Origin of the sequence: Wenxinia marina DSM 24838 (genome assembly GCF_000379485.1) — a bacterium.
GTDB lineage: Bacteria > Pseudomonadota > Alphaproteobacteria > Rhodobacterales > Rhodobacteraceae > Wenxinia > Wenxinia marina.
The window spans coordinates 224,535-280,803 of the sequence record NZ_KB902277.1; the positions used below are offsets into that span (position 1 = coordinate 224,535).

Annotated in this window: 51 protein-coding genes and 2 tRNA genes (2 of these 53 only partly in view); 32 read left to right on the forward strand and 21 right to left on the reverse strand. The window is 71.3% G+C overall.

All coding sequences use genetic code 11. The annotated features are described in order from the left end of the window. From A37W_RS0102995 to pdxH, 5 genes are all read right to left on the reverse strand, one after another. Positions 1–407, reverse strand: the beginning of a protein-coding gene (locus A37W_RS0102995; protein WP_018301542.1) for a vitamin B12-dependent ribonucleotide reductase. It extends 3,214 nt beyond the left edge of the window; only the first 407 of its 3,621 coding nucleotides appear in the window; the start codon lies at positions 405–407; its stop codon lies beyond the left edge, outside the window. A gap of 439 nt (positions 408–846) precedes the next feature. Beyond that, positions 847–923: transfer RNA gene (locus tag A37W_RS0103000), tRNA-Pro, on the reverse strand. 155 nt (positions 924–1,078) lie between these two features. Then, positions 1,079–1,552, reverse strand: coding sequence for a DUF192 domain-containing protein (locus A37W_RS0103005; RefSeq protein ID WP_026198258.1), 474 nt, complete (start codon positions 1,550–1,552; stop codon positions 1,079–1,081). A gap of 6 nt (positions 1,553–1,558) precedes the next feature. Continuing rightward, complete coding sequence (locus tag A37W_RS0103010; protein WP_018301544.1) at positions 1,559–2,116, reverse strand: cold-shock protein; 558 nt, start codon at positions 2,114–2,116, stop codon at positions 1,559–1,561. A 138-nt stretch (positions 2,117–2,254) separates the two neighbouring features. Further along, on the reverse strand, positions 2,255–2,860 hold the full coding sequence (pdxH, locus tag A37W_RS0103015; RefSeq protein ID WP_026198259.1) for a pyridoxamine 5'-phosphate oxidase: 606 nt from the start codon (positions 2,858–2,860) through the stop codon (positions 2,255–2,257). Positions 2,861–3,017: 157 nt separating this feature from the next. Between pdxH and fabI the strand changes: the two genes are divergently transcribed. From fabI to A37W_RS20845, 9 genes are all read left to right on the forward strand, one after another. Beyond that, on the forward strand, positions 3,018–3,821 hold the full coding sequence (fabI, locus tag A37W_RS0103020) for an enoyl-ACP reductase FabI (RefSeq protein WP_026198260.1): 804 nt from the start codon (positions 3,018–3,020) through the stop codon (positions 3,819–3,821). Next, entirely contained in the window at positions 3,818–4,432 is a 615-nt protein-coding gene (locus A37W_RS0103025) for a LysE family translocator (protein ID WP_018301547.1), read from the forward strand. Before fabI ends, A37W_RS0103025 begins: the two co-directional genes overlap by 4 nt. A gap of 13 nt (positions 4,433–4,445) precedes the next feature. Beyond that, complete coding sequence (gene gpt / locus A37W_RS0103030; protein ID WP_018301548.1) at positions 4,446–4,958, forward strand: xanthine phosphoribosyltransferase; 513 nt, start codon at positions 4,446–4,448, stop codon at positions 4,956–4,958. Further along, positions 4,958–5,275 carry a hypothetical protein gene (locus A37W_RS0103035; RefSeq protein WP_018301549.1) on the forward strand — a complete coding sequence of 106 codons (318 nt, stop codon included), beginning with the start codon at positions 4,958–4,960 and terminating at the stop codon, positions 5,273–5,275. The genes gpt and A37W_RS0103035 overlap by 1 nt, the downstream gene beginning before the upstream one ends. After that, positions 5,251–5,424 carry a hypothetical protein gene (locus tag A37W_RS23635; protein WP_018301550.1) on the forward strand — a complete coding sequence of 58 codons (174 nt, stop codon included), beginning with the start codon at positions 5,251–5,253 and terminating at the stop codon, positions 5,422–5,424. Before A37W_RS0103035 ends, A37W_RS23635 begins: the two co-directional genes overlap by 25 nt. A 58-nt stretch (positions 5,425–5,482) precedes the next feature. Next, positions 5,483–6,658 carry an aminotransferase gene (locus tag A37W_RS0103045; protein ID WP_018301551.1) on the forward strand — a complete coding sequence of 392 codons (1,176 nt, stop codon included), beginning with the start codon at positions 5,483–5,485 and terminating at the stop codon, positions 6,656–6,658. A gap of 64 nt (positions 6,659–6,722) precedes the next feature. Then, entirely contained in the window at positions 6,723–8,570 is a 1,848-nt protein-coding gene (locus A37W_RS0103050; RefSeq protein ID WP_018301552.1) for a peptidyl-prolyl cis-trans isomerase, read from the forward strand. An 11-nt stretch (positions 8,571–8,581) separates the two neighbouring features. Then, entirely contained in the window at positions 8,582–10,093 is a 1,512-nt protein-coding gene (trpE, locus tag A37W_RS0103055) for an anthranilate synthase component I (protein WP_018301553.1), read from the forward strand. 144 nt (positions 10,094–10,237) lie between these two features. Continuing rightward, complete coding sequence (locus A37W_RS20845; RefSeq protein ID WP_018301554.1) at positions 10,238–10,834, forward strand: pseudouridine synthase; 597 nt, start codon at positions 10,238–10,240, stop codon at positions 10,832–10,834. Positions 10,835–10,898: 64 nt separating this feature from the next. Here A37W_RS20845 and A37W_RS0103065 read toward each other — a convergent pair whose 3' ends face one another. Further along, positions 10,899–12,545 carry a divergent polysaccharide deacteylase family protein gene (locus A37W_RS0103065; protein ID WP_018301555.1) on the reverse strand — a complete coding sequence of 549 codons (1,647 nt, stop codon included), beginning with the start codon at positions 12,543–12,545 and terminating at the stop codon, positions 10,899–10,901. 136 nt (positions 12,546–12,681) lie between these two features. On the opposite strand from A37W_RS0103065, the gene A37W_RS0103070 reads away from it, so the two are divergent. The 7 genes from A37W_RS0103070 (at position 12,682) to lexA (ending at position 18,198) form a co-directional block, all read left to right on the forward strand. After that, positions 12,682–13,263, forward strand: coding sequence for an anthranilate synthase component II (locus A37W_RS0103070; protein ID WP_018301556.1), 582 nt, complete (start codon positions 12,682–12,684; stop codon positions 13,261–13,263). Next, positions 13,260–14,276, forward strand: coding sequence for an anthranilate phosphoribosyltransferase (trpD, locus tag A37W_RS0103075; protein WP_018301557.1), 1,017 nt, complete (start codon positions 13,260–13,262; stop codon positions 14,274–14,276). The genes A37W_RS0103070 and trpD overlap by 4 nt, the downstream gene beginning before the upstream one ends. After that, the gene (locus A37W_RS0103080; protein ID WP_018301558.1) at positions 14,276–14,926 is read left to right on the forward strand and encodes a uracil-DNA glycosylase; all 651 of its coding nucleotides are present in this window, start codon (positions 14,276–14,278) and stop codon (positions 14,924–14,926) included. The genes trpD and A37W_RS0103080 overlap by 1 nt, the downstream gene beginning before the upstream one ends. Further along, the gene (trpC, locus tag A37W_RS0103085; protein ID WP_018301559.1) at positions 14,923–15,741 is read left to right on the forward strand and encodes an indole-3-glycerol phosphate synthase TrpC; all 819 of its coding nucleotides are present in this window, start codon (positions 14,923–14,925) and stop codon (positions 15,739–15,741) included. The genes A37W_RS0103080 and trpC overlap by 4 nt, the downstream gene beginning before the upstream one ends. Positions 15,742–15,751: 10 nt before the next feature. Then, positions 15,752–16,231, forward strand: a complete 480-nt coding sequence (gene moaC, locus A37W_RS0103090) for a cyclic pyranopterin monophosphate synthase MoaC (protein WP_018301560.1) — start codon at positions 15,752–15,754, stop codon at positions 16,229–16,231. Positions 16,232–16,233: 2 nt separating this feature from the next. Further along, positions 16,234–17,406, forward strand: a complete 1,173-nt coding sequence (locus A37W_RS0103095) for a molybdopterin molybdotransferase MoeA (protein ID WP_026198261.1) — start codon at positions 16,234–16,236, stop codon at positions 17,404–17,406. Between the two features lie 102 nt (positions 17,407–17,508). Next, positions 17,509–18,198: a transcriptional repressor LexA gene (lexA, locus tag A37W_RS0103100; RefSeq protein WP_018301562.1), complete on the forward strand. Its 690-nt coding sequence runs from the start codon at positions 17,509–17,511 to the stop codon at positions 18,196–18,198. On the opposite strand, the gene A37W_RS0103105 is transcribed toward lexA, so the two are convergent. Then, entirely contained in the window at positions 18,192–20,258 is a 2,067-nt protein-coding gene (locus A37W_RS0103105; protein ID WP_018301563.1) for a ComEC/Rec2 family competence protein, read from the reverse strand. The two genes, lexA and A37W_RS0103105, sit on opposite strands and share 7 nt — an antisense overlap. 83 nt (positions 20,259–20,341) lie before the next feature. Between A37W_RS0103105 and gltX the strand changes: the two genes are divergently transcribed. Both gltX and gltA read left to right on the forward strand, forming a co-directional pair. After that, positions 20,342–21,760: a glutamate--tRNA ligase gene (gltX, locus tag A37W_RS0103110; protein ID WP_018301564.1), complete on the forward strand. Its 1,419-nt coding sequence runs from the start codon at positions 20,342–20,344 to the stop codon at positions 21,758–21,760. A 114-nt stretch (positions 21,761–21,874) separates the two neighbouring features. Further along, positions 21,875–23,164 carry a citrate synthase gene (gene gltA, locus A37W_RS0103115; RefSeq protein WP_018301565.1) on the forward strand — a complete coding sequence of 430 codons (1,290 nt, stop codon included), beginning with the start codon at positions 21,875–21,877 and terminating at the stop codon, positions 23,162–23,164. Between the two features lie 166 nt (positions 23,165–23,330). On the opposite strand, the gene A37W_RS22675 is transcribed toward gltA, so the two are convergent. Continuing rightward, positions 23,331–24,047, reverse strand: coding sequence for a hypothetical protein (locus tag A37W_RS22675; protein WP_018301566.1), 717 nt, complete (start codon positions 24,045–24,047; stop codon positions 23,331–23,333). Between the two features lie 260 nt (positions 24,048–24,307). Between A37W_RS22675 and A37W_RS0103125 the strand changes: the two genes are divergently transcribed. Beyond that, positions 24,308–24,829, forward strand: a complete 522-nt coding sequence (locus tag A37W_RS0103125) for a DUF2087 domain-containing protein (RefSeq protein WP_018301567.1) — start codon at positions 24,308–24,310, stop codon at positions 24,827–24,829. Here the strand turns inward: A37W_RS0103125 and A37W_RS0103130 are convergent. From A37W_RS0103130 to A37W_RS0103170, 9 genes are all read right to left on the reverse strand, one after another. Next, on the reverse strand, positions 24,811–25,590 hold the full coding sequence (locus A37W_RS0103130) for an enoyl-CoA hydratase-related protein (protein WP_018301568.1): 780 nt from the start codon (positions 25,588–25,590) through the stop codon (positions 24,811–24,813). The two genes, A37W_RS0103125 and A37W_RS0103130, sit on opposite strands and share 19 nt — an antisense overlap. A 69-nt stretch (positions 25,591–25,659) precedes the next feature. Further along, positions 25,660–26,106, reverse strand: coding sequence for a cytochrome c-type biogenesis protein (locus A37W_RS0103135; protein ID WP_018301569.1), 447 nt, complete (start codon positions 26,104–26,106; stop codon positions 25,660–25,662). Next, positions 26,103–28,076 (reverse strand): heme lyase CcmF/NrfE family subunit, encoded by a 1,974-nt coding sequence (locus tag A37W_RS0103140; protein ID WP_018301570.1) that lies wholly within the window; start codon positions 28,074–28,076, stop codon positions 26,103–26,105. Before A37W_RS0103140 ends, A37W_RS0103135 begins: the two co-directional genes overlap by 4 nt. Before the next feature lie 415 nt (positions 28,077–28,491). Further along, on the reverse strand, positions 28,492–29,073 hold the full coding sequence (locus A37W_RS0103145; protein ID WP_018301571.1) for a holin family protein: 582 nt from the start codon (positions 29,071–29,073) through the stop codon (positions 28,492–28,494). After that, positions 29,070–29,681, reverse strand: coding sequence for a holin-associated N-acetylmuramidase (locus tag A37W_RS0103150; RefSeq protein ID WP_018301572.1), 612 nt, complete (start codon positions 29,679–29,681; stop codon positions 29,070–29,072). The genes A37W_RS0103145 and A37W_RS0103150 overlap by 4 nt, the downstream gene beginning before the upstream one ends. A 44-nt stretch (positions 29,682–29,725) precedes the next feature. Then, the gene (gene ccmE, locus A37W_RS0103155) at positions 29,726–30,202 is read right to left on the reverse strand and encodes a cytochrome c maturation protein CcmE (RefSeq protein WP_018301573.1); all 477 of its coding nucleotides are present in this window, start codon (positions 30,200–30,202) and stop codon (positions 29,726–29,728) included. A 904-nt stretch (positions 30,203–31,106) separates the two neighbouring features. Beyond that, complete coding sequence (gene argC, locus A37W_RS0103160; RefSeq protein WP_018301574.1) at positions 31,107–32,132, reverse strand: N-acetyl-gamma-glutamyl-phosphate reductase; 1,026 nt, start codon at positions 32,130–32,132, stop codon at positions 31,107–31,109. Positions 32,133–32,222: 90 nt separating this feature from the next. Continuing rightward, positions 32,223–33,035, reverse strand: a complete 813-nt coding sequence (locus A37W_RS0103165) for a glutamate racemase (RefSeq protein WP_018301575.1) — start codon at positions 33,033–33,035, stop codon at positions 32,223–32,225. 480 nt (positions 33,036–33,515) lie between these two features. After that, entirely contained in the window at positions 33,516–36,935 is a 3,420-nt protein-coding gene (locus A37W_RS0103170; RefSeq protein WP_018301576.1) for an indolepyruvate ferredoxin oxidoreductase family protein, read from the reverse strand. 160 nt (positions 36,936–37,095) lie between these two features. Here A37W_RS0103170 and A37W_RS0103175 point away from each other — a divergent pair, with 160 nt between their 5' ends. From A37W_RS0103175 to A37W_RS0103220, 10 genes are all read left to right on the forward strand, one after another. Beyond that, positions 37,096–38,007, forward strand: a complete 912-nt coding sequence (locus A37W_RS0103175; protein ID WP_018301577.1) for a LysR family transcriptional regulator — start codon at positions 37,096–37,098, stop codon at positions 38,005–38,007. A gap of 347 nt (positions 38,008–38,354) precedes the next feature. Beyond that, the gene (gene purL, locus A37W_RS0103180) at positions 38,355–40,517 is read left to right on the forward strand and encodes a phosphoribosylformylglycinamidine synthase subunit PurL (protein ID WP_018301578.1); all 2,163 of its coding nucleotides are present in this window, start codon (positions 38,355–38,357) and stop codon (positions 40,515–40,517) included. Continuing rightward, positions 40,514–40,957 carry an SRPBCC family protein gene (locus A37W_RS0103185; protein ID WP_018301579.1) on the forward strand — a complete coding sequence of 148 codons (444 nt, stop codon included), beginning with the start codon at positions 40,514–40,516 and terminating at the stop codon, positions 40,955–40,957. The genes purL and A37W_RS0103185 overlap by 4 nt, the downstream gene beginning before the upstream one ends. 63 nt (positions 40,958–41,020) lie before the next feature. Further along, on the forward strand, positions 41,021–41,479 hold the full coding sequence (locus A37W_RS0103190; protein ID WP_018301580.1) for a hypothetical protein: 459 nt from the start codon (positions 41,021–41,023) through the stop codon (positions 41,477–41,479). 68 nt (positions 41,480–41,547) lie between these two features. Further along, complete coding sequence (locus A37W_RS0103195; RefSeq protein ID WP_018301581.1) at positions 41,548–41,784, forward strand: BolA/IbaG family iron-sulfur metabolism protein; 237 nt, start codon at positions 41,548–41,550, stop codon at positions 41,782–41,784. A gap of 53 nt (positions 41,785–41,837) precedes the next feature. Further along, a complete protein-coding gene (gene grxD, locus A37W_RS0103200; RefSeq protein ID WP_018301582.1) occupies positions 41,838–42,197 on the forward strand; it encodes a Grx4 family monothiol glutaredoxin in 360 nt (119 codons plus the stop codon). Positions 42,198–42,853: 656 nt separating this feature from the next. Beyond that, positions 42,854–44,812, forward strand: coding sequence for a bifunctional 2',3'-cyclic-nucleotide 2'-phosphodiesterase/3'-nucleotidase (locus A37W_RS0103205; protein ID WP_018301583.1), 1,959 nt, complete (start codon positions 42,854–42,856; stop codon positions 44,810–44,812). A 78-nt stretch (positions 44,813–44,890) separates the two neighbouring features. Further along, entirely contained in the window at positions 44,891–45,682 is a 792-nt protein-coding gene (locus tag A37W_RS0103210; RefSeq protein WP_018301584.1) for a PGN_0703 family putative restriction endonuclease, read from the forward strand. A 106-nt stretch (positions 45,683–45,788) separates the two neighbouring features. Beyond that, positions 45,789–47,087, forward strand: a complete 1,299-nt coding sequence (locus tag A37W_RS0103215; protein WP_018301585.1) for a PQQ-dependent sugar dehydrogenase — start codon at positions 45,789–45,791, stop codon at positions 47,085–47,087. Positions 47,088–47,151: 64 nt separating this feature from the next. Next, positions 47,152–48,501 carry a methyl-accepting chemotaxis protein gene (locus tag A37W_RS0103220; protein WP_018301586.1) on the forward strand — a complete coding sequence of 450 codons (1,350 nt, stop codon included), beginning with the start codon at positions 47,152–47,154 and terminating at the stop codon, positions 48,499–48,501. A gap of 624 nt (positions 48,502–49,125) precedes the next feature. Here the strand turns inward: A37W_RS0103220 and tig are convergent. From tig to A37W_RS0103240, 3 genes are all read right to left on the reverse strand, one after another. Further along, positions 49,126–50,457, reverse strand: coding sequence for a trigger factor (gene tig / locus A37W_RS0103230; RefSeq protein ID WP_018301588.1), 1,332 nt, complete (start codon positions 50,455–50,457; stop codon positions 49,126–49,128). Positions 50,458–50,611: 154 nt separating this feature from the next. Then, positions 50,612–50,696: transfer RNA gene (locus tag A37W_RS0103235), tRNA-Leu, on the reverse strand. Positions 50,697–50,799: 103 nt separating this feature from the next. After that, positions 50,800–52,461 (reverse strand): bifunctional ADP-dependent NAD(P)H-hydrate dehydratase/NAD(P)H-hydrate epimerase, encoded by a 1,662-nt coding sequence (locus tag A37W_RS0103240; protein WP_018301589.1) that lies wholly within the window; start codon positions 52,459–52,461, stop codon positions 50,800–50,802. 165 nt (positions 52,462–52,626) lie between these two features. On the opposite strand from A37W_RS0103240, the gene A37W_RS0103245 reads away from it, so the two are divergent. The 3 genes from A37W_RS0103245 (at position 52,627) to A37W_RS0103255 (ending at position 55,481) form a co-directional block, all read left to right on the forward strand. Further along, positions 52,627–52,965: a P-II family nitrogen regulator gene (locus A37W_RS0103245; RefSeq protein WP_018301590.1), complete on the forward strand. Its 339-nt coding sequence runs from the start codon at positions 52,627–52,629 to the stop codon at positions 52,963–52,965. A gap of 42 nt (positions 52,966–53,007) precedes the next feature. Beyond that, positions 53,008–54,414 (forward strand): type I glutamate--ammonia ligase, encoded by a 1,407-nt coding sequence (gene glnA, locus A37W_RS0103250; protein WP_018301591.1) that lies wholly within the window; start codon positions 53,008–53,010, stop codon positions 54,412–54,414. A 293-nt stretch (positions 54,415–54,707) separates the two neighbouring features. Further along, positions 54,708–55,481: a hypothetical protein gene (locus A37W_RS0103255; protein ID WP_018301592.1), complete on the forward strand. Its 774-nt coding sequence runs from the start codon at positions 54,708–54,710 to the stop codon at positions 55,479–55,481. Between the two features lie 64 nt (positions 55,482–55,545). Here the strand turns inward: A37W_RS0103255 and A37W_RS0103260 are convergent, their stop codons facing one another. Next, positions 55,546–56,269: the 3' portion of a heme-dependent oxidative N-demethylase family protein gene (locus A37W_RS0103260; protein WP_018301593.1), read on the reverse strand. 11 nt of this gene lie beyond the right edge of the window; the window shows 724 of its 735 coding nt (coding positions 12–735); the start codon falls outside the window, past its right edge; its stop codon occupies positions 55,546–55,548.

Below are 56,269 nucleotides of genomic sequence, written 5' to 3' on the forward strand. Positions count from 1 at the left end.
AGCATGTGCCGCATCTCGTCGTAGTAGGCGCGGGCGTCGCTCTCTTCGGTGAAGTAGCCGCCCTTCCAGCCCCAGTAGGCCCAGGCGCCGGCGAGCCGGTCGAACACCTGCCGCGCGGAGGTCTCGCCGCCGAAGGTCGCGCCGTCGGCCGGGACTTGCCGCCACAGGAACTCGGGCACGCCCTTCTCGCGGACCGGCTTCGTCGCCGAGGGGACGCCGGCCTTGCGGAAGTACTTCTGCGCAATCACGTCGCTGGCGACCTGGCTCCACGCGACGGGCACCTCGCATTCGTCCAGCCGGAACACCACGGTACCGTCGGGATTGCGGATCTCGGACGAGGTTGTCCGGAACTCGATCCCCTCGTAGGCGTCCTTGCCGGCCTCGGTGAATGCGCGCGCGATCTTCATGTCGGTGCCCCGTCCCTTCGTTGCGCCGGTCATTGCCGGCCGGTGCGACGCCCTGTCCCCATGCCTCTGCCGGCTGCCGGACCTCGGTCCGGCAGGGCGCCCTCCGCAGCGGCGGCGAGTGTCGGCGTGGTGTCGGGTCGTCTTGTCTGCCTCGTGCCGGAGACCACAACATCTTGTGCGGGTCGAACCGACCTGCACAACCTGCGGCATCTACACCTTGGGGGTCAACGGCTTTTTACCACTAGGGGTGCTGTTTTTTCGGTTGACGCGACTTCGTGCAGTTTTCCCGGATTCGTCCCCAGCCTTCGGGCAGTTGCGGGGCGACTTCTCCACAGGGGCCGCGTGGCGCGACCGCCACTGTGCCGGGGGCGCGCCCGGAACTGCGGCAGATCCGGGACCGGCCGGCGATTCGAGAAAGGCTGAGCGGGATCAGGAAGACTGGTCGGGGCGGCGAGATTCGAACTCACGACCTCCTGTACCCAAAACAGGCGCGCTACCAGGCTGCGCTACGCCCCGGACCAAGGCCGTCTTTGCCCGCGGACGGCCCCGCCGTCAACGCGGATGACACGTCGCGTGGTCGACCCTATCGAAAGAGATCTGGGTTCAGGGGTGCAGGGCCTGTGCACGCCCGGTGCATGGGTTGTGTATCGCGATTTTTTCGGCGACGCCGCTCACTCGCAGGGCAGCTTGGCGTCCGCGCCCATCGCGGGGTGCTGCATGGCATCCCCTTCCTCGATTCCGAGGCGCGCGGCGAGACCGCCGTTGATCTCGAGCACGTATTTCACGCCCTCGCCGCCGTCGATCGACGTCTCGTCCAGCGGCACCGCCTGCGCGTGGATGCGGGTGATGACGCCGGTCTCGTCCGCGAACAGCATGTCGAGCGGGATCAAGGTGTTGCGCATCCAGAAGCTGGCCCGCTGCGGCCGCTCGTAGACGAAGAGCATGCCTTCCAGCGTGCCCATCTCCTCGACGTACATCAGGCCCTGCGACCGCTCCTGCGGCTCGTCCGCGACCTCCACGGCAAAGCTCGCCCGGCCGAACTCGCCGACGACCGTCACCCGGTCGTCCGAGCAGGCCCATTGCGCGCTCGCCGGCGCGGCCCACGCCGCCGCCAGCAGGACGGCCACCGTCAATCTGTCACTCATCACGCGTCACCCACCCGAGTCGGTCTCCCCGCCGCTGCCTCGCCCCGCAGCATCCCATGCCAGCACTTCCACCGCCATCAGCCCGCGCCGTCCCTCGATCGAGCGCATGCCGACCGCCTCGCCCGGCTGCAGGTCGCTGAGGCCGGACTTGCGCAGCACCTCGATGTGGATGAACACGTCGTCGTCCTGCCCGAACACGTTGGCGAAGCCGAAGCCCTTGGCCTTGTCGAACCATTTCACCCGCGCCGGCTCGATCGGTCGCGCGGCGAGCTCGGCCGGGTCGATGCCGGCGAGATCGCTGAGGCCGCTGCCGACCCCGCCCGCGGGCGGCACGATCGAGATCACCTCGACCGCCTGCACCCCGCGCTGGGTCTCCTGCGCCTTCAGCTCGATCGCCGAGCCGTCGGCGACCGTGCTCTGGCCGAAGGTCCGCAGCACGTTGCCGTGCAGCAGGATGTCGCGCCCGCCCTCCTCGGACACCACGAACCCGAATCCCTTGGCGGGATCGAACCACTTCACGTGGCCCCTCACGGTGCGGGTCGGCGCGCTGTCGTCGTCTTGCATGTCTCGCCCTTCCCACCGCCGTTCCGGCGATGGCCCCTTCTGGCGCACGGGCCGTCCCTGCCCCCGCGCGTTCATACCGACCAGAACAATCGTTACCACACAATGGGCTTCACCGGCGTCCGGTCGGCCCTGCCGTCCTCAGGGGTACACCCTTTCGACGCTCCACGTCTCGCCCGGTCCCGACCGGGTCCAGCGGAAACGGTCGTGCAGGCGGAATGCGCCGTCCGCCCAGAACTCGATCTCGACCGGCGCGATGCGGTAGCCGCCCCAGAACGGCGGCCGCGCCGGCCGGAGTCCGTGCCGCGCCGTCTCGGCCGCGACCTCGGCCATCAGCGTCGCCCGCGAGTCGAGCGGGCGGGACTGCTTCGAGGCCCACGCGCCGATCCGGCTCTGCAGGGCGCGGGACTGGTAGTAGGCGTCCGCCGCTGCCCCGTCCTCGCGCGTGACGAGGCCGCGGACGCGGACCTGACGGCGCAGCGACTTCCAGTGCAGGACAAACGCCGCCTTGCCGCTGGCCTCGATCTCCTGCCCCTTGCGGCTCTCGTAGTTGGTATAGAAGACGAAGGCGTCGGCCTCGATGTCCTTCAGAAGGACCATGCGCACGTTCGGCAGGCCGTCCGCGTCGGCCGTGGCGAGCGCGATGGCATTGGGATCGTTCGGCTCGCTCGCCGTCGCCTCGTCCAGCCAGACGCGCGCCAGCGCCACCGGATCGTCGCCCGCGAATAGTCCCGACCGTTCCGTCATGTCGCCGCGCCCCTTCCGGCCCGTGCCATCGGTCGGCATGTGCCTGCCCCGCCATCCTAGCGCAAGCCATGATCCTCCGTCGCCCGCGACTTGATGGACGGGAACGCTTCGCCTAGACGGTGGGCAAAGCCGGTTACGGCGAGCGGGAGGTTCCTTCGTGAGCGCAGGTCTGATGGACGGAAAACGGGGCCTCATCATGGGCCTCGCGAACGACAAGTCGATCGCCTGGGGCATCGCCCGGTCGCTCGCCGGCGCCGGCGCCGAGCTCGCCTTCTCGTACCAGGGCGAGGCCCTGAAGAAGCGGGTGGAGCCGCTGGCGAAGGAGCTGGGCAGCGACATCGTCCTGCCCTGCGACGTCAGCGACATGGCTTCGGTCGACACTCTCTTCGCGGATCTCAAGGACCGCTGGGGCGGCCTCGACTTCGTGGTCCACGCCATCGGCTTCTCCGACAAGAACGAGCTGCGCGGCCGCTACGTCGACACGTCCCGCGACAACTTCCTGATGTCGATGGACATCTCGGTCTATTCCTTTACCGCCGTGGTGAAGCGGGCGGCGGCGATGATGAACGCCGGCGGCTCGTGCCTGACGCTCACCTACTACGGCGCCGAGCGGGTGATGCCGCACTACAACGTCATGGGCGTCGCCAAGGCCGCACTGGAGGCGTCGGTGCGCTACATGGCCGAGGATCTCGGCAAGGACGGCATCCGGGTGAACGCGATCTCGGCGGGGCCGATCAAGACGCTGGCCGCCTCGGGCATCGGCGACTTCCGCTACATCCTGAAATGGAACGAGTACAACTCGCCGCTGCGCCGCAACGTGACGACCGAGGATGTCGGCAAGTCGGCGCTGTACCTGCTGTCCGACCTCGGCTCTGGCACCACGGGCGAGGTGCTGCACGTCGACGCCGGCTACCACGTGGTCGGCATGAAGGCCGTCGACGCCCCGGACATCGAGAAGTGACGCTGGCGGCCTTCGCCTCGGTGGTGGTGATCCACCTGCTCGCGGCGATCTCGCCGGGACCGTCCTTCGTCGTCTCGGTGCGCACCGCCGCGGCCGAGGGCTTCTCCACCGCAGCCGCGCTCGCGCTCGGCTTCGCCCTCGGCGCCGGCCTCTGGGCCACCGCCGCGATGGCGGGCCTTGCCCTGCTGTTCGAGCTGGTGCCGGCGTTGTTCACGGGGCTGAAGCTCGTGGGCGCCCTGTTCCTCCTCTGGATCGCGCTGCAGATGTGGCGGCACGCCCGCGCGCCGCTGGAGCTGGCCGGCGAGGGCGCCGCGCCCCGCAGCCGCGCCGCCGCGATCCGCTTCGGCTTCCTCACCTTCGCGTCGAATCCCAAGCCGGCGATCTTCTTCGGCGCCGTCTTTGTAGGCCTCGTGCCGCCGGACACGCCGCTCGCCTGGCGCGCTGCCATCCTCGCCGCCGTGTGCCTCAACGAGTTCGGCTGGTATCTGCTGACCGCGCGCCTGTTCTCGCTGCCCGGCCCGCGCGCCGCCTACCTGCGCCTCAAGACCGCGACCGACCGCGCCTTCGGCGTGCTGCTCGCCGGCTTCGGCCTCAAGATCGCCCTCACCTGACGGAGCCTGCCCCATGCCCCCTGCCGCCGACCGCCTGCCGCACGAGAAGGGCTTTCACGTCAGCTGGGACCAGATCCACCGCGACAGCCGTGCGCTGGCGTGGCGGCTCGACGGCGACGGGCCGGACGACGGCGCCTGGCGCGCGGTCGTCGCGATCACCCGCGGAGGCATGGCCCCGGCGATGATCGTCGCGCGAGAGCTCGGCATCCGCACCGTCGACACGATCAGCGTGAAATCCTACGACCACCAGGCCCAGACCGAGGCCTCGGTGCTGAAGTCCCCCGACGCACAGATGATGGGGGACGGCACCGGCATCCTCGTCGTCGACGACCTCGTCGATTCCGGCAAGACGCTGGAACTGGTCCGCCGCCTGTATCCCAAGGCCCACTTCGCCACGGTCTACGCCAAGCCCAAGGGCCGGCCGCAGGTCGACACATTCATCACCGAGGTCAGCCAGGACACCTGGATCTTCTTCCCCTGGGACATGGCCCTGCAATACGTGGAGCCCTACCGCGGCCGCGACTGATGGCGCGGAGGAGACGCGCGCGGGTCGGTCGCGCGCCGCCCTCGACCCCGGCGCAGAGCGCGGTCACGACCGGATGGCTGACGGCGGTGATCGCCGAGGTGCTGGTGATCTTCCCGCTCTACGGCTGGCTGTCGTCGGGCGGCAGCGAACCGTTGGACCGCTTCCTCGCCGCCTACGTCCCGATCCTACCGTTCCTCGGCGGGGCCCTCCTGGTCGGCACCCTGCCCCCGATGATCGTCGCCTCGGCGCTGGCGCGGCGGTTCGAGGTGCCGCTGATGCGCGCGCCGGTCCTGTGGGCGCATCTCAGCGCGGACTGATCTGGGTCGTCCTGCTGATCCTCTGGGTCGCGTGGGTCGGGGCGCTGGACCTGTCGGACACCGCGACCCGCACGTGGCTGATCCACTCCGTCCTGATGACCCTCGTCGCGACCGAGGCGTTCCTCTGGCGGCTCCGCCAGACGCCCTGATTGCGCCGCGCCGCGGCGAGGGCTAGCGTCCGCGGCGTCCCTTCCGGTCCGAGCGCCCATGTCCCTGCCCCGCACCCAGGCCACCTACCCGCCGCCGATCTCCGAGGCCTACGCCTGGCTGGACGGCGTGACCTTCCCGCCGGACAGGCCGCTGATCAACGTCAGCCAGGCCGCCCCGGTGGAGCCGCCGCCCTTGGCCCTGCGCGAGGCGATGGCCGAGATCGTTCTCAACGACCCCGGCGCCCACCTCTACGGCCCCGACCTCGGCCTGCCGGCGCTGCGCGAGGAGGTGGCGGAGCGCTGGTCCGCGCTCTACGGCGGGCCCATCGCGCCGTCGCAGGTCGCCATCACCGCCGGCTGCAACCAGGCCTACACCGCCGCGCTCGCCACGCTCGCCGGCGAGGGCGACGAGGTGATCCTGCCGGTGCCGTGGTACTTCAACCACCGCATGTGGCACGACATGCAGGGGATCCGCACCGTGCCCCTGCCCTGCGGCCCTGGCCTGATCCCGGACGCTGGCGAGGCCGCCGGGCTTATCACCGAGCGCACCCGCGCCATCGTCCTGGTGACGCCGAACAATCCGGGCGGGGCGGAGTATCCCGCCGCGACGGTCCGCGCCTTCCACGACCTCGCGAACTCCCGCGGCATCGCGCTGATCGTGGACGAGACCTACCGTGACTTCGACGGCCGTGACGGACGGCCGCACGACCTGTTCGAGGACCCGGACTGGGCCGACACGCTGATCCACCTCTATTCCTTTTCCAAGGCCTACCGCCTGACCGGGCACCGCGTCGGCGCGATGATCGCTTCCGAGGCGCGGCTGGCCGAGGCCGAGAAGTTCATCGACAGCGTGACCATCTGCGCGCCCCAGCTCGGCCAGCGCGCCGCGCTTTGGGGCCTGCGCCACCTCGGCGCGTGGGTCGCGGGAGAACGGCAGGAGATCCTGGACCGCCGCGCCGCCATCACCGAGGGCTTTCCGCAGCTGGAGGCGGAAGGCTGGCGCCTCCTCGGCTGCGGCGCCTATTTCGCCTACCTTCAGCACCCGTTCGACGCCCCGGCCCCCGTCGCAGCCCGCCGCCTCGCCCGCGAACACGGCGTGCTGCTGCTCCCCGGCACCATCTTCATGCCGCCCGAGGATCCCGACGGCCAGCGGCAGGTCCGCATCGCATTCGCCAACGTGGATCGCGCCGGCATCGGCCGCCTCTACGACAGGCTCGCGGCCGCCCGCCTCTGACCTTGCGCCCCTGTCCCCCCGCGCCTATTGAGAGGGCCGGTTTTCAAGGGGAGGACCTCGTCCAATGGCTGTCGGAAAGAGCGCGAGCCGCCTCGGCTTCTACCTCATCATCGGCCTCCTCCTCGTCGGCCTCGCCGGCTTCGGCGCGACCAACATCTCGTCCGGCGGACGGACCACCCTCGCCGCCGTCGGCGAGGAAGAGATCACGATGCAGCAATACGCCAACGCGCTGAACGACCGCCTGCGCGCGTTCGAGCAGACGATCGGCCAGCCGGTGACGATGGAACTCGCGCGGCAGCTGGGACTCGACCAGGCGGTGCTGCAGGGACTGGTGATCGAGGCCGCGCTCGACGACGAGGCGGACGAGATGGGCCTCTCCGTCGGCGACGCCGAGGTGCGCGAGCGCGTCCTCGCCCGGCCCGAGTTCCAGGGCCTCGACGGCCAGTTCGACCGCGACATCTATGGCCAGCGCCTCGACAGCATCGGCCTGACGGAGGGCGAGTTCGAGACCCAGATCCGCGACGACAGCGCCCGCGCCATCCTGCAGGCCGCGGTCATCGGTGGCGTGCCCCGCCCCGAGGCCTACGCCGCCACGGTCGCCGAGTGGATCGGCCAGCGCCGCAGCCCGACCTTCGTCCGCATCACGGAAGGCGACCTGGCAGAGCCGCCCGCGCCCCCGACCGACGAGGAGATTGCCGCCTACTGGGAAGAGAACCCGGACCTGTTCACCACGCCCGAGGTCCGGCACATCAGCTACGCCTGGCTGACGCCCGAGATGCTGGCCGAGACGATCGAGATCCCCGAAGAGGATCTGCGCGCCCGCTACGAGGAGCGTCTGGCCGAGTTCGTGCAGCCCGAGCGCCGCCTCGTCGAGCGGCTGGTCCTGTCCACGCAGGAGGTGGCCGAGGAGGCCCGCGCCGCCCTCGACGCCGGCGAGACGGACTTCGAGACGCTGGTCTCGAACCGCGGCCTCGCGCTGTCGGACGTCGATCTCGGCGACGTGGCCGAAGACGACCTCGGCGCCGCCGGTCCTGACGTCTTCGCCGCCCAGCCGGGCGAGGTGGTCGGCCCGCTCGAGACCCCGGTCGGCCCGGCCCTGTTCCGCGTCAACGCGATCCTCTCGGCGCAGGAGATCCCGTTCGAGGAGGCCGCGGAGGATCTCCGCGCCGAGGTCGCGAACGAGCGCGCCATCCGCCTGATCGACAGCGAGACCGACGGCCTCGCCGACCTGATCGCCGGCGGCGCCGACCTCGACGACCTCGTCGCCAACTCCTCGCTCGAGGCCGGCCAGATCGACTGGACGGACGGGACGAGCGAGGGCATCGCCGCCTACGACGAGTTCCGCCAGGCCGCTGCGGCCGCCGAGCAAGGCGCCTATCCCGAGATCGCCACCCTCGAGGATGGCGGCGTCTTCGCCCTCCGCCTCGACGAAGTGACCGAGCCGCAGGTCCGTCCGCTGGACGAGGTGCGGGACGAGGTCGCCGCCGCCCTCGACGAGGCCCGGACGCGCGAGGCCGTGCTCGCCCGTGCCGAGGAGATCGCCACCGACATCCGCGAGAGCGGCGCCTTCCGCGTCCCCGGCCGCAACCCGCGCACCCAGCTCGGCATCGGCCGGCGCGACTTCCTCGAGGGACTGCCCCGCGACTTCGTCTCCGCCGTGTTCGAGATGGACCGCGGCGAGGTCCGCACCGTCCCGACCGAGGACGGCGTGATCGTGGTCCGCCTCGACGGCATCTCCGCCGCCGACGAGGGCAGCGAAACCGTCGCCGCCGAGCGCCAGCAGATCGCCGAGCGCACCGGCCAGTCGATCGCGCAGGACATCTACGGCGCCTTCGCAACCGCGGTCCAGCAGGACACCGACATCCGGATCGACGACGCCGCGGTGAACGCGGTCCTGACGCAGTTCCAGTAGGGCCCCCGACGATGCCTCTCCTGCCCGAGTTCGAGACCTTCCGCGACGGCTTCGAGGCGGGACGCAACCAGGTGGTCTGGACCCGCCTCGCGGCCGACCTCGACACGCCGGTGTCCCTGATGCTCAAGCTGTCGGCCGCCGGCCGGAACAGCTTCATGCTGGAGAGCGTGACCGGCGGCGAGGTGCGGGGGCGCTATTCGATCATCGGCCTGAATCCCGACCTCGTCTGGGAATGCCGCGGCACCGCCTCGCGGGTGAACCGCGCCGCCCGCTGGGACGACGAGGCGTGGACCGATTGCGAGGGCGATCCGCTCACCGCGCTGCGCGCCCTGCTCGCCGAGAGCCGGATCGACCTGCCCGACGGCCTGCCCGCCGCCTCGGCCGGCCTGTTCGGCTACCTCGGCTACGACATGATCCGCCTGGTGGAGCGGCTGCCGAACTGCCCGCCCGACACGCTCGGCCTGCCCGACGCGGTGCTGCTGCGCCCCTCGGTCGTCGCGGTCCTGGACGGGGTGAAGGGCGACGTGATCCTCGTCGCGCCCGCCTGGGCCGACGGATCGCTGACCGCCCGCGCCGCCTACGCCCAGGCGGCCGAGCGGGTGATGGACGCGCAGCGCGCGCTGGAGCGGCCGGTCGCCGTCGCGGCCCGCCACTACGCCGACCCGCGCCCCGAAGAGCTGCCCGTCTCGAACTTCACGCGCGAGGGCTACGAAGCCGCCGTCGAGAAAGCCAAGGAGTACATCCGCGCCGGCGACATCTTCCAGGTCGTGCCGTCGCAGCGCTGGACCCAGGGGTTCCACGAGCCGCCGCTGGCGCTCTACCGCAGCCTGCGGCGGACCAACCCCTCGCCCTTCATGTTCTTCTTCAATTTCGGCGGCTTCCAGGTCATCGGCGCCTCGCCCGAGATCCTCGTGCGCGTCTTCGGCCGCGAGGTGACGATCCGCCCGATCGCCGGCACCCGCCCCCGCGGCGCCACCCCGGCCGAGGACCGCGCGAACGAGGCAGAGCTGATGGCCGACGTCAAGGAACGGGCCGAGCACCTGATGCTGCTCGATCTCGGCCGCAACGACGTGGGCCGGGTGGCGAAGATCGGCACCGTCCGCCCGACCGAGCAGTTCATCGTGGAGCGCTACAGCCACGTCATGCACATCGTCTCGAACGTGGTGGGCGAGCTTTCCGAGGATCACGACGCCCTCTCCGCCCTCCTCGCCGGCCTGCCCGCCGGCACGGTCTCCGGCGCGCCCAAGGTCCGCGCGATGGAGATCATCGACGAACTGGAGCCCGAGAAGCGGGGCGTCTACGGCGGCGGCTGCGGCTACTTCAGCGCGGGCGGCGACATGGACATGTGCATCGCGCTGCGCACCGCCGTGCTCAAGGACGAAAAGCTCTACATCCAGGCCGGCGGCGGCGTCGTCTACGACAGCGATCCGGCGGCGGAGTACATGGAGACGGTTCACAAGTCGAACGCCATCCGCAAGGCGGCCGAGGATGCGGGCCTGTTCCGGGACGGCGGCAATGGCTAGGGCAGACCGCCTCGCCGACGCGCCCACCCCTGCCCCCTATCTTGCTGCAAATACCTCCGGGGTGAATTGGCCCCGGCACGGGGCCAAGAGGGGCAGCGCCCCTCCGCCCGGAGGCCGCTCTGGCGCCGCCTTGCGTCCAGGCCGGTGCTGATCCTCCTCAACAAGCCCTACGGCACGCTCTGCCAGTTCACCGGCGAGGGCGCGACGCTGGCCGGCCTCGTCCCGGTGCCGGACGTCTACCCCGCCGGCCGCCTCGACCGCGACAGCGAGGGCCTGCTCCTGCTCACCGACGACGGCGCCCTGCAGGCACGGATCGCCGAGCCGCGGCACAAGCTGCCGAAGACCTACCTCGCGCAGGTCGAGGGCGTCCCGGGGGACGAGGCGCTGACGGCTCTGCGGACCGGCGTGACGCTGAAGGATGGTCCGACCCGCCCGGCCGAAGCCGACCTCGCGGCCGAGCCCGAGGGACTCTGGCCCCGCGACCCGCCGATCCGCGTGCGCAAGTCGGTGCCCGACAGCTGGCTGCGCCTCACGCTCACCGAGGGGCGGAACCGGCAGGTGCGGCGGATGACGGCGGCGGTCGGACACCCGACGCTGCGGCTGATCCGCTGGGCCATCGGGCCGCTGACGGTGGAGGGGCTGGCGCCCGGCGCATGGCGGGAGGCGACTGCCGCCGAAGTCGCGGCGCTCCGCCGTCCGGCCCCGCGCGTCGGCGGGGCCGGCGCGCGAAGAAATTTCTAGAAATTTCGTCTGGCCACAGAACGGAATTCGACGAATTCCGTTCGCGCCCCGGACGCTTCGGGCTCTACTCCTGCGCCAGCAGCACCGCCGACAGCGGCGCCTGCGCCACCTGCCCGGCCCGGTTCGCGCTGCCCCAGAGATTCAGCGCCGAGATCGTGTCCGGCCGCGTCCGCGCCAGCAGCACCACGCCGCTCTCCTGCCGCGCCCGGAACGCCGCCTGGTCGATGAAGCGGCGGATCACCCGCGCGTCCTGCCCCTCGCTGTCGAGGTCGCGGTAGACGACCTCGGCCGGCACGCCCTCGGCCTCGGCGGCGCGCAGGCCGGCGTTGAGCCCGGACGAGATCGTGACGAAGCCGCGTCCCTCGCCCGCCAGCCGCGCCAGGGTCTGGTCGGCGATGCCGCCGCCGGACTGCCAGGCGCCGGTCCGGTCGATCAGCGCCACCGCCTCGGGCACCGCGGCGAGCGCGGCTTCCAGCGTCACCTCGACGTCGCTCGCCCCCGCCCCCGGCGGCAGCTGCGGCAGGACCGCGACCTCGATGCCGCGGTCGCGGTAGGCGGCCATCACCTCGAGCGCGTCCTCGCGCGCCGGGTCGATCGCCACCGTGACCGGGAACGGAATGCCGGCGACGGCGGCGGGCGCGCCGGGCAGGCTGCCGTCGTCGATCAGGACGACGCTCATCAGCGGCTGTCCCTGGGGGTTCTCGAACGGCGCGGCGTAGCGGACGAGCGGCGGCGCGTCGGGATCGACCTCCGCCGCGGGGGCCTCTCCATTCGGCGCGTCGGCGGCACCCGTCTCGGGCCGGCGGACCACGACGTCGGCCGTCCCGCCCGGCAGGCCGGAGTCCTGCCCCTGCAGGGCGAGCGTGTCCTCGTCACCTCCTTCCGGCTCCTCGACCACGACCACCGGCACGTCGACGACGACCGGCGCGTCGTCCGCGTCCGCCGCCTGCTCGCCAGGGGCCGCCTCCGCCGTGTCGGACCCCGTCGACTCCAGGACCTCGCCCGGATCGGCATCTTCCGTTGCGGCCTGCGTCACCTCTGGTGCATCCGCCCCCGCGTCCGCGACATCCTCGTCGCCCGGCCCCTCCTCGCCGGCCAACCCGTCGCCCGCGCCGGCGGTCTCCTCCACCTCGGGTTCCACCGGCGCGTCGGGCGCCTCGGCGACGTCCTGCGGGACCTCGGGCGCGACGTCCGTCGCCTCGGGCTCCTCCGCCGCGGGCGCCTCGACGATCTCGATCGGCTGCGGCGGCTGCGGCGTCGCCGGCTCGGTCGACAGCACGATGTCGCTCTCGCCGGCCGGTTGCTCCGGCGGAGGCGCCTGCGGGTTCGGCAGGACCGGCGTGTCGCTGCCGGCGGCCAGCTCGGGCGCCGACCCCGCCTCGGGCGCGGCGAGCGTCTCGGCGCTGTCGGCGGCGGGCGGCGCGCCCTCGCTTTCGGTCTCGGCCGGGGGCGCATCCTCGGCATCGCCGGGCACGACCTGCCCCGGCGCCGTGGTCGGCGCGCCGATCTGCGGCATCTGCGGCTGGACCGGCGCGCTGTCCGGCTCCTCCGGGACTTCGGGCAGCGCGGCCACGTCCTCGGGCGGCGCACCCCCCGGGGTCAGCGGCGGTGCGCTTCCCGCCGGCTGGTCGCCCATCAGCGACGCCGTCGCCAGTGCCAGCGCCGAGACCACCGCCCCGAAGAACGCCCCCGAAATCACGCCTCTGACCATTGGCCCGCCTTCTCGTCTGCTCTGCCCGCGGCCTTGACGTCCTCGCGCCTTGCGGCCCATCTATGGCCCCGACCTTACCCCAGCCCCCCGGGGCGGCGGTAGCCCCCAATCGGCCGGCCGGCCCGAAGGACCCGTCATGCTGCTGCTGATCGACAATTACGACAGCTTCACCTACAACCTCGTCCACTACCTGGGCGAGCTGGGCGCGGACGTCGTGGTCCGCCGCAACGACGCGATCGACGTGCAGGCGGCGATGGCGATGCGGCCAGCCGGCATCGTCCTGTCCCCCGGCCCCGGCACCCCGACGCAATCCGGCATCTGCCTCGCCCTGACCGAGGCCGCGGCCGAGACGCGAACGCCCCTCCTCGGCGTCTGCCTCGGCCACCAGACGATCGGCCAGGCCTTCGGCGGCGACGTGGTGCGCTGCCACGAGATCGTGCACGGCAAGATGGGCACCGTCCGCCACACCGGCGGCGGCGTCTTCGCCGGCCTGCCCTCGCCATTCCTGGCCACGCGCTACCACAGCCTCGTCGTCGACCGCGCCACCCTTCCGGCGTCGCTGGAGGTCACGGCCGAGCTGGAGGACGGCACGATCATGGGCCTCAGCCACCGCGAGCTGCCGATCCACGGGGTGCAGTTCCACCCCGAGAGCATCGCCTCCGAGCATGGGCACCGGATGCTGAAGAATTTCCTGACGACCGTCCCGGAGCCGGCATGACCGACGCGATGAAGCCGCTGATCTACGCCGCCTCGGAGGGTCCGCTGTCGCAGTCCCAGGCCGAGGAGGCGTTCGAGTACCTGTTCGACGGCGCCGCGACGCCCGCGCAGGTGGGCGGCCTCCTCATGGCGATGCGCGCCCGGGGCGAAAGCGTCAGCGAGTACGCCGCCGCCGCCGCCGCGATGCGTGCCCGCTGCGTGAAGGTGACCGCGCCCGAGGGGGCGATCGACGTCGTCGGCACCGGCGGCGACGGCATGCACACGCTGAACATCTCCACCGCCGCCGCGTTCATCGTGGCGGGCGCCGGCGTGCCGGTGGCCAAGCACGGCAACCGGGCGGCGTCCTCGAAGTCTGGGACGGCGGACGTGCAGACCGAGCTCGGCATCGACGTGATGGCGGGGCCGGAGGCGACGGAGCGCGGGCTGCGGGAGGCCGGCATCGGTTTCATGATGGCGCAGCTGCACCATCCGGCGATGAAGCACGTGATGCCCGTCCGGCAGGAGCTCGGCTGCAAGACGATCTTCAACATCCTGGGGCCGCTCACGAATCCCGCCGGGGTGAAGCGCCAGCTCACCGGCGCCTTCGCGATCGACCTGATCCACCCGATGGCCGAGACGCTGCGCACGCTGGGCTCCGAGGCGGCGTGGCTGGTCCACGGCGAGGACGGCACGGACGAGATGTCGATCACCGGCAAGACCTCGGTCGCCGAGCTGAAGGACGGGCGCATCCGCTCCCGCGAGGTGCATCCCGAGGATGCCGGCCTGCCGGTCCACCCCTTCCGCGACATCCTCGGCGGCACGCCTCAGGAGAACGCCGCGGCGCTGCGGGCCTTGCTGGACGGGCAGCCCGGCGCCTACCGCGACGCCGCGCTGCTGAACGCCGCCGCCGCGCTGGTGGTGGCGGGCGTCGCGGGCGACCTGAAGGCGGGGGCCGAGCAGGCGGCCGAGAGCGTGGATTCGGGCGCCGCGAAGCGGGCGATGGAGACGCTGGCCCGGATCACGTCGGGCGCCTGATGGCGGATCTCACGCGCCTCGGCGCCTGGCGCGAGCTGCCGTTCTGGGACGAGGCGTGGCCGGGCATCGAGGCTGCGCTCACAACCGAGCACGGGCCGGTGCACCCGCCGGAGAACCGCCTCTTCGCGGCGCTGGAGCGGACGCAGCCGGACGATACCCGCGTCGTGATCCTCGGCCAGGATCCCTACCATACACCGGGCAAGGCCGACGGGCTGGCCTTCTCCATCCCTGACGGCTTTCCCGGCCGGCTCGACTCCCTTGGCAACATCTTCAAGGAGTTGCAGGACGATCTTGGTGCTTCCCGCACCCGCACCGACCTTGCCGACTGGGCCGACCAGGGCGTCCTCCTTCTCAACACGGCGCTCACCGTACCCGAAGGCCGCGCTGGCGCGCACCGGCGCCTCGGATGGGACCGGCTCACGCGCGAGGTCATCGCCCGTCTCGGCGACCGGCCCCGCGCCTTCCTGCTCTGGGGCGCGCCGGCGCAGCGCTTTGCGCCCGTGGGCTGCGGGCATCTGATCCTGACAGCGCCGCACCCGTCGCCCCTCTCCGCGCACCGGGGCTTTTTCGGCTCGCGGCCATTTTCATCGGTGAACCGCTGGCTTATGGACAGGGGCGAGCGACCGATCGACTGGGCGGGACAGGCATGAGCGCGACGATCCTCGACCGGATCAAGGCCTACAAGCTGGAGGACGTGGCCGCCCGCAAGGAGGCCACGCCGCAGGGCGAGATCGAGACCCGCGCCGCCGCGGCGCCGCCCGTGCGCGGCTTCGCCGCCGCGCTGGCCGCCGCCGCCCGCGAAGGCTACGGCCTGATCGCCGAGATCAAAAAGGCCTCGCCCTCCAAGGGTCTCATTCGCCCCGATTTCGACCCGCCCGCCCTGGCCCGGGCCTATGCCGAGGGCGGCGCGACCTGCCTCTCCGTGCTGACCGACGGTCCGTCCTTCCAGGGCGCGGACGAGTTCCTCGTCGCCGCGCGGGAGGCCGTCAGCCTGCCGGTCCTGCGCAAGGACTTCCTCTATGACCCATGGCAGGTGGCCGAGTCCCGCGCGCTCGGCGCGGACTGCATCCTCATCATCATGGCCAGCGTCTCCGATGCCCAGGCTGCGGAGCTGGAGGAGGCGGCGCGGCGCTGGAACATGGACGTCCTCGTCGAGGTCCACGACGCGGCGGAGCTGGAGCGGGCGGCCACCCATCTGGAGAGCCCCCTCCTCGGCATCAACAACCGCGATCTCAATACCTTCTCGACCGATCTTCAGACGACGCGCACGCTCGCCCGGCAGGTGCCGGCAGACCGGACCATCGTCGCCGAAAGCGGCCTCGGCACGCCGGGCGACCTCGCCGACCTCGCCCGCTACGGCGCGCGTTGCTTCCTCATCGGCGAGAGCCTGATGCGGCAGGACGACGTGACCGCCGCGACGCGCGCGATCCTCGCCAGCCCGCTGACCGCCGCGGGGGGCATCTGACGCCGTCGCCATGACCGACCGCCTGACCCATTTCGACGCTGCCGGCCGCGCCCACATGGTCGATGTCTCGGACAAGGCAGACACCGCCCGGACGGCCGTCGCCGAGGGGCACGTCCGGATGACGCCCGAGACGCTGGCCCGCGTCACCGGGGGCACCGCCGACAAGGGCGATGTCCTCGGCATCGCCCGGATCGCTGGGATCCAGGGGGCCAAGCGGACGTCCGACCTGATTCCGCTCTGCCACCCGCTGCCGATCTCGAAGGTTGCACTGGACCTCACGCCTGATCCCGATCTGCCCGGCGTGCGGATCGAAGCGACGGTGAAGACCACCGGCAAGACCGGGGTGGAGATGGAGGCACTGACCGCCGTGACGGTCGCCGCGCTGACGGTCTACGACATGCTGAAGGCGGCCGAGAAGGGGATGGAAATCGGCGCTGTCCGCCTCGTCTCGAAGGACGGCGGCAAGTCCGGCCGGTGGGCGCGGGCGTGAGCCTGGTTCCGGTCGCCGAGGCGCTGTCGCGGCTCTTCGCGCTCGTCCGACCTCTCGGGACAGAGATGGTGCCGCTGACCGAGGCGGCAGGCCGGGTGCTCGCCGGCCCCGTCGCCGCGCGCCGCGACCAGCCGCCCTTCGCCGCCTCCGCCATGGATGGCTACGCGGTGCGACGCGACGAAGCGCGGCCCGGCGCCCGCTTCGATGTCATCGGCGAAAGTGCCGCGGGACATGCATTTTCCGGCCTCGTCGGCCCCGGTCAGGCGGTCCGCATCTTCACCGGAGCGCCGGTGCCGGAGGGCGCGACCCGCGTCGTGATCCAGGAGGACACTGTCCGCGACGGCGACGCGATCGGTCTGACCGATGCCCTCGGCGAAGGGCTCAACATCCGCCCCGCGGGCGCCGACTTCCGCACCGGCGCGACCCTTGGCGGCCCCCGTCGCCTGACCCCGTCCGACGTGGCGCTTCTCGCCGCGATGAACGTCCCCGAGGTCGAGGTGGCGCGCCAGCCCGAGGTCGCCCTCCTCGCCACCGGCGACGAACTGGTGCCGCCGGGAGAGGAGCCCGGCCCCGATCAGATCATCGCCTCGAACAGTTACGGCCTGCATGCCCTCCTGCGCCAGCTGGGCGCCCGCCCGCGCCTGCTGCCGATCGCCGGCGACAGCCTCGACAGCCTGTCCTGTTCGTTCGACCTCGCGGCGGATGCGGACCTCCTCGTCACCATCGGCGGCGCCTCGGTGGGCGACCACGACCTCGTCGCCGCCGCGGCCGAGGGGCGCGGGATGGAGCGGGCGTTCTACAAGGTCGCGATGCGCCCCGGAAAGCCGCTGATGGCCGGGCGCCTGGGCGACGCGATGATGATCGGCCTGCCCGGCAACCCGGTCTCGGCGATGGTCTGCGGCCACGTCTTCGTCGCGCCGGTGATCGCCGCGATGCAGGGCCTGCCCGCCGGGCCGGCCCCCCGGCGGACCGCGACGCTGGGCGCGCCGCTGGCCGCGAACGGCCCGCGGGAGCATTACCTGCGGGCCCGCACGACCCCGCAGGGGGTGATCGCGTTCGACAAGCAGGACAGCTCGCTGCTGTCCGTGCTGGCCGAGGCGGATTGCCTGATCGTCCAGCCGCCGGGTGATCCCGCGCACGCAGCCGGAGACACGGTCGAGGTCATCGACCTCTGAAGCGTCGCCTCGCGCCCCCGTGCGATCCCGTTGACACAAAACGGGAACATCGCTAGAACGTCCGCAAAACACCGCGCCGCCCGCGCAGGAAGGACCCACGCGATGCTCACGCGCAAGCAACTTGATCTGCTCGAATTCATCCACACCCGCGTCCAGCGCGACGGCGTGCCGCCCTCCTTCGACGAGATGAAGGAAGCGCTTGATCTGCGGTCGAAATCCGGCATCCACCGGCTCATCACCGCGCTGGAGGAGCGGGGCTTCATCCGCCGCCTCGCCCACCGCGCCCGCGCGCTCGAGATCGTGAAGCTGCCCGACGCGATGGCAGGCAAGCCCGGCTTCGCCCCCCGCGTGATCGACGGCGACCGCCCCTCCGGCCCGCCGCCCCGCGCGGCGCAGCCGGTCGAGGTGTCGGCGGTGGAACTGGACGTCATGGGCCGGATCGCCGCGGGCGTGCCGATCTCGGCCATCGCCGAGGTGAGCCACCAGGTGGCCGTCCCCGCCGGCATGATCGGCCGGGGGGAGCATTACGCGCTGGAAGTGTCGGGCGACTCGATGATCAATGCCGGGATCAACGATGGCGATGTCGTTGTGATCCGCGAAACGACCGCGGTCGACAACGGCGACATCGTCGTCGCGATCGTCGAGAACGAGGAGGCGACGCTCAAGCGCTACCGGCGCGAGGGCGACCGCATCGCGCTGGAGGCCGCGAACGAGGCCTACCCGACCCGCGTCTTCCGCGCCTCCGAGGTCGAGGTGCGGGGCCGGCTCGTGGGCCTGATCCGCACCTACTGAGACCAGGGCCGGCGGCCCGCCACGTCCGCGACCGTCAGGACGGCGAGGCCGCCCTGCCCGTCCGGCCGGATCGCCAGCGCCCCGGTCCGGCGCAACCGGGCGGCGTCGTAGACGTCGCAGGGGCGCGGCACGTCGGTTTCCGCGTTCGTCACCAGAAGCGACGCGTCCCCGCACCCGTCCAGCGCGGCCAGGGCGCCGGTTCCGCGCACGGCCAGCACGACCGCGCCGCCGATCTCCGTCCGCCAGGTCCGTGGCGCGACCTCCGGCACGCCGGGGCGTGCTGCCGCTTCCTCCTGCGTCGCCCGGTCGCCGTCGTTCTCCAGCCAGACCGTCGCGGCGAACCCGTCGCCGGTGCCCCGCGACAACGCCCGCCCCTCCGGCCCGATCAGCCCGATGAGCCCGCCCGTGTCGGTGACGAGAAGCGCGGGACGGTCCACCGTGACCCACATCCAGCCGGCCAGCGCAACTGGCGCGAGCCCGGCCCACCGCCCGCGGCCCTGCCACAGGATCACGACCAACGCCCCGAAGGACAGCAGCGGCAGCACGCCGGCGGGTGGCGAGACGACGGTCGATACCGCTCCGTCCATCGCCCCCACCCACTCCGCCACCCGCAGGATCCAGGCCGATCCCGCCTGCATCATCCACAGCGCCGGCGCCGCGAGGCCGAGCGGCGCCAGCAGCGCCGCCAGCACCGCCCCGGGCATCACGAGGAGGCCCATCGCCGGCACGGCGAGGAGATTGGCGAGCAGGCCGTAATGCGCCACCCGGTTGAAGTGCGCCGCCGCGAAGGGCGCCGTCGCCGCCCCGGCCAGCGCGGACGACAGAAGCAGCATCACCGCCGGTACCGCCCACCGCCACCGCGGCCCGAGGGGCTGACCGATGATGGCGAAGCCGGCGACCAGCGCCGTCACCGCGGCGAAAGACATCTGGAAGCCGGGATTGAGCAGCGCCTCGGGCCGCAGCACCAGCATCACCAGCGCCGCCACCGCCACCGACCGCAGCGTCAGAACGCGCCGGTCGAGGAGGATCGCTACCAGCGCCACCGCCGCCATGACGAACGCCCGCTCGGTCGCCAGCGCCCGCCCGGCGAGCGCCAGGTAGAAGGCCGCGGCGGGCAGCGCGGCGACGGCGGCGATCTTCTTCGACGACAGGCGCAGCGCGAGCAGCGGGATGGCCGAGACGGCGCCGCGGACCATCCAGAACACGAACCCGACCAGCAGGCCCATGTGCATCCCCGAGATCGCGACGAGGTGGTACAGGTTCGCGTCCCGCAGCGCGTCCGTCGCCGCCCGCGTCAGGCCCGACCGGTCGCCCGTGGTCACCGCCGCGGCGAACCCGCCTGCGTCACCGTCGATCCGGTGGCGCATGCCGTCCGCGATCCGGCCCCTCAGGCGGTGGATGACGAGGCCCGCGCCCTCGTCGGGCGCCGCCCAGACGAGCAGCGGCGTGCGGGTGTAGCCGACCGCGCCCAGCCCCTCGAACCAGGCCGACAGGCGGAAGTCGAAGCCGCCGGGCTCGACCGGCCCCGCCGGGGGGCCGAGATGGCCGGTGAGGATCACGGTCATCCCCGGCTGCGGCTCGCTCCAGCGCTGGTCGCCGTGGAGCGACAGGCGCACCCGCCGCGGCGTGCGGTCTGGCGCCATGTCCTCCAGCACGACGCGGTCCAGCGTGAGGCGCACCGCGTCCGAGGCGGAGCGGTCGATTTCGACCACCCGACCCTCGACCGGCCCGTAGTAGCGGAACGGCAGGACGGGGGCCGCGGTCAGGTGCGTCCGCACGCCGGCCAGCGCCGCGCCGGCCGCCACGAAGACGAACGCGGCGAAGAGCGGGGCCAGAGCCTCGGGCGCAAGCCGGGCCGCGCCGAATGCGGCGAGGGCAGCAAGCGCCAGAGCGACCCACGCGGCGGCGTCCGGCTCCGCCGGCAGCGCAAAGTAGCCACCGATGCCCGCGGCCAGGGCGACGGGGCTCCACGTCGCGAGATGCCCGCGCTGGCGCTGCAGGGCGGCCGCGAGGCCCGAGAGCAGCCCCCCGGCGGGGCCGATGCGGCCCAGCGTCAGCACCTGCCCTTGTCCTTTCGTCCCGCCGTCCTGTAGACCGCGCCGAGCCTACCTGCGCCAAGGTTAGCGAAAGGTTAATCCCGCCCATGTCCGACCGTCCCGACGCGCCCTCGCAGGTCGTCACCCGCTTCGCCCCCTCGCCGACCGGCGCGCTGCACATCGGCGGCGCCCGCACCGCGCTGTTCAACTGGCTGTTCGCCCGCGGCCGCGGCGGCCGGCTCCTCCTGCGGATCGAGGATACCGACCGCGCCCGATCCACCGACGCGAACCGGCTCGCGATCCTCGACGGGCTGATCTGGCTCGGCCTCGACTGGGACGGCGAGCCGATCAGCCAGGCCGCGCGGGCTGATCGCCATGCCGAGGTCGCCAACGAGCTGCTGGCCAATGGCCGCGCCTACAAGTGCTTCTCCACGCAGGAGGAGATCGAGGCGTTCCGCGAGGCCGCCCGCGCCGAGGGCCGCTCCACCCTCTTCCGCTCTCCCTGGCGCGACGCCGATCCGGCGACGCATCCCGATGCGCCCTACGCCATCCGCATCCGCGCCCCGCAGGACGGCGCGACCACGATCCACGACGCCGTGCAGGGCGAGGTGACGCTGCAGAACGACCAGCTCGACGACATGGTCCTTCTGCGCTCGGACGGGACGCCGGTCTACATGCTGGCCGTGGTGGTGGACGACCATGACATGGGCGTGACCCACATCATCCGCGGCGACGACCACCTGACCAACGCCTTCCGGCAGAAGCTGGTCTACGACGCGATGGGTTGGCCAGTGCCGGTGATGGCCCACATCCCGCTGATCTTCGGGCCCGACGGCAAGAAGCTGTCCAAGCGCCACGGCGCCACTGGCGCGGCGGAGTACCGGGCGATGGGCTACCCGGCGGCGGGGATGCGCAACTACCTCACCCGCCTGGGATGGAGCCACGGCGACGCGGAATTCTTCACCGACGACGAGGCGCGCGAGTGGTTCGACCTCGAAGGGATCGGCAAGTCGCCGGCGCGCTTCGACTTCAAGAAGCTCGACAATCTCAGCGGCCGGCACATTGCCGCCGCGGACGATGCTGCACTGCTGAAAGAAGTGGCGGATTACCTGGCCGCGTCGGGGCAGCCGCCGCTGACCGAACGGCAGCGGGCGCTGGTGGAGGCCGCGATGCCGCACCTCAAGGAGCGCGCGAAGACCTATCCGGAACTACTTGAAAAGGCGCAGTTCGCGCTGACCGAGCGGCCGATCGAGCCGGACGAGAAGTCGGCCGCGGCGCTGGATGCGGTATCCCGTGGTATACTGGCCGAATTGACGCCGCACCTGCGAGATGCTAGCTGGGAGCGCGACGCCCTGGAGGGGATCGTCAAGGACGCGGCCGAGCGTCACGGGATGGGGCTGGGCAAGCTCGCCGGCCCTCTCCGCGCGGCGCTGGCCGGCCGGACGGTCTCTCCCAGCGTGTTCGACATGATGCTGGTGCTCGGCCGGGACGAGACGATCGCCCGGATCGGGGACGCGGCCTCCTGATACCTTTTCGTCACCCTTTGCGCCCTAACTGGCGCGAGGGACGACCCGCGGAGAAACCGATCCCCGCCGCGCCTGCGGCGCCCCCGGGATCCCAAGACCTCGAAGGGAGCCTTCATGGCGGACAAGACGGCTAAACTGACGATCGGCGACGACAGCTTCGAGCTTCCGGTCCTGTCCGGGACCACCGGCCCCGACGTCATCGACATCCGCAAGCTCTACGGCCAGTCGGGGCTGTTCACCTACGATCCCGGCTTCACCTCCACCGCCGCCTGCGACAGCGCGATCACCTTCATCGACGGCGAGAAGGGCGAGCTGCTGCACCGCGGCTACCCGATCGACCAGCTGGCGTCCAAGTCGCACTACCTCGAGGTCTGCTACCTGCTGCTCTACGGCGAGCTTCCGTCGGCCGAGCAGCTGGAGGAGTTCGAGACCACGGTCACCCGCCACACGATGCTGCACGAGCAGATGCAGTACTTCTTCCGCGGCTTCCGCCGCGACGCGCACCCGATGGCCGTCATGGTCGGCGTGGTCGGCGCAATGGCCGCGTTCTACCACGACAGCACCGATATCGGCGATCCGCGCCAGCGCGAGATCGCGTCGTTCCGGCTGATCGCCAAGATGCCGACGATCGCGGCCTGGGCCTACAAGTACTCGATCGGGCAGCCCTTCGTGTACCCGCGCAACGACCTCGATTACGCCAGCAACTTCCTGCACATGTGCTTCGCCGTGCCGGCGGAGGAGTACAAGATCGACCCTGTCCTCGCCCGCGCGATGGACCGGATCTTCACCCTGCACGCCGACCACGAGCAGAACGCGTCCACCTCGACGGTGCGCCTCGCCTCGTCCTCGGGCGCGAACCCGTTCGCCTGCATCGCGGCCGGCATCGCCTGCCTGTGGGGGCCAGCCCACGGCGGCGCCAACCAGGCCGCTCTCGAGACGCTCAAGGAGATCGGGTCGGTCGACCGGATCCCCGAATACATCGCCCGCGCCAAGGACAAGGACGATCCGTTCCGCCTGATGGGCTTCGGCCACCGGGTCTACAAGAACTTCGACCCGCGCGCGAAGGTGATGAAGCAGTCGGCGGACGAGGTGCTCGACTTGCTGGGGGTCGAGAACAACCCGATCCTCGCCGTCGCCAAGGAGCTGGAGAAGCAGGCGACCGCGGACGAGTACTTCATCGAGCGCAAGCTGTTCCCGAACGTGGACTTCTACTCGGGCATCATCCTCGAGGCGATGGGCTTCCCCACCTCGATGTTCACGCCGATCTTCGCGCTGGCGCGGACGGTGGGCTGGATCAGCCAGTGGAAGGAACAGCTGAGCGATCCGCAGCTCAAGATCGGCCGGCCGCGGCAGCTGTACTGCGGCGCGACGGCGCGGGACTACGTGGATATCGAGAACCGCTGAGCGGCCTATCGCTTGATCGGCGCGGCGGTCCGCCGCCGCGCCGCCCCTGAGTGACACGCGTCCCGGGCTTGCCCCGGGACCTCGCTCGATTGTGCTCCACGGTCTCATGCCTCGCGAGGCCCCGGGTCAGGCCCGGGGCGGGTCCTACCGGAGGCGCCGTCCCCCCCTACTCCCCCGCCGCGATACCGCTGTCCCGGCGGGTCGTAAGGTGCAGCATCCGCGCCAGCGACTGATCCGCGCGACCCTTCGTCAGCCAGGCCAGCGAGAAGGCCCAGACCGCGATCGCCTCGCACCAGAGGATCAGCATCCAGTCCTCGACCACCCGGTCGAACGGCGCCACCCCGCCCACCCGGACGGCCGACGTCACCAGCACCCCCACCGTCATCGCCGCGATGGTCCAGCCGCAGGCGCGGTAGATGCGACGGCGCCACGGCTTCGCCGTGCGGGTGAACTTGCGCAGGCAGATCCAGGTGAGCGCGGACAGGAAGATCAGCGCGCAGGTGTAGTGCCCGATCGCCGCCGCGCGGACGCCCATCATCAGCTGGCTGACCGACTCGGTCTCGAACACGCCCGCCTTCTCGTTCGGCAGGAACGCGACGCCGAAGGCGGCGAGGCCGGCCAGAGTCGTCATCTTGTCGTCCGAGATGAACTCCCCCACGCCGCTGCGGTGGCCGGGATAGGCGATGAGGAAGATCGCGATCGAGGTCATCACGCCCACGAACACGTCGCGCAGGACGGTGTGATAGTAGTCCGAGATCGACGGCTCCACCCCGCCGACCGACAGGACCCCGCCCGCGATGAGCAGGACCGGCAGCGACAGGCCGAGCCAGCCGAGAGCCTGCCGCACCCGGTAGTAGGAGATGACGATCTCGTCGCGATCCATCGGGCCCTCCTCGTCTGCCGACGGCAGGCTAGCGTCGGGGAACCCGTGCGTCCATCGGGGCTTGCGCGGTCGGGCCTCCGGGCGCTATTGCCGGAACGGGTCCGCAGTTCACCCAGGCGTCGCCGGCCGCAGGGCCAAGCTGAACCTGCCGCCAGACCACCTTGCCGTGAACTACGCCCTCGGGCGCGGGACGACAGGAGACCAAGGGCGACCCGTCCGCCGGCGCTGCCGGAGATGTCCCGCAGGACCGGAGACGTGCCATGACGCGCGACGCCATTTCCCTGACCATCCCCGACCTTTCGGCTTTTGCCCGCACCCTCGGCGCCAGCCTCGCCGAGGACAGCGAACCGCCCGGCCACCAGCGCCTGCTCGGCCACCTCGCCCGCGCCGCGGGATACCGCAACTGGCAGCACCTGCGCGCCGCCGTGACGCCCGCTCCGGCGCCCGAGCCGGTGGATCGCCGGCGCGTCGACCGGGCGCTGCGCTGCTTCGACGCGGAGGGGCGGATGATCCGCTGGCCCCGCCAGACACAGGTGCAGGCGCTGTGCGTGTGGTCCGCCTGGGCGCGCCTGCCCTCCGGTCGCGACCTGACGGAGCGCGAGGTGAACGCGCGGCTCAAGGACTTCGCCGCCTTCGGCGACCACGTGCTGCTGCGCCGCTCGCTGATCGACCACCGGCTGGCGGAGCGGGCGACCGACGGCTCGGTCTACCGCCGGGTGGAGCGGCGGCCCCCGGCCGAGGCGCTGGAGGTGATCCGCGCCGTTCAGCGCCCCTCGAACTGAGGCGGCCGCTTCTCGAGAAAGGCGACGATGCCCTCCTTGAAGTCGCGGCTCTGGCCGAGGCGGCCCTGCAGGCGTCCCTCCAGCGCCAGCTGCTCGTCGATGCGGTTCTCGAAGCTGGCGCGCATCGCCTCCTTCAGCAGGCGGTATGTCTCGGTCGGCCCGGCGGCGAGCTGGGCCGCCCTGGCGCGCCAGTGCGCGTCGAAATCGGCCGCGGGGACCGCCTCGTAGACCATCCCCCACTCGACCGCCTGGCGGGCGGTGATCCGGTCGGCGAAGAGGCTTGCGCCCATCGCGCGCTGGTAGCCGACGTGCCGCGGCAGGAACCAGGTGCCGCCGGCGTCGGGGATCAGGCCGATCCGGGTGAAGGCCTGCTGGAAGAACGCCTCTTCGGACGCGAGGATGACGTCCGCGACCAGCGCCAGGTTGGCCCCCGCGCCGGCGGCGGCGCCGTTCACCGCGGCGATGACCGGAAGCGGGCAGTCGAGGATGGCGGTCAGCATCGGCACGTACTCGTCCCGCAGCACCCGCTCCAGATCCATGCGCGCCGCCGTCGCCCCGTCGCCGAGGTCCTGGCCCGAGCAGAAGGCCCGCCCCGCCCCGGTCAGCACCAGCGCCCGCGCGCCCTCGCCCTGCGCCGCCTTTACGGCGTGGGTGATCTCGGCGCGCATCTGGGTGTTGAGGGCGTTCATCACGTCGGGCCGGTTCATCGTCAGCACCGCGACGGTGTCGCGGACGGCGAGCGTGATTGTCTGGTAGTCCATCAGCGGGTCCTTCTGGCGTCCGGCCGCAGGATCAGCCGCGGACGGCCGCCCGGAAAGCCGGACGCGGCGTCACGACTTGAGGATTTCGTCCAGACGCCGCTGTTCGTCCTCGTCCAGCGGCGCCTCCTGCGGTGCCGCGGCCCGGCGGCGCACGGCGACCAGCGCGATGACCAGCCCCGCGAGGCCGAGCGCGGCGGGCGCCAGCCACAGGACGAGGTTGACCCCCGTCCGGTCGGGGGCGAGCAGGACGTACTCGCCGTACCGCGCGACGACCGCGTCCACGACCTCGGCGTCGCTGTCGCCGGCCACCAGCCGCTCGCGCACCATCAGCCGCAGGTCGCGGGCGACGCCGGCATTGCTCTCGTCGATGGATTCGTTGCGGCAGACCGGGCAGCGCAGGCCGGCGGAGATGTCCCGCGCCCGCGACTCGAGCGCGGGATCGTCCAGCACCTCGTCCGGCTGCACCGCGAAGGCCGGCGCCGCGATCAGCAGCAGGACGAGGAGGAGGCGTCTCATTCGGCCGGCACCGGCGGCGGCGGGGCCGGCCGGGCGCCCGCGGCGACGCGCAGACGGCGGTCGGTCAGCGACAGCGCGCCGCCCAGCGCCATCAGGATCGCGCCGCCCCAGATCCAGTTCGCGAAGGGCTTCACGTAGGTGCGGACGGCCCAGCCGCCTCCGTCCTGCGGGTCGCCGATGACGACGTAGAGATCGCGCCAGACGCCGTTCTCGATCGCCGCCTCGGTCGTCGGCATGCCGGCGACCGGGTAGACGCGCTTCTCGGGGAACAGCCGCGCCACCTCGCGCCCGCCTCGGGCGACGTGGACCTCGCCCATCGTGGTGCGGTAGTTCGGACCCTCGCCCTCGGTCACGTCCGCCAACGTGACCTCGTAGCCGCCGACGTCGAAGGGTTCGCCCACCTGCGCGACGCGGATGTCCTCGACCTGCCAGGCGAGCATGCCCGCGATCCCGATGAAGGTCACGCCGAGGCCGCCATGGGCGACCGCCCGACCCCAGTCCGCCCGCGGCAGCCGCCGCAGCCGCGCCACGCGTCCGCCCAGGGCACCGCGCCCGGTCTTCGACCAAAGGTCGAGCGCCGCGCCGAAGAGGATCCACGCGCCGAGCAGCAGGCCCAGCGGCCCCAGCGCGGACCGGCCCGTCTGCATCGCCACCGCCAGCGCGGCGAGCGCCACCGCCAAAGCTGCCGCGGGCCAGAGCACCGAGACCGAGCGGCTCACCGACCCGCGCTTCCACGCCAGCAGCGCTCCGACCGGCAGGATCAGCGCGAGCACCACCATGAACGGCGTGAAGGCCGCGTCGAAGAACGGCGCCCCCACCGACAGGACCCGCCCGAACGCCATCTCGGCGAAGAGCGGCCACAGCGTGCCGACGAACACGACCAGCGCCGCGACCGCGAGCAGCACGTTGTTCGCCACCAGCGCCGCCTCGCGGCTGACGAGGCCGAAGACGCCCTTCGCCTCCAGCGCGCCCGCCCGGGCGGCGTAGAGGGTCAGGCCGCCGCCGACGAAGATGGCGAGGATGATCAGGATGAAGACCCCCCGCTCGGGGTCGTTGGCGAAGGCGTGCACGCTGGTCAGGATGCCCGAGCGGACGATGAAGGTGCCGAGCAGCGAGAAGCCGAAGGCGAGGATCGCGAGGAGGATGGTCCACGACTTCAGCGCCTCGCGCTTCTCCACCACAATGGCGGAGTGCAGGAGGGCGGCGGCGATGAGCCACGGCATGAAGCTGGCGTTCTCCACCGGGTCCCAGAACCAGAACCCGCCCCAGCCGAGCTCGTAGTAGGCCCACCAGGAGCCCAGCGCGATGCCGATGGTCAGGAAGATCCACGCCGCCAGCGTCCAGGGCCTGACCCAGCGGCCCCAGGCGGCGTCGACCCGCCCCTCGATCAGCGCGGCGATGGCGAAAGAGAAGGCCATCGAGAGGCCCACGTAGCCGAGGTAGAGGAAGGGGGGATGGAACGCGAGGCCGGGATCCTGCAGGAGCGGGTTCAGGTCGCGCCCGTCCAGCGGCGGCACCGCGACCCGGTCGAACGGGTTCGAGGTGAAGAGGATGAAGGCATAGAAGGCGACCGACACCGCCGCCTGCACCGCCAGCACCCGCGCCCGCAGGCGCGCCGGCAGGTTCGTCCCGAACAGCGCCACCGCCGCGCCGTAGAGCGTCAGGATCAGCACCCACAGGAGCATCGAGCCCTCGTGATTCCCCCAGACGCCGCTGATCTTGTAGAGGAGCGGTTTCGCCGAGTGCGAGTTCTCGACGACGATCCGCAGGGTGAAGTCCGAGGTGACGAAGGCCCGCATCAAGGCGCCGAAGGCCGCGATGACGAGGAGCGCCTGCGACACCGCCGCCGGCTCGGCGAAGGCCATCCAGCCGCGCCAGCCGCGATGCGCGCCGACGAGCGGCACCACCATCTGCATCAGCGCCAGCCCGAAGGCGAGGATCAGGGCCAGGTGTCCGAATTCGGCGATCATGGGAGACGTATACGCCGCCTCCGCCGCGCCGCCAATGCGCGGCGGCGTCGCATGTGCGGGACGGCGGACCTCGGTTCGTCAGGCCGAGCGCCCGGGCTCGCACGGCTCCGGCGCAGGAAGGGGCGGGGTAGGTCGGCGCAAGAGGCCGTCACCATAACCCATCCGTCCCGGGCCCGACCCGGGACCTCGCGCCGTCTGAAGCCCGCCCGACGCGCTCCCGGGCGCGCGGGGCCCCGGCTCAGGGCCGGGGCGGGCCGTCCAGTGCGGAACCGCACCCCATCGACCCACCCGTCCCGGGCCCGACCCGGGACCTCGCGCCGCCCGGAGCCACGCCTGCCGCGCACCCGGATGCGCGGGGCCCCGGCTCAGGGCCGGGGCGGGGAGCGCCTGTCCTGCACCGTCCGACGCTCGCCGCTCAGCGTCCACCGGCCCAGGCCGCCAGCGCGGGGTTCCCGCCCTGCCCGAGTGCCGCGGTCTCGTCCTGCCGCGGCGACGGCGCCTCCACCGTCCGCGCCTCGGTCGGGGCGTCCGACTCCATCGCCCGCAGCGCGCCGATGTTCGCCGCCACCTCCGGCACCCGCGCCATCGTCTCGGCGACCGAGCGTTGGAACTCTTGCGAATGGCTCTGGTAGCGGGCGCCGAAATAGAAGCTGACGATCGCGCCCATCAGCCACCACAGCGGCTCGGGCACCAGGGCGAGGCCCTGCATCCGGCTCGCGAACCAGACCGGGTCGGTCATCGCGGTCACGAACAGGCCGAGGACGCCGTAGGCCATGAGCGGGCGCGGCATCCGGTTCAGCCCGTCGATGGCGCGGTCGAAGAGGCCGCGGCGGGGCTGGCCGAACTCGGCGGAGAACTGCGCCAGCGCGGCGGCGCGGCCCTCGGCATCGCGGACCCCCGCCGCCTCGGCGTTCTCGCGGAACACGCCCATCGTCTCGGCCACGACGTTGCGGCCGCCGCCGAAGAGAAGCCCCCAGAGGGCGGCGAGCGGGCTCATGCCCAGGCCGCCGTGCGGGCGCGGTGCTCGGCGTCCGTCAGGTGGTAGCGGGGGGCGATGAATTCCTCGGCCCGGTCGATCCAGCCGCCCTTTCCGCCGTCCCGCCGCCGCGCGAACTTGCGCAAGGGGGGCCGGCGGTCGGCGAGGGCGTAGTACCAGTTGCGCCGGGCAATCCCGTAGGCGTCGGCGAAGTGATCCGGCGCCGCCTCCTGCGCGCGAGCGGCCGCGGCGATGGTCTGCGGGCCGATCGCGCCGTCGACCTCGCATTCGATGCGCATGTCGTTCAGCAGCCGCTGGAGGATGCGGACCGCGTTGGCGCCGGAATTCACGTAGGCGTCGTAGACCGACGCCCGGACACTCTCCGGCAATTCCGCGATCCGCGGCTGCTCGTAGTAGTGGCGCATCAGGATGTCCGCCGCCTGCGCCCGCGTCAGCCGGCGGACGTCGGCGGAGGTCACCTGTCCGTCGCCGTCGAGGTCCAGGCCGAGGCGCCGCATCGTGCCGATGGTGATGCCGAAGTTCGTCGCCCCGCCCGGATCGGCGGGGTCATTCACGTAGCCGCCCTCGCGGGCGAGGATGTCGTCGGTGATCTCGCGGACGGTCGGCATGGCCTCTCCCCCTTTTGGCGCCGGGGGAGGGTGGCCGGAAGTGGTTAATTCGTGGCTGGGGCAGCGTCCGATGCGTCAGCCGCGTCGGGCTCGACGTAGACGCCCTGCTCCTGCAGCGCCTCGATCACTTCCTTGGGCATGTAGCTCTCGTCGTGCTTGGCGAGGATCTCGAACGCCTCGAACGTGCCGTCCACGTAGCGGCCCTGCCCGACCATGCCCTGCCCCTCCTCGAAGAGGTCGGGAAGGAGGCCGGTATAGCTGACCGGGATCGAGGCCGCGCCGTCGGTGACGTTGAACGTCACCGTCTCGCCCTGGCCGCGGACCAGCGTGCCCTCCTCGACGAGGCCGCCGATGCGGAACGTCTCGGTCGGCTGCGGCGGCGCCTCGGCGACCTGGCTGGGGGAGCGGAAGAAGTTGATGCCGTCCCGCATGGCGTAGCCGATCAGCGCGGTGGACAGGGCCAGCGCGACGAATGTGACGACGATGATCTGGATGCGGCGTTTCTTCTTGAGGGACTTCATCGGCGGGGCTCGGGTGGGGCGGTGGGTTTCACCCACCCTACACGAGTCGCCGCCCGTGCGCGTGTGCCCAACGGCCGCAGCCCGCGGATACCCGCCCCGGGCCTGACCCGGGGCCTCGCGCCGCAAACGGAGCGCCCGGCGGCGCGAGGCCCCGGCTCGGTGGCCGGGGCGGGCGTGCTTTGGCCGGACCCGCGCGCCTTCACCGGAAGACCCGCCCCGGGCCTGACCCGGGGCCTCGCGCCGCAAGCGGTTCGCCCGGAGGCGCGGGGCCCCGGCGCAGCCGGGGCGGGTGTGCCGTGGCCGGACCCGCGCGCCTTCACCGGAAGACCCGCCCCGGGCCTGACCCGGGGCCTCGCGCCGCAAGCGGTTCGCCCGGAGGCGCGGGGCCCCGGCGCAGCCGGGGCGGGTGTGCCGTGGCCGGACCCGCGCGCCTTCACCGGAAGACCCGCCCCGGGCCTGACCCGGGGCCTCGCACCGCAAGCGGAACGCCCGGAGGCGCGGGGCCCCGGCTCGGGGGCCGGGGCGGGTGTGCCGTGGCCGGACCCGCGCGCCTTCACCAGAAGACCCGCGCCGGGCCTGACCCGGGGCCTCGCACCGCAAGCGGAACGCCCGGAGGCGCGGGGCCCCCGCTCGGTGGCCGGAGCGGGTGTGCCGTGGCCGGACCCGCGCACCTTCACCGGAAGACCCGCCCCGGGCCTGACCCGGGGCCTCGCGCCGCAAACGGTTCGCCCGGCGGCGCGGGGCCCCGGCGCAGGGGCCGGGGCGGGTGTGCCGTGGCCGGACCCGCGCGCCTTCACCAGAAGACCCGCTCCGGGCCTGACCCGGGGCCTCGCGCCGCAAACGGAACGCCCGGAGGCGCGGGGCCCCGGCTCGGTGGCCGGGGCGGGTGTGCTTTCGGCCGCGCTCAAGGGAACACCGGTGCCAGCATCAGGCCCGCCGTCTCCTCCAGACCCAGCATCAGGTTCGCGTTCTGCACCGCCTGTCCGCTCGACCCCTTGCACAGGTTGTCGAGCGTGGCGACGACCAGCGTCCGGCCCGGGATGCGGTCGCCGATGACCCCGATGTGGCAGAAGTTGGAGCCCATGACGTGCCCCATCCCCGGCGCCTCGCCGAAGGGCAGGACGTGGAGGAACGGCTCGTCCGCGTAGGCTTCCGCCAGCCGCGCGTGCACCGCCTGCGGGTCGCCCTTGAGGTAGCAGGAGGCGAGGATGCCGCGGTTCACGGGCACGAGGTGCGGGGTGAACTGGATGCGCACGTCGCGGCCCGCGATGCGGGTGAACTCCTGGTCGAACTCGCCGAGGTGCCGGTGCCTGCCGCCCTGGGAATAGCCCATGACGTCGGTCGAGCGTTCGGCGAACAGCATGTTCTCCTTCAGCGACCGCCCGGCGCCCGAGACGCCGTTCTTGAGGTCGCAGACGATGTCGTCCTCGTCGATCAGCCCCTGCCCGATCAGCGGCCGCAGCGCGAACTGCACCGTCGCGGCGTTGCAGCCGGTGCCGGCGACGAGACGGGCGGTGCGGATGGCGTCGCGGTTGAACTCGGTAAGGCCGTAGACCGCCTCCTCCTGCAGCTCCACCGCGGCGTGGGCCTTGCCGTACCAGGTCTCGTAGCCCTCGGGCGTGAGGCGGAAGTCGGCGCCGAGGTCGACCACCTTGGCCTCGCGCGGCAGCGTCGTCACCAGCGCCTGGCTGAGGCCGTGCGGCAGCGCGCAGAAGATCAGGTCGATGCCGGAATAGTCGATCTCGCCCGCCTGGACGAGGTCCGGCAGGTCTAGGTGGCGCAGGTGCGGGAACACGGACGCCATCGGCTGCCCCGCCTTGCGGTCGGCGGCGAGGGCGGCGACCCGCAGCGAGGGGTGCGTGGCGATCAGGCGGACGAGCTCGGCCCCGGTGTAGCCGGAGGCTCCGAGAATGGCGACGGACTGGGTCATGGCGGTGATATATCCCTGACGGGCCGGCGTTTCGAGAGCGGTAGCACGCTCAAGCGTCGGCAGATTTGATCGAAGACAAGGAGACGCGGCTCAGGCCGCCTCGAAGTCGATCTTTCGTCGGAGGAACTGGGTCGCCCGGTTCGACACGTTCTTCGGATTGCCGGTCGTCAGATACCGCGTCTCGGTCCCGGCCCCGACCATCTCGGGCCGGCGCGTCAGGTAGTCGGCGAGGCTCTCTGCGACGATGTTGGCCTGGCTGAAGACGGTGACGCCCTCGCCCAGCGCGTCTTGGAACACGTCGGCGACCAGCGGATAGTGCGTGCAGCCGAGGATCGCGGCGTCCGGTTCGGGCATCTTGCGCTTCAGCGCGTCGACGTGGGAGCGGACGAGCGCCTCGGCGAGGATCATGTCCCCCTCCTCGATCGCGTCGACCACGCCGCCGCAGGCCTGCGCCTCGACGTCGACGCCGATCGCGCGGAACGCCAGCTCGCGGCTGAACGCGCGGGAGCGGACGGTGGCGGGGGTGGCGAAGAGGGCGACGTGCTTGACCGCGACCTCGCGCGGGGGGGAGTTGTCGCCCCAGGTGCGCTCCGTCAGCGCCTCGATCAGCGGCACGAAGACGCCGAGGACGCGCTTGTCGCGCGGCACCCACGTCTCCTGCATCCGCCGCAGCGCCGCGGCGGACGCGGTGTTGCAGGCGAGGATGACGAGGTCGCAGCCGGCGTCGAAGAGGCGCGTCACGCCGGCGGTCGTAAGCTCGAAGATGTCGTCGGCGGTGCGCACGCCATAGGGCGTGTTCGCATTGTCGCCGTAATAGACCAGCGGCACGTCGGGCAGCCGGCGCTGGACCGCGCCGAGGACGGTCAGACCGCCGAGTCCGCTGTCGAAGATTCCGACTGCCATTGCCTGCCCTTCCCTCGCTCGCGGCGCCGCGTCCCGGCGGCGCCCGGGTGTCGCGGGCGCCGCCGGCACCGGAGAGAGGTCATAGGAGTGTTCGCGGAGGAAATCCATCATCGCCGTGCGAAGGTCGGGCGGGCGACCGGCGCGCGTGCGGGCGGGGGCACAGGGGGACCGCGCCGGGCCGGGGGGCGTACCGGCGCGAGGCGAGGCCGCGCTGCCACACCGCGGGGCCCCGGGTCAGGCCCGGGGCGGGTGTCCTGCGAATACGAGTGAGTGCCGTCTTCTAAAATGACCGGCCGACGGCGGTCCTTCGTCCCGCCCCGGCCCCGAGCCGGGGCCTCGATGGGTCAGAGACCGCCGATCCGGCGGAGCCCCGGGTCAGGGCCGGGGCGGGTGCGGGGGGCCGAAGGGCTCGCCCCGGCCGGCGCTGTCAGCGGCCAAGGCGGTGCGTTTCACCCGCCGGGGCGGTGGGTTTCACCCACCCTACTCCGCCGCTGCCCGCGTCTCGCCTCCCGCGCGGATGACCGCCAGCAGCTCCTCCCGCCGCTTCGCCGCCCTGGCCGCGTTCGCCTGCTTCACCGGGCCGAAGCCGCGGATCTGCAGCGGCAGTTCGGCCAGCGCGACGACGGCGTCCATCACCTCGGGACGGGCGAGCGGCAGGACCTCGTCCATGTCGCGCTCGTACTCGGCGATCAGCGCGCGCTCCATCCGCCGCTCCTCGGTGCGGCCGAAGGGGTCGAAGGCGGTCCCGCGCAGGCCCTTCATCCGGGCGAGCATCCGGTAGGCGGGCTCGATCCACTTCGCGGACACCGCGATCTTCTTCGGCCGGCCGTCCGCACCCTTGCGGGCCAGCAGCGGCGGCGACAGGTGGTAGACCCGCCGCGTCGTGCCCTCGAAGGCGGCGTCGGTGCGTTCGGCCGTCCCGAGATGCATCCGCGCGACCTCGTACTCGTCCTTGTAGGCGAGCAGCTTGTGGTAGCCCGTCGCCGCCGCCTCCTTCAGCCGGGGATCGTCGATCCGGTCGAGGAACGCGCGGTAGCGCCTTGCGAGGTCGTCGTCCTGATACCGGACGAGATGCGCCGCGCGCGCGGCGATCCGGTCGGCGAGCGACGTCTCCGCCGGCGCCTCCGGCGCCAGCACCTCCCGCATCGCCATAGGCTCCGCCACCGCCCAGCGGCCCACCTCGAAGGCACGGAGATTGCCCTCCACCGCCGCGCCGTTCAGGCGGATCGCCTCGCGGATCGCGTCGCCGCTAAGCGGCAGCATCCCGGCCTGCCAGGCGGCGCCCATCAGGATCGTATTGGCGTAGATCGAGTCGCCCATCACCTTCGCCGCCAGCTCGGACGCGTCGAACAGGGTCAGCCCGTCCCTCAGGCGCCGCTCCAGCGCCAGCGTCAGGCGCTCGGTCGGCAGGCGGAACTCGGTGTTGCGGGTGAAGTCGCCGGTGACGATCTCGTGGCTGTTGACGATGCCGCGGGTGCGGCCCGTCGTCGTCAGGCCCAGCGTCTTCGTCCCCGCGCTCACGACCAGGTCGCCGCCGATCAGCGTGTCGGCCTCGCCGGCCGCGACGCGGATCGCGCTGATCGCCTGCGGCGTGGCGCCGATCCGGCAGTGGATGTGCACCGCCCCGCCCTTCTGCGCGAGGCCCGCCATCTCCATCATGCCCGCACCCTTGCCGTCGACATGGGCGGCCATGGCCAGCAGTGCGCCGACCGTGACGACGCCGGTCCCGCCGACGCCGGTGATGACGACGTTGTGGGTGCCGTGGATGCGGGGCAGCTGCGGCTCGGGCATGTCCGGCAGGTCCAGCTCGATCCCCTGCCCCTTGCGCGGCTTCGCCCCCTCCAGCGTCACGAAGGACGGGCAGAAGCCCTTGAGGCACGACATGTCGAGGTTGCACGAGGACTGGTCCACCGCCCGCTTGCGCCCGAACTCCGTCTCCACCGGCACGATGGCGACGCAGTTGGACTGCACCCCGCAATCGCCGCAGCCCTCGCAGACGTCGGTGTTGATCCAGACCCGCTGGTCCATCTTCGGAAACGTTCCGCGCTTGCGGCGGCGGCGCTTCTCGGCGGCGCAGGTCTGGACGTAGATGATGGCGGTCACGCCGTCCTGCGCCTTCATGTGGTCCATGACGCGGGGCATCTCGTCGCGGACGTGCTGCTTCACCTCCACCGGGAAGGACGAGCGGTCGAAATCCTCCTTGGGATCGTAGACCAGCGCCACCTCGCGCACGCCCATCGCGAGCAGCTCCTTCGCGATTCGGCTCGGCTTCAGGCCGCCCTCGTTGGTCTGCCCGCCGGTCATCGCGACGGCGTCGTTGTAGAGGATCTTGTAGGTGATGTTGGTGTTCGCGGCGAGCGCGGCGCGGATCGCGAGAAGGCCGGAATGGTTGTAGGTGCCGTCGCCGAGATTCTGGAACACGTGCCGCCGTTTGCTGAACGGCGCCTCGCCGACCCAGTTCGCTCCCTCGGCGCCCATGTGGGTGAAGCCGGAGGTGTCGCGGTCCATCCACAGCGACATGATGTGACAGCCGATCCCGGCATAGGCGCGGGAGCCTTCGGGCAGCTTGGTCGAGGTGTTGTGCGGACAGCCGGCGCAGAAATAGGGCGTGCGGACCGCGATCTCCTCGGCGTTCTCGCTGCGCTGCGCCTCGACCACGCGGGCAAGCGCAGATTTCAGGTGCTCGGACGAGCGCCCCTCCTCGATCAGGATGCCGCCGATCTTCTCGGCGATCATCACCGGGTCGAGCGCCATGCGCGTCGGGAAGAGTTCCTCCTCATGCATCCCCCCGGCGCCGCCCCGGTACCAGCCATAGACGCGGCGGCCCTGGCGGTCGTCGAAGATCGCCTCCTTGATCTGCACCTCGATCAGCTTGCGCTTCTCCTCGACCACCACGATCAGGTCGAGGCCCTCGGCCCAGTCGTGGAACGAGGTCATGTCGAGCGGGAAGGTCTGCGCGATCTTGTAGGTCGTGATCCCCATCGCCTCGGCCCCCGCCTCGTCGATGCCGAGGAGGGAGAGGGCGTGCTGCAGGTCCAGCCAGTTCTTGCCGGCGGCGGCGAAGCCGATGGTGGCGCCGGGCTTGCCCCAGACGCGGCGGTCCATCCGGTTGGCCCGCGCGAACGCCTCGGCGGCGAAGCGCTTGTAGTCGATCATCCGCGCTTCCTGCGGGATCCAGTGATCGTTGAGGCGGATGTTCAGCCCGCCATCCGGCATCGCGAAATCCTCCGGCGCGACGAACGACAGGCGGTCCCAGCTGCCGTCGACGACGGAGGTCACCTCGACCGTGTCCTTCATGGTCTTGAGACCCGCCCAGACTCCGGCGTAGCGGCTGAGGGCGAAGCCGTAGAGGCCGAAATCGAGGATCTCCTGCACGCCCGCGGGCGACAGGACCGGCATGTAGGCGTCGACCAGCGCCCAGTCGGACTGGTGGCAGACGGTCGAGCTCTCGCCCGTATGGTCGTCGCCCATCGCCATCAGCACCCCGCCGAAGCGCGAGGTGCCGGCCATGTTGGCGTGGCGCATCACGTCGCCGGAACGGTCGACGCCGGGGCCCTTGCCGTACCACAGGCCGAAGACGCCGTCGTACTTGCCCTCGCCCCGGAGTTCCGCCTGCTGGCTGCCCCAGAGGGCAGTCGCGGCAAGGTCCTCGTTCAGGCCCGGCTGGAAGGTGATGTCGGCCGCGGTCAGGTCCTTCCTCGCCTGCGCCATCGACAGGTCCACCGCGCCGAGAGGCGAGCCGCGGTAGCCGGTGACGTAACCGGCGGTGTTCAGCCCGGCGGCCCGATCCCGCGCCTTCTGCATCAGCATCAGCCGGACCAGCGCCTGCGTGCCGTTCAGGAGGACCGGACTTTTTGTCAGGTCGTATTTGTCGTGAAGACTGATATCCTGCCTGCTCATTCAGCGCCTCCCGCGCCTGATGACCGCTTGCGGGCAGTATAGGTCAAAAGCGCTGACCTTTACACGTATTTCCCGCTGACACCGTCTGTTGATCTTGGGATGATAGCCTAAGTAACGGGCGGGCCAATGCGAGCGCTAACGACGAACGGACCTGATCGAGATGGACTGGGACAAGCTTAGGATCTTCCACGCGGTGGCCGACGCGGGGTCCCTGACCCACGCGGGCGACGTGTTGCACCTCAGCCAGTCGGCGGTCAGCCGCCAGATCCGCAGCCTCGAGGAATCGCTGAACACCACGCTGTTCCACCGCCATGCCCGCGGACTGATTCTCACCGAGCAGGGGGAACTCCTGTTCGACGCGACGCGCGCGATGAACAAGCGGCTGGAAACCGCCGCCGCCCGCATCCGCGACAGCGAGGAGGAGGTGTTCGGCGAGATCAAGGTCACGACGACCACCGCCTTCGGCACGCTCTGGCTCGCCCCCCGGCTGGCCAAGCTGTACGAGTTGTATCCCGACCTCAAGATCGACCTCATGCTGGAGGAGAGGGTCCTCGACCTGCCGATGCGCGAGGCCGACGTCGCCATCCGCATGAAGGAGCCGAGCCAGGCCGACCTGATCCGCAAGCGGCTCATGGGCATCCACATGCGCCTCTACGCCACCGAGGCCTACATCGCCGCGAACGGCACCCCCGCCACGGTGGAGGAGATCGGCAAGCACCGGCTGATCTGCCAGAACCCGACCTCGTTCCAGGTCTCCGCCGGCAAGAGCCTGGTGGAATACCTGCTCAGCTACGACGTGCCGCACCTGTTCACGGTCAACAACTACTTCGGCGTGCTGCAGGCGGTGCGGGGTGATCTGGGAATCGGCGTCCTGCCCGACTACGTGGTCGAGGACTTCCCGAACATCGTCCGCGTTCTCCCTGAAGTTGAGTCGAACGAGGTGCCCGTCTTCCTCGCCTTCCCCGAGGAACTGCGCCAGTCCAAGCGCATCGCCGCCTTCCGCGACTTCGTGCAGGACGAGGTGATCGCGCATCGCCGGCGCCAGCGCGCTCTCGAAGAGGCTGCGGAATAGGCCCTCGCCCTCCGGAAGTGACGCAGGGTGAGCCATGCACGCAACGCATGTCCGTTTTGTCCGTGCGCGTGCAGCAATCCGCTTGATCGACTCAGCGCTGCCGCCTACTTGGGCAGGTGAGGGCGATGCTGCTGCAAAGCGTATCATCCTCATACCTCCCTGTTGGACTTAGGCCGGGCGCTGGTCGCCCGGCTCTTTTTTTGGGCAGTCGGCTGTTCGGGCCGTCTCGGCCGGCCCCTTGACTTCGCTCGAAGAACGCGCCGCCCCTTCCGCATCCGCGCCCTTCAATCCCCGCGCGAGACGCCCTAAAGGAACGGCGACAGGGGACCGCCTTTGGGGACACGCGCATGACCGAACCCGACATCACGCCGGAGGTGATCGCGGCGCACGGCTTCACGCCGGACGAGTACGCCGAGGTCCTGCGTATCCTCGGCCGGGAGCCGACCTTCACCGAGCTCGGCATCTTCAGCGCGATGTGGAACGAGCATTGTTCCTACAAATCGTCGAAGAAGTGGCTGCGCACGCTGCCCACCTCTGGCCCCCAGGTGATCTGCGGCCCCGGCGAGAATGCGGGCGTCGTGGATATCGGCGACGGACAGGCCGTGGTCTTCAAGATGGAGAGCCATAACCACCCTTCGTACATCGAGCCCCATCAGGGCGCCGCCACCGGCGTCGGCGGCATCCTGCGCGACGTCTTCACCATGGGCGCCAGGCCCATCGCGGCGATGAATGCCCTGTCGTTCGGCGTGCCCGAGCATCCCAAGACGCGGCACCTCATCAACGGCGTGGTCGAGGGGATCGGCGCCTACGGCAACGCCTTCGGCGTGCCGACCGTGGGCGGCGAGGTGCGCTTCCACCCGTCCTACAACGGCAACTGCCTCGTGAACGCCTTCGCCGCCGGCCTCGCGGACGCGGACAGGATCTTCTACTCCGCCGCGTCCGGCGTCGGCATGCCGGTCGTCTATCTCGGCGCCAAGACCGGCCGCGACGGCGTGGGCGGCGCGACGATGGCGTCGGCCGAGTTCGACGACACGATCGAGGAGAAGCGCCCGACCGTGCAGGTCGGCGACCCCTTCACCGAGAAGTGCCTGCTGGAGGCGTGCCTGGAGCTGATGGCCTCCGGCGCCGTGATCTCGATCCAGGACATGGGCGCCGCCGGCCTCACCTGCTCGGCCGTCGAGATGGGCGACAAGGGCGGCCTCGGCATCCGCCTCAACCTCGACCGCGTGCCGCAGCGCGAGACGGCGATGAGCGCCTACGAGATGATGCTGTCGGAAAGCCAGGAGCGGATGCTCATGGTGCTGAAGCCGGAAAAGGAGGCCGAGGCGCGGGCGATCTTCGAGAAGTGGGACCTCGACTTCGCCATCGTCGGCGAGACGATCCCCGAGGACCGGTTCCTGATCCTCCACGGCAACGAGATCGTCGCCGATCTGCCGCTGTCGAAACTCTCCTCCTCCGCCCCGGAATATGACCGCCCGTGGGAGCCGGGGCCGCGCCGCACCGACGTCCCCGAGGTGCCGGACATCCCTGCGCTCGACGCGCTGACGGTGCTGCTGACGAGCCCCGACCTCGCCCACAAGGCGTGGGTGTGGGAGCAGTACGACACGCAGGTGATGGGCGACACGGTCCGCCCGCCGGGCTGCGGCGCGGGCATCGTGCGCGTGCACGGCACGCCGAAGCTGCTCGCCTTCACCTCGGACGTGACGCCGCGCTACGTGGCCGCGAACCCGGTCGAGGGCGGCAAGCAGGCGGTGGCCGAGGCGTACCGCAACCTCACCGCCTGCGGCGCGACGCCGCTCGCCGCGACCGACAACCTCAATTTCGGCAACCCCGAGAAGCCGAAGATCATGGGCCAGTTCGTCGGCGCCATCCAGGGCATCGGCGAGGCGTGCCGCGCGCTCGCCATGCCGATCGTGTCGGGCAACGTCAGCCTCTACAACGAGACCGACGGCTCGGGCATCCTGCCGACGCCCACCATCGGCGCCGTCGGGCTGATCTCGAGCGCGGACCGCCTGATCGGCGGCGCGGCGCGGGAGGGCGACGTGGCGCTGCTGCTGGGGACGACCCACGGCCACCTCGGCCAGTCGGCGCTGCTCTGGCACGTGATGGGCCGCGACGCGGGCGACGCGCCGGCGGTGGACCTGTCGGCCGAGCGGGCGCACGGCGACTTCGTGCGGGAGAACTTGGCCCGGATCGGCGGCTGCACCGACCTGTCGGACGGCGGCCTGGCCATCGCGGCGTTCGAGATGGCCGAGGCGGGTGGGACCGGGGTCGCGCTGGACGCCGGCGACCTGCCGACGCTCTTCGGCGAGGACCAGGCCCGCTACCTCATCGCCGCCGCCCCCGATGACGCCGAGGCGCTGCTCGCAGCGGCCGCGGCGGCGGGCGTCCCCCTCGCCCGGGTCGGCGCGTTCGGCGGCAGCGACCTCCGCCTCGGCGACCAGGGCGCACCGATGGCGGAACTGACCGAGGCCTGGCGCGGCGTGTTCCCGGCGCTGTTCGGCGCATGAGGGTCCGCCTCGTCCGTGATTTCGCGGTCTCGCCGGACCGGCTGTGGCAGAGCGCGACGGACCTCGGCCACCTGCGCCGGGTCTGCGCCGGCCTCGTGACCTTCGACGACTGCGTTCCCCGTGAGGGGCGGATCGCCGAAGGGGACAGGTTCGACACCGTCGTCCGCCTGTTCGGCCGCTTCCCGCCCCAGCGCTACCGCATGGAAGTGGCGGAGCTGGACGATGCGGGCATGCGCTTTCGGTCCGAGGAATCGGGCGCGGGGGTCCGCCGCTGGACCCACCGGCTCGAGGTGCGGCCGCACCCGAACGGCGCCCGGATGGAGGAGACGATCGACATCGACGCGGGCCCTGCGACGCCGCTCCTCGCCCTTTGGGCGCGCATTCTCTACACGATCCGCGGTCGCCGCCGGGCGAGGATCCTCGCACAGGGGACTGCCTGAGACGGCTTGAGCCGGCGTGGCCGCCGGCCTAGCGTCGCGGCAGATCGCCCTGACCGGTGCCGCATGCCCCTCCTCCGTCCCGCCGCGCTCGCCGTCTGCCTGGCTCTCCTGCCCGCCGCCGCGCCGGCCTTCTGCTTTCTCGGCTGCGACGAGGAGAGCGAGGGCGCGGAGGCCGCGGCCGCCTTTGCCGCGGCGCTCGGCTTCGCAGCGCCCGAGGGGGTGGAGGTGCAGCATCACCTCGACGGCGGCTTCCAGGACGCGTTCTTCCAGTCGCGCCTCGCCGCGACTCCGGAGGGCCTCGCCACCCTCGGCGACCTCCTCGGCGCGGACCTCGCCGCCCTGCCCCCGGCCGAGGACACCCGCGGCTACACCGATGCCGACTGGTGGCCGGAGGCGCCGCCGGTGGGCCTGACGGGCGCCGACATCTCGCTTCCGGGCTGGCCCTACGCCGCGATCCGCGTGGCGCCGGACCCCGACGCGCCCGGCGCCCTGATGGTCCTGCTGTCGGGGAACGAGACCTGAGGGCCTCCCCCGCTTGAAGGCGCGAGCCCGGCGCAATACCTTGTCCACCGCAGACGAGGGAGCCCGCCATGGCGATCACCGCCCACGACATCGAGGACATGATCCGCGACGCCTTTCCCGCCGCCGAGGTGCGGGTCGAGGGCGACGACGGCGCGCACTTCTCGGCCGAGGTGATCGACGAGAGCTTCCGCGGCATGAACCGGGTCCAGCAGCAGCGCGCCGTCTATGCCGCGCTCAAGGGCAAGATGGACGGCCCCGCGGGCGAGCTGCATGCGCTGGCGCTGACCACCCGCGCGCCGGACTGACGACAGACACCAGCACCGCCCCGGCGTCGCCGCGGGCCGAGAAGGACAGCCAGATGACCGCTCAGGACCAGATCAAGACCACCGTCGACGCCAACGACGTGGTTCTCTTCATGAAGGGCACCAAGGCGATGCCGCAATGCGGCTTCTCCTCCCGCGTCGCGGGCGTGCTCAACTTCATGGGCGTGGAGTATGCCGACGTGAACGTCCTCGCCGACGACGGTATACGTCAGGGGATCAAGGACTATTCCGACTGGCCGACGATCCCGCAGCTCTACGTGAAGGGCGAGTTCGTGGGCGGCTGCGACATCGTCACCGAAATGACGCTGTCGGGCGAGCTGGACCAGCTGTTCGAGTCGAAGGGCATCTCCTTCGACAAGGCCGCGGCGGACAAGATCCGAGAAGCCAACGGCTGACCGGCACGACCTGAGCCCCCGCCTGCGGCCACGCCCGCCGCGCGGGGGCTCTGTTATCGAACGCGCCGCGGACGGATGGCCGCGAGGGTCGGCGCGCCGAGGTGCGACACCGGCCTCATGATCCTCCCCGACCCTGCGGCGCAGGCGCGACGTCCGCCGAAGGATTCTCCCCCGGCCGCGAAGACGCCAGGGGGAGGCGACGGGCATCCAGCGCCCGGCCGGTGTCATCCACGCAACTCGCTCTCGGCTCCGTCGGCCTGCCGGTCGCGGTGACCTCGTCAGCGCGCGTTCGCGGCCCACCGAGGCAGACGGCGCAATGCATGCAGGTGAGGGGCATCTTCGCTCTTCGTCATCGCAACTCGTCATCGCGACCGTCGGCGTCGGCGTTCTCGTCGCCGACGCCATCGTGCCGGCGCCGCCCCTGAGACATCTCTCGATCCCGCTCGACGGCACCCCGGTCGCGCCGGTCCCGGCGGATCTCGTGCCGCGCCTCGCCAGCACCACGCGCCCGCGGCCGCGCCGCCTGACCCTCTGCCAGTCGGGCGGGCACGGACCGGTCTCCGCTTCCCCCTGCCGCAAGGACTGGAGTGCCACGCGCTTGTCATCGACGCGCTTTAGGCGTCCGATGGACTCACAACGACAACAGGGAGACACCCATGGCCATCCGTCTGACCCGCCGCGGCTTCCTCGCCGGCACCTCGGCCGCGTTCGCGATGCACCCCTTCTCGGTCCGCGCCCAGGCCGGGCAGGCCCACCTGCGCCTGCTCGAGACGACCGACATCCACATGCACATCTGGCCCTACGACTACTACTCGGACCAGCCGGTCGATACGGTCGGCCTCGCCCGCACCGCCGCGCTGGTGGAGCAGATCCGGTCCGAGGCGACGAACTCGCTCCTGCTCGACAACGGCGACTTCCTGCAGGGCAACCCGATGGGCGACTACATGGCCTACGAGAAGGGCATGGACGACGAGACCGTCCATCCGATCATCGAGGCCTTCAACGTCCTGAACTACGACGCCGGCACCATCGGCAACCACGAGTTCAACTACGGGCTCGACTTCCTGATGAAGTCCGTCGACGACGCCGCCTTCCCGATCGTGCTCGCCAACGTCGTCACCACGATGGGCGCCACGCCGCTCGAGGACGAGACGCTGGTCCCGCCCTATGTCATCCTCGACCGCGAGCTGACCGACGGCTCGGGCGAGAGCTTCCCGATCCGGATCGGCCTCATCGGCTTCACCCCGCCGCAGATCATGACCTGGGACCGCCAGCACCTGGAAGGCCAGGTCGAGGTCCGCGACATCGTCGAGACCGCCCGCGCCTACATCCCCAGGATGCGCGAGGAAGGCGCCGAGATCATCGTCGCCCTCGCCCACTCGGGCATCGGCGCGGCCGAGCACGAGCCGATGATGGAGAACGCGGCGATCCCGCTGGCCGAGGTCGAGGGCATCGACGCCGTCCTCACCGGCCACAGCCACCTCGTCTTCCCCGGCCCCGACTACGCCGACTGGCCCGGCGTCGACGTCGAGGCCGGCACGATCGGCGGCAAGCCCGGCGTCATGGCCGGCTTCTGGGGCAGCCACATGGGCCTGATCGACCTGATGCTGGAGCGGGACGGCAATTCGTGGCGCGTCGCCGACGCGATGGTCGAGGCGCGGCCGATCTTCCAGCGCGAGGAAGACCGCTCGATCACCCCGCTCGTCGAGAACGTGGCCGCCGTCACCGAGGCGACCGAGGAAGAGCACGAGGCGACCCTCGCCTACGTCCGCGCCGAGGTCGGCCAGACCGACGCGCCGCTGCACTCCTACTTCGCGCTCGTCGCGGACGACCCGTCGGTGCAGATCGTCTCGAACGCGCAGCTCTGGTACCTGGAGCAGCAACTGGCGGGCGGCGAGCACGCGGATCTGCCGCTCCTCTCCGCCGCGGCGCCGTTCAAGGCCGGCGGCCGGGGCGGCCCGGAATACTACACCGACGTCGCCGCGGGGCCGGTCGCGATCAAGAACGTCGCCGACCTCTACCTCTATCCCAACACCGTCCGGGCGGTGCGGATCACCGGCCAGCAGGTGAAGGACTGGCTGGAGCGCTCGGCCGGCATGTTCAACCAGATCACGCCCGGCGAAGCGGACCAGGTCCTGCTGAACCCGGACTTCCCGTCCTACAATTTCGACGTGATCGACGGCGTCAGCTACCAGATCGACCTCTCCCAGCCGAACCGGTTCGACCGCGACGGCAACGTTGTGAACGAGGGCGCGAACCGGATCGTCAACCTCACCTACCAGGGCGAGCCGATCGACCCGGCCCAGGAGTTCGTCGTCGCGACGAACAACTACCGCGCCTCCGGCGGCGGCAACTTCCCCGGCGCCCAGGGCGACACGATCATCTTCGAGGGCCCGGACACCAACCGGGACGTGATCGTGCGCTACCTGAACGACCAGGGCACCGTCAGCCCCTCGGCCGACGGCAACTGGAGCTTCGCGCCGATGGAGGGGACCTCCGTCCTCTTCGACACCGGCCCCGGCGGCGCGCAGTACATGGAGGCGGTCCCGAACATCCGGATCGAGCCCGCCGGCGACGGCCCCGACGGCTTCGCCCGGTTCCGCATCCTGCTCTGACGACCACGGGGCGGCCTTCGGGCCGCCCCCACCCTCGGGCGGGACCATGCCATATCATCTCGAAAGTGCGGTCGAGAGATGACGTACCCCGCGGATTCGAGATTGCGCGACGGTCTGCTCGACCACCTCCCCGCCGACGAGATTCGAGCCGCGTTCGCACGGTCGCCGGGCAACGAGATGGCCAGCGGCAAGTTTCTCAACCCCGACAGCTCCGCCGCGCTCGCCGCGAACGGGTTCGGGTACTTCCTGAAGCGGCCCACCGACTTCCCCGCCATTCCCGGGCTCGTCGACGGCCCGGTGCGCTCGGTGCAGATCGAGCGCGAGATGCGGTTCCCGTGGAGGGGCGGGCGGCATCCATGGCTGGACGCCGCGATCCGGACGGACCACGTCCTCGTCGGCGTCGAATCCAAGCGGTACGAACCCTATCGGCCCGGCAAGTCGGGGTCGTTCGCCGACACCTACTGGACCCACGACTGGCCGGACGGGAGCCAACACTACCAGGCCGTGCGCGACGCCGTGCGTGAGGGCGGTTCGGGGTTCAGGCAGCTTGACGTGGCGCAGCTGTGCAAGCACGCGCTGGGCCTCGCGACCGAGGCCGGGCGGCTCGGCCTGCGCCCCGTCCTTCTCTACCTCTACGCCGAGCCGACGGCGTTCTCGGACGGACGGCCCGTCCTTCCGGAACGGCTGAGCCGCCATCGCCGGGAGGTGGCCGACTTTTCGCACCGGCTCGCCGGAGCGGAGCCGGTCTTCCACGCGATGACGTGGGACACCCTGCTGTCGATATGGGCAGCGAAGGGCGGTGCGGTCGCCGATCACGCGACCGCGGTCCGGGAGGTCTTCAGGCCAGCAAGGGCTGACGGGGCTGCATGAGGCCGCCGTCGAACCGCCGATCAACGATCGGCCGTTCCGATGGACTTCGCCGCCCGCTGCCTCTACCTCCGGTGCCGACCGTTGCAAAAGATCCGGGAGCCCGCACATGGCCATCTCCGACATCGCCGCCCGCGGCGTCGCCCTCATCGGCGCGGCCGCGATCCGCGCCCGCCGCTTCACCCGACACGACGGCCCGCCCGCCGTCGGCGGCGCCCCGGACATCCCCGAGGCGCGCAAGCAGCGGGTGATGACGCTGAAGATGCCGACGGCGAAGGGCTGGGAGGGCGACCATCGCCCCACGCCCGCACCGGGCCTGAAGGTCACCGCCTTCGCCCGCGACCTGCAGCACCCGCGCTGGATCGAGGTCCTGCCGAACGGCGACACGCTCGTGGCCGAGGCGATTCCCGCCCGCGGCAAGCCGAAATCGGCCTTCGACTACGCCGCGCAGGTGACGATGGCCCGCGCGGGCGCGATGGGCACCTCGGCAAACCGGATCACCCTGTACCGCGGCCTCAAGGACGGCGTCGCGCAGGAGCGGCACACCTTCCGCGAGGGGCTGAACCAGCCCTTCGGCATGGCGCTGGTGAACGGCACCTTCTACGTCGGCAACACCGACGGCGTCCTCGCCTTCGACCACGCCGAGGGCGCCACGCGGCTGCAGGGCCCCGGCCGCCCGGTCGCCAGCTTCAAGCCCGGCGGCCACTGGACCCGCTCCCTCCTCGCCTCGCCGGACGGGACGAAGCTGTATGCCGGCGTCGGCTCGCTGTCGAACATCGGCGACATGGGCATGGAGGCCGAGGAGGACCGCGCCGCGATCCACGAGATCGACCTCGCCACCGGCACCCAGCGCATCTTCGCCGGCGGACTGCGGAACCCCGTCGGCCTCGCCTGGGAGCCGTCGACCGGTGCCCTCTGGACCGTGGTGAACGAACGCGACGGCCTCGGCGACGAGACGCCGCCCGACTACCTGACGAGCGTCAAGGACGGCGCCTTCTACGGCTGGCCCTGGTGCTACTGGGACCGCGTGGTGGACGACCGCGTGCCGGCGAACCCCGAAATGGTGGCCAAGGCGCTGACGCCGGACTACGCGCTCGGCGGCCACACCGCCTGCCTCGGCCTCGCCTGGGTGCCGGAGGGGACGCTGCCGGGCGTGCCGGCGGGCATGGCGATCGGGCAGCACGGCTCGTGGAACCGCGCCACCCTGTCGGGCTACCGCGTCATCCACGTGCCGTTCTCGGACGGCAAGCCGTCCGGTCCGCCGCGCGACCTGCTGACCGGATTCCTGTCGGAGGACGAGAAGTGGTCCTACGGCCGCCCGGTCGGTGTGGCGGTCGGCGCGGACGCCCGGTCGCTTCTGGTCGCGGACGACGTGGGCAACGTGATCTGGCGCATCGCGGGCGCCTGAGGCGCTTCAGCTTCGGTTAATCCCCCGGTGCGATGGTGCGGGCGACTCGCACCGGGGTAACTGCATGTTCCTGTTCCGCAACCGGGCCGACGCGCCCGACACGATTGACAATTCCGATGCCGCGCTGCTCAGCATGGTCGACGCCACCCAGGCCGTCATCCATTTCAAGCCGGACGGCACGATCCTCAAGGCCAACAAGAACTTCTGCGACGCCCTCGGCTATCGCGAGGACGAGATCGTGGGCCGCCATCACTCGATCTTCGTCGAGGAGGCGTTCAAGGACAGCGAGCATTATCGCGACTTCTGGACCCGGCTTCAGTCGGGCGAGGCGATCTCCGACAGCTTCCCCCGCAAGACGAAGTCGGGCGGCCGGATCTGGATCCAGGCAACCTACGCGCCGGTGCGGGACGGGAACGGGACCATCGATCGGGTCGTCAAGGTCGCCAGCGACGTGACCTTCCGGCTGGAACTCGTCACCAACCTCGCCCGCGGTCTCTACCACCTGCGCGAGGGCGACCTGACCCACCGCCTGCCCGACAGCGACGTGCAGGAAATGTCCAAGCTGATCCGCGCCTACAACGAAGCCGCCGATCAGATCGGCGCCATGGTCGGACGCGTGGCCGGGATCGCCGGGCGGATCGACGACCGGGCCGCCTCGCTGGGAACGGCCGCGAACAACCTGTCCAACCGGACCGAGACACAGGCCGCCACGCTGGAGCAGACGGCGGCGGCGGTGCACGAGCTGACCTCCGGCGCCTCGACCGCCGCGCGGACCGCCCGCGACGTCACCGACGCGGCGCGCGAGACGCGCAAGGCCGCCGAGGGCAGCGACGAGCTGGTGCGCAAGGTCACGATGGCGATGGATCAGATCAAGACCTCGTCCGAGAAGATTTCGCAGATCGTCAAGGTGATCGACGACATCGCCTTCCAGACCAACCTCCTCGCCCTCAACGCGGGGGTCGAGGCGGCCCGCGCGGGAGAGGCGGGCCGCGGCTTCGCCGTCGTCGCGTCCGAAGTGCGCGGACTGGCGCAGCGCTCGTCGGAGTCCGCGCGGGAGATCAAGGGTCTGATCGACGAAAGCGCCGGCCACGTCACCCAGGGCGTGGACCTCGTCGCCGAGGCGAGCAGCGAACTGAACCGCATCTTCAAGGGCGTCGGAGCCATTTCGGACCGCGTGGGCGAGGTCTCGGCCACCCTGACGGAGCAATCGACGACCCTGGCCGAGATCAACGCCGCCATCGGCGAGCTGGACAGCGTCACCCAGAACAATGCGGCGATGGTGCAGGACACGGCACAGACCAGCCAGCTGCTCAACGACGACAGCGGCGCCCTGGCGGACGAGGTGAGACGCTTCAAGTTCCACCCCGCCGCGCAGTCCGATAACGCGGCACTGCCCCAGCGTCTGGCGAGCTGACCCGCGTTGGTTCGAATGCAACTCGGCGGGAGCTGGACGGAACGATGAGACGATGCGTCGGACGGAGAGTCGAAGCGCCCGCAGGCGCGCGGCGGGCATTCGGGCTGACGCTCAGGCAAAGGCCCCGGGCCGCTGGCGGAGTCCCGCGTTCAGCTCAGCAGCTGCCCGCCGCACTTGCCTGACCGCCGGCGGCCTGAACGACGAAAGGGGCCGCCCGCACGGGCGACCCCTTCCCTTCCGGCTCCGTGAGTGGCGGCCCCGCCGCGGTCGGTGCTGCCGGACCTGCGGGACTTGGGTTGCGGGCCTGGCGGCCCCCGGTCGGGTTATCCCGACTCCGGTGCGGCCTCGCCCGTCGCAACGCTGTGTCACGCGGCTCAGAACGTCTCCAGCCGCAGCTCGGGGTTGCAGTAGCTGCCGTCGTGGGTGCCGACCCAGACGTCGAGGATGCCGTTCGACGGACGGGTTAGGACGATCCGCGGCTCCATGTTGCCGTTGTCGTCGTCATCCGAATACCGGTTCGCCGAGCCTTCCGAACCAGGACGGACACCGGCCGGAAAAGGAAACGGCCGCGCCCCCGGGGGGCGCGGCCGTTCCTCGATCAAGGTCGGAGAGCGTCCGGGCGGATCACTCCTCCTCAAGCTTCTCCACCGCGGCCTGCAGCTCGTCCTTCGTCACCGACTTCTCGCTGACCTTCGCGTTCTCGAAGATGTGGTCGACGACCTTGTCCTCGAAGATCGGCGCCTGGATCTGCTGGCGGGCGGCCGCGTTCTGCTGGACGTATTCGAAGAACTGCCGCTCCTGCCCGCGATACTGCCGGGCCTGCGTCAGGATCGCCTGGGTGAGCTCGCTGTCGGTCACCTTGACCTCGGCCTTCTGGCCGACGTCGGCCAGCAGCAGGCCCAGCTTCACGCGGCGCTCGGCCAGCTTGCGGTGCTCGTCCGTCGGCTCGATCTTTTCGTGGTCGTGGCCGTGGTGGTCGGGATGCTCCTCGTGCCACAGCTGGTGGGCGATCTGGTTCGCCTCGGCGTCCACCAGGCTCGGCGGCAGCTCGAACGAGACCGCCTCGTCCAGCCGGTCGAGCAGCGTGCGCTTGGCCACCGCGCGCGACGCGCCGGCATACTCCGTCACCAGCCGCTCGCGGATCTGGCCCTTCAGCGCCTCGAGGTCGTCGGCGCCGAACTGCTTGGCGAGATCGTCGTCGATCTCGGCCGCCTTCGGCGCCTTCACCGCCTTCACGGTGCAGGAGAAGACGGCTTCCTTCCCGGCCAGATGCTGCGCCTGGTAGTTTTCGGGGAAGGTCACCGTGACGTCCTTCTCCTCGCCCTCCTTCACGCCGACGAGGCCGTCCTCGAAGCCGGGGATGAACGAGTTGGAGCCCAGGACCAGCGGGTAATCCTCGGCGGCGCCGCCCTCGAAGGGCTCGCCGTCGACCTTGCCGACAAAGTCGATCACGACCTGGTCGCCGTCCTTGGCCTTGGAGCCCTTCTTGCGGTCCTCGAAGCTCTGCGCGCTCTCGGCCAGGCTCTTCAGCGCGTCGTCGACCGCGGCGTCGTCGGGCTCGACCGTCAGGCGCTCGATCTCGATGGTGGAGAAGTCGACGTCCGGCACCTGGGGCAGCGTCTCGTAGGCGACGGTCACGTCGACGTCGTCGCCTTCCTTCCAGTCGTCGTTGGCCATCTTGACCTCGGGCTGCATGGCCGGGCGGTCGCCCGACTGCTCGAGGTGGCCCTGCAGGGCGCCGTCGATGCTCTCCTGCATCGCCTCGCCGAGGAGGCGGGGGCCGTACTGCTTCTTCAGGAGAGACAGCGGCACCTTGCCCTTGCGAAAGCCCTTCATAGCGATGTCGGGCTGCGCTTCCTTCAGCTTCTGGGTGACCTTGTCCTCCAGCTCGGCCGCGGTCACCTTGATCGCGTAGCCGCGCTTCAGTCCGTCGTTCAGGGTCTCGGTGACCTGCATCTCTCGGCGTCCTTCGTCGTGTCTGTCGGGCATGGGGCGAAAGCCGCGGCGAGCGCGGCCCGGAAAGGATGGAGGGCCTTCTATGCGGGGCCTCCCTGCGGCGCAAGGGGGCGTCCGAACCGGATCGCGGCGGACCGGACGCCGGGCCGCCGAGTGGTGCGGGTGAAGGGACTCGAACCCCCACGCCTTGCGGCGCCAGAACCTAAATCTGGTGCGTCTACCAGTTCCGCCACACCCGCATGGGCCGGGGCTTAGCAAAGCCGCGGGCGCGCGGCGAGAGAAAAGCGGGGCGATGGCCGGCCAGCGCCCAGCTTGCGTGACGAGCGGTCCCGCCGCGCGACGTCACAGGCCGATCCGCCGCAGCACGCCCGGCAGCGCCTCGGGCAGATCCTCCGAGATCAGCCCCGGGCCGAAGGCGCGAGCGCACTCGACGTGCAGGTAGGCGGCCGCCTCGACCATGCGGTGCAGCTGGTACGGGGCCGCCTCGGCGCCGAGAAGCCCGGCGATCATCCCGGCAAGAACGTCTCCCGCCCCCGCAGTGCCCAGCCAGGGCGCCGCGCGGTCGTACATCGCGGCGCTGATCGACGCCGTGCCATCCGGCGAGGCGATGACGGTCGCCTGTCCCTTGAGCAGCACGGTGCACCCCGCCCGCCGCGCCGCCGTGCGGGCCGCCTCGACCTTCGACAGGGAGGGCGCGGCCGACGTGTCCCGCCGCGCAGTCTCCGACAGGTCGGGAAACAGGCGGGCGAACTCGCCCTCGTGCGGGGTCAGGACGGCGTTCGGGTGGAGCAGCGCGAAGAGGGCGTCCGGGTCGTCCGCGAACGACGTCAGCGCGTCCGCGTCCAGCACCGCGCGCCGCCGCTCGTCGTCGTCCGGCCCGGCGAGGGCGGCGGCGACCAGCTTGCGCGTCCCCGCCCCGATGCCGAGGCCGGGGCCGAGGCAGACCGCGCGCAGCCTGTCGTCCTCCAGCACCTTGCGCAGCGCGTTCGCGTCGCCGATCTCGCGCAGCATGATCGATGTCAGCTGCGCCGCGTTCTCTGCCATCGCCTTCGCCGGCACGCCCAGCGTCACCAGCCCTGCGCCGATCCGCAGCGCCGCCCGCGCCGCCAGACGCCCCGCGCCCCCGTGACCCGGCCCGCCGCCGAGGACGAGGACATGGCCGCGGTCGTACTTGTGCTGCCCCCCGCCGACATGCGGAAAGGCCGCCACCTGCAGCCAGTCGCGCAGCTCCTCCACCGGCGCGTCCGGCGCCGGCGCGACCAGACGCACCGTTTCCGGACCGTCCCGGTCGCCGAGGCCGATATCGACGATCACCGGACGACGCGGCCCCAGGTCGTCACCGGCGAGCCAGTGGCCGACCTTGCCGCGGTGGAAGGTCACGCACAGGTCGCAGGGCAACGTCCGCGAGGCGATCTCGCGCCAGAAGAAATCGGGTGTGTCCAGCGCCTCGTCCAGCAGGTCGGGCAGGTCCGGGTGCAGCCAGGCGCCGCTGTCGGCGTCCATTCCCGACGGCACGTCGATCGCCACCACCCGGCACGGCTCCGCGCCGGACCGCTCCCGCACCGCATGGAACGCTTCTGCACATTCAAGCGGGATGGGTCGCGACAGCCCGATGCCGAACAGCGCGTCGACCAGGAGCGCGGGCCGCATGCCTTCCCCCGCCTGACTCAACGAACCGATCGGTCCCTGCGCGGACCACCGCGTCGCGTTCTTTCTCGCGTCCGGCGGCTGTCGGTCCGCGTCGCCAAAGAAGCAGACCTCGACCTCCCATCCCCGCTCCTTCAGGAGCCGCGCGACGACGAACCCGTCGCCGCCGTTGTTGCCGGGCCCGCAAAGCACGACCGCATGGGGCACACCCTCGGCCAATTCCGGCCAGGCCGAGAGGATGGCGTTCACCACCCCCTGCCCCGCCCGCTCCATCAGCTCCAGGCCGGTTGCGTCGCCCCTGTCGCTGGCGGCACGCTCGGCGGCGCGCATTTCGGCGGCGGTCATCAACGTGGTCATCGGGCCTCCGTTTCCAAACTGCCCAAATCGGCGGCACGTTGCCCGCGATCCGGGCGCCGCCTCTGGATTCCCCCGCCCCCGCGTGCGATCCCTGACCCGTCCGATTGTGACACCGGGCCATAAATGGTCTCACGCCCCGTAGCACCGATGAGGGAGTCGTCGTCCATGAAGAAGATCGAGGCGATCATCAAGCCGTTCAAGCTCGACGAGGTCAAGGAAGCGCTTCAGGAGGTCGGCGTGCAAGGCCTCAGCGTCGTCGAGGTGAAGGGCTTCGGTCGCCAGAAGGGCCACACCGAACTGTATCGCGGCGCCGAGTACGTGGTCGACTTCCTTCCCAAGGTGAAGATCGAGGTCGTCCTGTCCGACGACCAGGTCGACGGCGCCATCGCCGCGATCATCGCGGCGGCCAAGACGGACAAGATCGGCGACGGCAAGATCTTCGTCTCGCCGATCGAGCAGGCGATCCGCATCCGCACCGGCGAGGCGGGCGAAGACGCCCTCTGACGCCGCACCAGAACTCAAGAGACCAGACCATAGGGGAACGTTATGGCCAAGAACGACGTCCTGAAGACGATCAAGGACGAGGAGGTCGCCTACGTCGACATCCGCTTTACCGATCCGCGCGGCAAGCTGCAGCACGTCACCGTCATGTCCGACCAGGTGGACGCGGACTTCCTCGACGAGGGGTTCATGTTCGACGGCTCGTCGATCGCCGGCTGGAAGTCGATCGACCAGTCCGACATGAAGCTGATGCCCGATCCTGAATCGGCCTACATCGACCCCTTCTATGCCGAGAAGACGCTGTGCCTGCACTGCACCGTCCTCGAGCCCGACACCAACGAGCCCTATGACCGCGACCCCCGCGGCACCGCCGAGCGGGCCGAGGCCTACCTCAAGGCCTCCGGCATCGGCGACCAGTCGTTCTTCGGCCCCGAGGCCGAGTTCTTCGTGTTCGACGACGTGCGCTACTCGGTCACCATGAACAAGGTCAGCTTTCAGGTCGACGCGATCGACGGCGCCTGGAACACCGACACCGAGTACGAGGTCGGCAACACCGGCCACCGCCCGGGCGTCAAGGGCGGCTACTTCCCGGTGAACCCGGTCGACGACGCGATGGACATGCGCTCCGAGATGCTGTCCACCATGAAGCGGATGGGCATGAAGGTGGACAAGCACCACCACGAGGTCGCGTCCTGCCAGCACGAACTCGGCCTGATCTTCGGCTCGCTGACCAAGCAGGCCGACGAGATCCAGAAGTACAAGTACGTCATCCACAACGTGGCGCAGGCCTACGGCAAGTCGGTGACGTTCATGCCGAAGCCGATCAAGGGCGACAACGGCACCGGCATGCACGTGAACATGTCGATCTGGAAGGACGGCAAGCCGCTCTTCGCGGGCGACAAGTATGCCGACCTCAGCCAGGAGGCGCTGTGGTACATCGGGGGCATCCTCAAGCACGCCAAGGCGCTGAACGCGATCACCAACCCGACCACGAACAGCTACAAGCGCCTGATCCCCGGCTTCGAGGCGCCGGTGCTGCGCGCCTACTCGGCCCGCAACCGGTCTGGCTGCGTCCGGATCCCGTGGGCGGAATCGCCGAAGGCGAAGCGCGTGGAGGCCCGTTTCCCCGACCCGGCGGCGAACCCCTACCTCGCCTTCTCGGCGCTGCTGATGGCCGGCCTCGACGGCATCAAGAACAAGATCGACCCCGGCCCGTCCTCGGACAAGGATCTGTACGACCTGCCCCCCGAGGAGCTGGCGACGATCCCGACCGTCTGCGGCTCGCTCCGCGAGGCGCTGGAATCGCTCGAGGCCGATCACGAGTTCCTGCTGGCGGGCGACGTGTTCACCCGCGGCCAGCTCGAGGGATACATGGCGCTCAAGTGGGAAGAAGTCTACGCCTACGAGCACACGCCGCACCCGATCGAGTACCAGATGTACTATTCCTGCTGACTCCGCGTGGGCGGAAACAATGCGGAGGGCGCCCGGCGGGCGCCCTCTGTTCTTGGCGTGCCGCTTGCGCCAATCGAGCCGGTGACGGCCCATTGTTGCCGGGTCGAGCCCTGCAATCGCGGGACGCGCGACAATTGTCGACGTCAGGCCGCGACTGTCTTTGTGGCGGAAACCCGGCGCCACACCCGCATCGTTTCCAGAAATGATCCCAATCCTCCCGCATTGCTGTCCCCATCCTCCGTCATTCCGAGGCTCGACAGCAGCAGGGCCGCTGCGCCGGGAGGACGGACGAGATGACGGGCAGGATGGACATCGTGGCGATCGAGCTTGGCTTCCGGCGCGACCCCGCGCTCTGCCTTGACCGGGTCGTCGCGGACCTGGCCGCGGCGCTCGCCGGCCTCGGTCCGGTTGCGGAACCGGTGTTCGAGGCGCCGACCCTCGTCCATCTTGCGTTGCCGCGAACGCGCATCACCCTCGCCAGCGACACCGAGGCGGGCGACGGCTTCCGCCGCCGCGTCGTCGTCAGCGCCGTTCCGCTGGAGGGCAGCCGCGCCGACCGCGCCCACGACGTCGCCCGCACCATCGCGCGGCGCATCGCAAGGCGCCATGCCGCCGACCGGGAGACCTGGCACAATCTGCAGGGACCGCTGGACCTCGCGTCGCTGCCTGCCCTGTCTGGCGGGACCACGCCCCACGGCGAAGCTGCGCCGGCCGCCGACCTCGAGACCCTCCTCGGCCTGAACGCCCCGGCTACCGCGCGTCCCGCCATCCCGCCGCGGCCGCGTCGGGTGCGCCCGGCCGGGTCGATCGGCCTGCGCCGCGCCCGCCCCGCCGCGGCCGCCAACGACCTTCCGCAGACCACCGCGCCGATGGTGGACGAGGCCCGCGCCCTGCGCGAGGCGCTGGTGCGGGGCCTCCGCTCCCGCCGCGCCGGCCTCGCGCATGCGGGCACCGCCGGACGCGCCGCAGCCCTCGGCGGTCCGCTCGCCGTGGCGATCTCGCTCGGCGGCATGTCCCTCTGGCTGACGCAGGCCCCGACCGCCGCGCGCGCGTTCGCCGTCGGCTGACAAACTTCTCGAACGCCTCCCGAGACCCTGGCCCGGCGCATCGCGACCGGGCCGCTTTTTTGGCTCAGCCCAGCGGCACGACCGAGACGTGGATCGTGAAGACGAGAGCGCCGGTTCGCGGGAGCCGCCGCAGCGTCTGCCACTCGCTCCGCTCCCACCGCGCCTCTGTCCCCGCCCGGTCGGGCTTCGGCTCGGCCTCGCGGCGGGCCATCCAGAGGTCGGAACAGGTCTCGCGGTGCAGGTTCGCGCGGCCGAGGATACGGCCCGGCGGCAGGTTGTCGAAGATCCGGCCCGCCCGGCGCGACACGGCCTGGTCCCACGCCCGGACCGGCGCATGGATGCGGTTCATCGACCGCCCCAGCTTTTCGCTCAACGTCCAGCCGGACGGAAAGCCGAGAATGGCCGCCGTCAGGACCTGCGCCCCGTCGCGCCGCTCGATCAGGCAGACATCCTCCTGCACCAGCCGCGACAGCGTCAGGAGCGGCGCGCCGCGCTCCACCGCGACGCGGACTCCGTCCGGCCGCACGACCGCGTCGCCCCGGACGTCGAACCCGTCCCGCCGCGCCATCCAGCCCAGCGCCAGGTCCAGCAGCTCATCCTGCGCCGCCTCCGATCCGGGGAGGGCGTCGAGCGCCGCCGCCCCGTGCGCGTCGATGATCCCTGCCTTTTCCGCAAGTTGCGCGGCGTAGCTCGCGTCGATCCTGAACCAGTCCGCCTCGGCCACGGCCGTCATCCGTGGCAGCGGCGCGGCGGCGGCGGCCCGCTGGAAATCGGGCACGGGCGGAGAG

Excerpts from the sequence above, each read along its gene's own strand:
- A37W_RS22675 (WP_018301566.1), bottom strand. The coding sequence starts at position 24,047 with ATGGATCGCGACGAGATCGTCATCTCCTACTACCGGGTGCGGCAGGCT.
- lexA (WP_018301562.1), top strand. The coding sequence starts at position 17,509 with ATGCTCACGCGCAAGCAACTTGATCTGCTCGAATTCATCCACACCCGC.
- A37W_RS0103255 (WP_018301592.1), top strand. The coding sequence starts at position 54,708 with ATGACGGGCAGGATGGACATCGTGGCGATCGAGCTTGGCTTCCGGCGC.
- pdxH (WP_026198259.1), bottom strand. The coding sequence starts at position 2,860 with ATGACGGAACGGTCGGGACTATTCGCGGGCGACGATCCGGTGGCGCTG.
- A37W_RS0103125 (WP_018301567.1), top strand. The coding sequence starts at position 24,308 with ATGACGCGCGACGCCATTTCCCTGACCATCCCCGACCTTTCGGCTTTT.
- A37W_RS0103150 (WP_018301572.1), bottom strand. The coding sequence starts at position 29,681 with ATGCCGACCGTCCGCGAGATCACCGACGACATCCTCGCCCGCGAGGGC.
- grxD (WP_018301582.1), top strand. The coding sequence starts at position 41,838 with ATGACCGCTCAGGACCAGATCAAGACCACCGTCGACGCCAACGACGTG.
- A37W_RS0103035 (WP_018301549.1), top strand. The coding sequence starts at position 4,958 with ATGGCGCGGAGGAGACGCGCGCGGGTCGGTCGCGCGCCGCCCTCGACC.
- gpt (WP_018301548.1), top strand. The coding sequence starts at position 4,446 with ATGCCCCCTGCCGCCGACCGCCTGCCGCACGAGAAGGGCTTTCACGTC.
- A37W_RS0103190 (WP_018301580.1), top strand. The coding sequence starts at position 41,021 with ATGCCCCTCCTCCGTCCCGCCGCGCTCGCCGTCTGCCTGGCTCTCCTG.
- A37W_RS0103130 (WP_018301568.1), bottom strand. The coding sequence starts at position 25,590 with ATGGACTACCAGACAATCACGCTCGCCGTCCGCGACACCGTCGCGGTG.
- A37W_RS0103005 (WP_026198258.1), bottom strand. The coding sequence starts at position 1,552 with ATGAGTGACAGATTGACGGTGGCCGTCCTGCTGGCGGCGGCGTGGGCC.
- trpC (WP_018301559.1), top strand. The coding sequence starts at position 14,923 with ATGAGCGCGACGATCCTCGACCGGATCAAGGCCTACAAGCTGGAGGAC.
- A37W_RS0103070 (WP_018301556.1), top strand. The coding sequence starts at position 12,682 with ATGCTGCTGCTGATCGACAATTACGACAGCTTCACCTACAACCTCGTC.
- A37W_RS0103170 (WP_018301576.1), bottom strand. The coding sequence starts at position 36,935 with ATGAGCAGGCAGGATATCAGTCTTCACGACAAATACGACCTGACAAAA.
- A37W_RS0103165 (WP_018301575.1), bottom strand. The coding sequence starts at position 33,035 with ATGGCAGTCGGAATCTTCGACAGCGGACTCGGCGGTCTGACCGTCCTC.
- A37W_RS0103145 (WP_018301571.1), bottom strand. The coding sequence starts at position 29,073 with ATGAGCCCGCTCGCCGCCCTCTGGGGGCTTCTCTTCGGCGGCGGCCGC.
- A37W_RS0103050 (WP_018301552.1), top strand. The coding sequence starts at position 6,723 with ATGGCTGTCGGAAAGAGCGCGAGCCGCCTCGGCTTCTACCTCATCATC.
- A37W_RS0103140 (WP_018301570.1), bottom strand. The coding sequence starts at position 28,076 with ATGATCGCCGAATTCGGACACCTGGCCCTGATCCTCGCCTTCGGGCTG.
- trpE (WP_018301553.1), top strand. The coding sequence starts at position 8,582 with ATGCCTCTCCTGCCCGAGTTCGAGACCTTCCGCGACGGCTTCGAGGCG.
- A37W_RS0103135 (WP_018301569.1), bottom strand. The coding sequence starts at position 26,106 with ATGAGACGCCTCCTCCTCGTCCTGCTGCTGATCGCGGCGCCGGCCTTC.
- A37W_RS0103240 (WP_018301589.1), bottom strand. The coding sequence starts at position 52,461 with ATGACCACGTTGATGACCGCCGCCGAAATGCGCGCCGCCGAGCGTGCC.
- A37W_RS0103065 (WP_018301555.1), bottom strand. The coding sequence starts at position 12,545 with ATGGTCAGAGGCGTGATTTCGGGGGCGTTCTTCGGGGCGGTGGTCTCG.
- A37W_RS0103195 (WP_018301581.1), top strand. The coding sequence starts at position 41,548 with ATGGCGATCACCGCCCACGACATCGAGGACATGATCCGCGACGCCTTT.
- A37W_RS0103245 (WP_018301590.1), top strand. The coding sequence starts at position 52,627 with ATGAAGAAGATCGAGGCGATCATCAAGCCGTTCAAGCTCGACGAGGTC.
- gltA (WP_018301565.1), top strand. The coding sequence starts at position 21,875 with ATGGCGGACAAGACGGCTAAACTGACGATCGGCGACGACAGCTTCGAG.
- argC (WP_018301574.1), bottom strand. The coding sequence starts at position 32,132 with ATGACCCAGTCCGTCGCCATTCTCGGAGCCTCCGGCTACACCGGGGCC.
- A37W_RS0103010 (WP_018301544.1), bottom strand. The coding sequence starts at position 2,116 with ATGCAAGACGACGACAGCGCGCCGACCCGCACCGTGAGGGGCCACGTG.
- A37W_RS0103175 (WP_018301577.1), top strand. The coding sequence starts at position 37,096 with ATGGACTGGGACAAGCTTAGGATCTTCCACGCGGTGGCCGACGCGGGG.
- trpD (WP_018301557.1), top strand. The coding sequence starts at position 13,260 with ATGACCGACGCGATGAAGCCGCTGATCTACGCCGCCTCGGAGGGTCCG.
- A37W_RS0103215 (WP_018301585.1), top strand. The coding sequence starts at position 45,789 with ATGGCCATCTCCGACATCGCCGCCCGCGGCGTCGCCCTCATCGGCGCG.
- moaC (WP_018301560.1), top strand. The coding sequence starts at position 15,752 with ATGACCGACCGCCTGACCCATTTCGACGCTGCCGGCCGCGCCCACATG.
- A37W_RS0103220 (WP_018301586.1), top strand. The coding sequence starts at position 47,152 with ATGTTCCTGTTCCGCAACCGGGCCGACGCGCCCGACACGATTGACAAT.
- ccmE (WP_018301573.1), bottom strand. The coding sequence starts at position 30,202 with ATGAAGTCCCTCAAGAAGAAACGCCGCATCCAGATCATCGTCGTCACA.
- A37W_RS0103210 (WP_018301584.1), top strand. The coding sequence starts at position 44,891 with ATGACGTACCCCGCGGATTCGAGATTGCGCGACGGTCTGCTCGACCAC.
- purL (WP_018301578.1), top strand. The coding sequence starts at position 38,355 with ATGACCGAACCCGACATCACGCCGGAGGTGATCGCGGCGCACGGCTTC.
- A37W_RS0103080 (WP_018301558.1), top strand. The coding sequence starts at position 14,276 with ATGGCGGATCTCACGCGCCTCGGCGCCTGGCGCGAGCTGCCGTTCTGG.
- tig (WP_018301588.1), bottom strand. The coding sequence starts at position 50,457 with ATGCAGGTCACCGAGACCCTGAACGACGGACTGAAGCGCGGCTACGCG.
- A37W_RS0103185 (WP_018301579.1), top strand. The coding sequence starts at position 40,514 with ATGAGGGTCCGCCTCGTCCGTGATTTCGCGGTCTCGCCGGACCGGCTG.
- A37W_RS0103205 (WP_018301583.1), top strand. The coding sequence starts at position 42,854 with ATGGCCATCCGTCTGACCCGCCGCGGCTTCCTCGCCGGCACCTCGGCC.
- A37W_RS0103045 (WP_018301551.1), top strand. The coding sequence starts at position 5,483 with ATGTCCCTGCCCCGCACCCAGGCCACCTACCCGCCGCCGATCTCCGAG.
- gltX (WP_018301564.1), top strand. The coding sequence starts at position 20,342 with ATGTCCGACCGTCCCGACGCGCCCTCGCAGGTCGTCACCCGCTTCGCC.
- glnA (WP_018301591.1), top strand. The coding sequence starts at position 53,008 with ATGGCCAAGAACGACGTCCTGAAGACGATCAAGGACGAGGAGGTCGCC.